The 57252-nt window shown below is 71.4% G+C and carries 50 protein-coding genes and 1 riboswitch (1 of these 51 only partly in view); of the genes, 35 read left to right on the top strand and 15 right to left on the bottom strand.

What is annotated here, in order from left to right; genetic code table 11:
* Positions 1 to 56: 56 nt before the first annotated feature.
* The 4 genes from AB0B29_RS16700 to AB0B29_RS16685 form a co-directional block, all read right to left on the bottom strand.
* A complete protein-coding gene (locus tag AB0B29_RS16700) occupies positions 57 to 737 on the bottom strand; it encodes a response regulator (RefSeq protein WP_362239750.1) in 681 nt (226 codons plus the stop codon).
* Entirely contained in the window at positions 737 to 2410 is a 1674-nt protein-coding gene (locus AB0B29_RS16695; protein WP_362239748.1) for a sensor histidine kinase, read from the bottom strand. The genes AB0B29_RS16700 and AB0B29_RS16695 overlap by 1 nt, the downstream gene beginning before the upstream one ends.
* 85 nt (positions 2411 to 2495) lie before the next feature.
* Positions 2496 to 3440 carry a sucrase ferredoxin gene (locus AB0B29_RS16690; RefSeq protein WP_362239745.1) on the bottom strand — a complete coding sequence of 315 codons (945 nt, stop codon included), beginning with the start codon at positions 3438 to 3440 and terminating at the stop codon, positions 2496 to 2498.
* Between the two features lie 113 nt (positions 3441 to 3553).
* Positions 3554 to 4813: a citrate synthase gene (locus tag AB0B29_RS16685; RefSeq protein WP_362239743.1), complete on the bottom strand. Its 1260-nt coding sequence runs from the start codon at positions 4811 to 4813 to the stop codon at positions 3554 to 3556.
* 111 nt (positions 4814 to 4924) lie between these two features.
* Here AB0B29_RS16685 and AB0B29_RS16680 point away from each other — a divergent pair, with 111 nt between their 5' ends.
* Both AB0B29_RS16680 and AB0B29_RS16675 read left to right on the top strand, forming a co-directional pair.
* Entirely contained in the window at positions 4925 to 6085 is a 1161-nt protein-coding gene (locus tag AB0B29_RS16680; RefSeq protein ID WP_362239740.1) for a citrate synthase/methylcitrate synthase, read from the top strand.
* A gap of 238 nt (positions 6086 to 6323) precedes the next feature.
* Positions 6324 to 7406, top strand: a complete 1083-nt coding sequence (locus tag AB0B29_RS16675) for a CobW family GTP-binding protein (protein WP_362239737.1) — start codon at positions 6324 to 6326, stop codon at positions 7404 to 7406.
* A gap of 20 nt (positions 7407 to 7426) precedes the next feature.
* Here AB0B29_RS16675 and AB0B29_RS16670 read toward each other — a convergent pair whose 3' ends face one another.
* Positions 7427 to 9883: a DNA gyrase/topoisomerase IV subunit A gene (locus tag AB0B29_RS16670; protein ID WP_362239735.1), complete on the bottom strand. Its 2457-nt coding sequence runs from the start codon at positions 9881 to 9883 to the stop codon at positions 7427 to 7429.
* A gap of 339 nt (positions 9884 to 10222) precedes the next feature.
* On the opposite strand from AB0B29_RS16670, the gene AB0B29_RS16665 reads away from it, so the two are divergent.
* From AB0B29_RS16665 to AB0B29_RS16650, 4 genes are all read left to right on the top strand, one after another.
* On the top strand, positions 10223 to 11572 hold the full coding sequence (locus tag AB0B29_RS16665; protein ID WP_362239732.1) for a M16 family metallopeptidase: 1350 nt from the start codon (positions 10223 to 10225) through the stop codon (positions 11570 to 11572).
* Positions 11569 to 12957: a M16 family metallopeptidase gene (locus AB0B29_RS16660; RefSeq protein ID WP_362239730.1), complete on the top strand. Its 1389-nt coding sequence runs from the start codon at positions 11569 to 11571 to the stop codon at positions 12955 to 12957. Before AB0B29_RS16665 ends, AB0B29_RS16660 begins: the two co-directional genes overlap by 4 nt.
* 192 nt (positions 12958 to 13149) lie before the next feature.
* A riboswitch (cyclic di-AMP (ydaO/yuaA leader) is annotated at positions 13150 to 13314 on the top strand.
* Between the two features lie 12 nt (positions 13315 to 13326).
* Positions 13327 to 14115, top strand: coding sequence for a M23 family metallopeptidase (locus AB0B29_RS16655; RefSeq protein ID WP_362239727.1), 789 nt, complete (start codon positions 13327 to 13329; stop codon positions 14113 to 14115).
* Between the two features lie 244 nt (positions 14116 to 14359).
* Positions 14360 to 15055: a GntR family transcriptional regulator gene (locus AB0B29_RS16650; protein WP_362239725.1), complete on the top strand. Its 696-nt coding sequence runs from the start codon at positions 14360 to 14362 to the stop codon at positions 15053 to 15055.
* Between the two features lie 159 nt (positions 15056 to 15214).
* Here AB0B29_RS16650 and AB0B29_RS16645 read toward each other — a convergent pair whose 3' ends face one another.
* A complete protein-coding gene (locus tag AB0B29_RS16645; protein ID WP_003993478.1) occupies positions 15215 to 15496 on the bottom strand; it encodes an HPr family phosphocarrier protein in 282 nt (93 codons plus the stop codon).
* A 178-nt stretch (positions 15497 to 15674) separates the two neighbouring features.
* On the opposite strand from AB0B29_RS16645, the gene AB0B29_RS16640 reads away from it, so the two are divergent.
* The 4 genes from AB0B29_RS16640 (at position 15675) to AB0B29_RS16625 (ending at position 21083) form a co-directional block, all read left to right on the top strand.
* The gene (locus AB0B29_RS16640) at positions 15675 to 18533 is read left to right on the top strand and encodes a bifunctional acetate--CoA ligase family protein/GNAT family N-acetyltransferase (RefSeq protein ID WP_362239723.1); all 2859 of its coding nucleotides are present in this window, start codon (positions 15675 to 15677) and stop codon (positions 18531 to 18533) included.
* Between the two features lie 51 nt (positions 18534 to 18584).
* Positions 18585 to 19172: a DUF5998 family protein gene (locus tag AB0B29_RS16635; RefSeq protein WP_170320912.1), complete on the top strand. Its 588-nt coding sequence runs from the start codon at positions 18585 to 18587 to the stop codon at positions 19170 to 19172.
* Positions 19172 to 20368: an alkaline phosphatase family protein gene (locus tag AB0B29_RS16630; protein ID WP_362239721.1), complete on the top strand. Its 1197-nt coding sequence runs from the start codon at positions 19172 to 19174 to the stop codon at positions 20366 to 20368. Before AB0B29_RS16635 ends, AB0B29_RS16630 begins: the two co-directional genes overlap by 1 nt.
* A gap of 64 nt (positions 20369 to 20432) precedes the next feature.
* Positions 20433 to 21083, top strand: coding sequence for a thymidine kinase (locus AB0B29_RS16625; protein ID WP_358566892.1), 651 nt, complete (start codon positions 20433 to 20435; stop codon positions 21081 to 21083).
* Positions 21084 to 21104: 21 nt separating this feature from the next.
* Here the strand turns inward: AB0B29_RS16625 and AB0B29_RS16620 are convergent, their stop codons facing one another.
* The gene (locus AB0B29_RS16620; protein WP_362239718.1) at positions 21105 to 21908 is read right to left on the bottom strand and encodes a VOC family protein; all 804 of its coding nucleotides are present in this window, start codon (positions 21906 to 21908) and stop codon (positions 21105 to 21107) included.
* A 249-nt stretch (positions 21909 to 22157) separates the two neighbouring features.
* Between AB0B29_RS16620 and AB0B29_RS16615 the strand changes: the two genes are divergently transcribed.
* A complete protein-coding gene (locus AB0B29_RS16615) occupies positions 22158 to 23009 on the top strand; it encodes a sulfurtransferase (protein ID WP_362239715.1) in 852 nt (283 codons plus the stop codon).
* Between the two features lie 75 nt (positions 23010 to 23084).
* Here the strand turns inward: AB0B29_RS16615 and sepH are convergent, their stop codons facing one another.
* From sepH to AB0B29_RS16600, 3 genes are all read right to left on the bottom strand, one after another.
* Complete coding sequence (gene sepH / locus AB0B29_RS16610; RefSeq protein ID WP_362239712.1) at positions 23085 to 24122, bottom strand: septation protein SepH; 1038 nt, start codon at positions 24120 to 24122, stop codon at positions 23085 to 23087.
* Positions 24123 to 24673: 551 nt separating this feature from the next.
* The gene (locus AB0B29_RS16605) at positions 24674 to 25993 is read right to left on the bottom strand and encodes a D-arabinono-1,4-lactone oxidase (protein ID WP_362239709.1); all 1320 of its coding nucleotides are present in this window, start codon (positions 25991 to 25993) and stop codon (positions 24674 to 24676) included.
* A complete protein-coding gene (locus AB0B29_RS16600; protein ID WP_362239702.1) occupies positions 25953 to 27188 on the bottom strand; it encodes an MFS transporter in 1236 nt (411 codons plus the stop codon). The genes AB0B29_RS16605 and AB0B29_RS16600 overlap by 41 nt, the downstream gene beginning before the upstream one ends.
* Positions 27189 to 27415: 227 nt before the next feature.
* Here AB0B29_RS16600 and AB0B29_RS16595 point away from each other — a divergent pair, with 227 nt between their 5' ends.
* A complete protein-coding gene (locus AB0B29_RS16595) occupies positions 27416 to 28543 on the top strand; it encodes a ferrochelatase (protein ID WP_362239699.1) in 1128 nt (375 codons plus the stop codon).
* An 8-nt stretch (positions 28544 to 28551) separates the two neighbouring features.
* Positions 28552 to 29367: an inositol monophosphatase family protein gene (locus AB0B29_RS16590; RefSeq protein ID WP_362239696.1), complete on the top strand. Its 816-nt coding sequence runs from the start codon at positions 28552 to 28554 to the stop codon at positions 29365 to 29367.
* Between the two features lie 119 nt (positions 29368 to 29486).
* Here the strand turns inward: AB0B29_RS16590 and AB0B29_RS16585 are convergent, their stop codons facing one another.
* Positions 29487 to 29660 carry a hypothetical protein gene (locus tag AB0B29_RS16585; protein ID WP_362239694.1) on the bottom strand — a complete coding sequence of 58 codons (174 nt, stop codon included), beginning with the start codon at positions 29658 to 29660 and terminating at the stop codon, positions 29487 to 29489.
* Positions 29661 to 30074: 414 nt separating this feature from the next.
* Here AB0B29_RS16585 and AB0B29_RS16580 point away from each other — a divergent pair, with 414 nt between their 5' ends.
* The 4 genes from AB0B29_RS16580 (at position 30075) to AB0B29_RS16565 (ending at position 33654) form a co-directional block, all read left to right on the top strand.
* Positions 30075 to 30728 carry a response regulator transcription factor gene (locus AB0B29_RS16580; RefSeq protein ID WP_053670977.1) on the top strand — a complete coding sequence of 218 codons (654 nt, stop codon included), beginning with the start codon at positions 30075 to 30077 and terminating at the stop codon, positions 30726 to 30728.
* 5 nt (positions 30729 to 30733) lie between these two features.
* On the top strand, positions 30734 to 31966 hold the full coding sequence (locus AB0B29_RS16575) for a sensor histidine kinase (RefSeq protein WP_362239691.1): 1233 nt from the start codon (positions 30734 to 30736) through the stop codon (positions 31964 to 31966).
* 406 nt (positions 31967 to 32372) lie between these two features.
* Positions 32373 to 32669, top strand: a complete 297-nt coding sequence (locus AB0B29_RS16570; RefSeq protein ID WP_003993510.1) for a DUF4193 domain-containing protein — start codon at positions 32373 to 32375, stop codon at positions 32667 to 32669.
* A gap of 13 nt (positions 32670 to 32682) precedes the next feature.
* Entirely contained in the window at positions 32683 to 33654 is a 972-nt protein-coding gene (locus tag AB0B29_RS16565) for a hypothetical protein (RefSeq protein ID WP_362239688.1), read from the top strand.
* Between the two features lie 181 nt (positions 33655 to 33835).
* Here the strand turns inward: AB0B29_RS16565 and AB0B29_RS16560 are convergent, their stop codons facing one another.
* A complete protein-coding gene (locus tag AB0B29_RS16560) occupies positions 33836 to 34294 on the bottom strand; it encodes a DUF3093 domain-containing protein (RefSeq protein ID WP_362239685.1) in 459 nt (152 codons plus the stop codon).
* Positions 34295 to 34352: 58 nt separating this feature from the next.
* Here AB0B29_RS16560 and AB0B29_RS16555 point away from each other — a divergent pair, with 58 nt between their 5' ends.
* From AB0B29_RS16555 to AB0B29_RS16525, 7 genes are all read left to right on the top strand, one after another.
* Positions 34353 to 34937, top strand: a complete 585-nt coding sequence (locus AB0B29_RS16555) for a PaaI family thioesterase (protein ID WP_362239682.1) — start codon at positions 34353 to 34355, stop codon at positions 34935 to 34937.
* On the top strand, positions 34934 to 35485 hold the full coding sequence (gene dut, locus AB0B29_RS16550) for a dUTP diphosphatase (RefSeq protein ID WP_362239679.1): 552 nt from the start codon (positions 34934 to 34936) through the stop codon (positions 35483 to 35485). The genes AB0B29_RS16555 and dut overlap by 4 nt, the downstream gene beginning before the upstream one ends.
* A gap of 1 nt (position 35486) precedes the next feature.
* Positions 35487 to 36239, top strand: coding sequence for a DUF3710 domain-containing protein (locus AB0B29_RS16545; protein ID WP_344462860.1), 753 nt, complete (start codon positions 35487 to 35489; stop codon positions 36237 to 36239).
* 297 nt (positions 36240 to 36536) lie between these two features.
* Entirely contained in the window at positions 36537 to 39080 is a 2544-nt protein-coding gene (locus AB0B29_RS16540; RefSeq protein WP_362239675.1) for a sensor histidine kinase, read from the top strand.
* Positions 39077 to 39757 (top strand): response regulator, encoded by a 681-nt coding sequence (locus AB0B29_RS16535; protein WP_362239673.1) that lies wholly within the window; start codon positions 39077 to 39079, stop codon positions 39755 to 39757. Before AB0B29_RS16540 ends, AB0B29_RS16535 begins: the two co-directional genes overlap by 4 nt.
* A 130-nt stretch (positions 39758 to 39887) precedes the next feature.
* Positions 39888 to 40286 (top strand): OB-fold nucleic acid binding domain-containing protein, encoded by a 399-nt coding sequence (locus tag AB0B29_RS16530; RefSeq protein ID WP_097221365.1) that lies wholly within the window; start codon positions 39888 to 39890, stop codon positions 40284 to 40286.
* Positions 40287 to 40289: 3 nt separating this feature from the next.
* The gene (locus AB0B29_RS16525; RefSeq protein WP_362239670.1) at positions 40290 to 41024 is read left to right on the top strand and encodes a DUF3159 domain-containing protein; all 735 of its coding nucleotides are present in this window, start codon (positions 40290 to 40292) and stop codon (positions 41022 to 41024) included.
* A 137-nt stretch (positions 41025 to 41161) separates the two neighbouring features.
* Here the strand turns inward: AB0B29_RS16525 and AB0B29_RS16520 are convergent, their stop codons facing one another.
* Together AB0B29_RS16520 and AB0B29_RS16515 are read right to left on the bottom strand one after the other, a co-directional pair.
* On the bottom strand, positions 41162 to 41836 hold the full coding sequence (locus AB0B29_RS16520) for a potassium channel family protein (protein WP_053670967.1): 675 nt from the start codon (positions 41834 to 41836) through the stop codon (positions 41162 to 41164).
* Complete coding sequence (locus tag AB0B29_RS16515; protein ID WP_094053911.1) at positions 41836 to 42507, bottom strand: potassium channel family protein; 672 nt, start codon at positions 42505 to 42507, stop codon at positions 41836 to 41838. Before AB0B29_RS16515 ends, AB0B29_RS16520 begins: the two co-directional genes overlap by 1 nt.
* Positions 42508 to 43137: 630 nt before the next feature.
* On the opposite strand from AB0B29_RS16515, the gene AB0B29_RS16510 reads away from it, so the two are divergent.
* Together AB0B29_RS16510 and AB0B29_RS16505 are read left to right on the top strand one after the other, a co-directional pair.
* Positions 43138 to 45189, top strand: coding sequence for an APC family permease (locus AB0B29_RS16510; RefSeq protein ID WP_362239667.1), 2052 nt, complete (start codon positions 43138 to 43140; stop codon positions 45187 to 45189).
* Positions 45190 to 45310: 121 nt separating this feature from the next.
* A complete protein-coding gene (locus AB0B29_RS16505) occupies positions 45311 to 46639 on the top strand; it encodes a class I SAM-dependent RNA methyltransferase (protein ID WP_362239664.1) in 1329 nt (442 codons plus the stop codon).
* Positions 46640 to 46903: 264 nt separating this feature from the next.
* On the opposite strand, the gene AB0B29_RS16500 is transcribed toward AB0B29_RS16505, so the two are convergent.
* Positions 46904 to 47785 (bottom strand): helix-turn-helix domain-containing protein, encoded by an 882-nt coding sequence (locus tag AB0B29_RS16500; RefSeq protein WP_362239661.1) that lies wholly within the window; start codon positions 47783 to 47785, stop codon positions 46904 to 46906.
* Between the two features lie 172 nt (positions 47786 to 47957).
* Between AB0B29_RS16500 and AB0B29_RS16495 the strand changes: the two genes are divergently transcribed.
* The 9 genes from AB0B29_RS16495 to AB0B29_RS16455 form a co-directional block, all read left to right on the top strand.
* Positions 47958 to 48974, top strand: coding sequence for a zinc-dependent alcohol dehydrogenase family protein (locus AB0B29_RS16495; protein WP_362239658.1), 1017 nt, complete (start codon positions 47958 to 47960; stop codon positions 48972 to 48974).
* Positions 48975 to 49059: 85 nt separating this feature from the next.
* Positions 49060 to 49743 carry an SDR family NAD(P)-dependent oxidoreductase gene (locus tag AB0B29_RS16490; protein ID WP_362239655.1) on the top strand — a complete coding sequence of 228 codons (684 nt, stop codon included), beginning with the start codon at positions 49060 to 49062 and terminating at the stop codon, positions 49741 to 49743.
* Positions 49740 to 50267 carry a cyclophilin-like fold protein gene (locus AB0B29_RS16485; RefSeq protein ID WP_362239652.1) on the top strand — a complete coding sequence of 176 codons (528 nt, stop codon included), beginning with the start codon at positions 49740 to 49742 and terminating at the stop codon, positions 50265 to 50267. Before AB0B29_RS16490 ends, AB0B29_RS16485 begins: the two co-directional genes overlap by 4 nt.
* A gap of 167 nt (positions 50268 to 50434) precedes the next feature.
* Complete coding sequence (locus AB0B29_RS16480; RefSeq protein ID WP_362239650.1) at positions 50435 to 51688, top strand: MFS transporter; 1254 nt, start codon at positions 50435 to 50437, stop codon at positions 51686 to 51688.
* A 209-nt stretch (positions 51689 to 51897) separates the two neighbouring features.
* The gene (locus tag AB0B29_RS16475; RefSeq protein ID WP_362239647.1) at positions 51898 to 52665 is read left to right on the top strand and encodes a glucose 1-dehydrogenase; all 768 of its coding nucleotides are present in this window, start codon (positions 51898 to 51900) and stop codon (positions 52663 to 52665) included.
* 36 nt (positions 52666 to 52701) lie between these two features.
* Positions 52702 to 53115, top strand: a complete 414-nt coding sequence (locus AB0B29_RS16470) for a (R)-mandelonitrile lyase (RefSeq protein ID WP_362239644.1) — start codon at positions 52702 to 52704, stop codon at positions 53113 to 53115.
* 301 nt (positions 53116 to 53416) lie between these two features.
* On the top strand, positions 53417 to 54067 hold the full coding sequence (locus AB0B29_RS16465) for a (2Fe-2S)-binding protein (protein WP_362239641.1): 651 nt from the start codon (positions 53417 to 53419) through the stop codon (positions 54065 to 54067).
* Between the two features lie 13 nt (positions 54068 to 54080).
* Positions 54081 to 55061, top strand: coding sequence for an FAD binding domain-containing protein (locus AB0B29_RS16460; protein WP_362239639.1), 981 nt, complete (start codon positions 54081 to 54083; stop codon positions 55059 to 55061).
* A protein-coding gene (locus AB0B29_RS16455; protein WP_362239636.1) for a xanthine dehydrogenase family protein molybdopterin-binding subunit crosses the window boundary here: on the top strand, positions 55058 to 57252 show its 5' portion. The gene runs 1 nt beyond the window's last position; 2195 of the gene's 2196 nt are visible here — the first part of the coding sequence; the start codon lies at positions 55058 to 55060; only part of the stop codon is in view: it crosses the right edge, with 2 bases visible at positions 57251 to 57252. The genes AB0B29_RS16460 and AB0B29_RS16455 overlap by 4 nt, the downstream gene beginning before the upstream one ends.

Raw genomic sequence — 57252 nt, 5'->3', positions numbered from 1 at the left:
CGTGAACAGGACGGCGACTCTCACCGAACCTTCGGAAGGCCGAACGGCTGACGGTTCTAACCGCGGGTCGCCCATACGTAACGGTGTTCCGGGCGGCCCGCGTCGCCATACTTGAGGGTGAGCCTGGCTCGTCCCGTGCGCTCCAGGAGCTTCAGATAGCGCTGGGCGGTCTGCCGGCTCACCCCGGTCCGCTCGGCGATCTCCTGGGCGGACAGGGGCCCGTTGGCGTGCATCAGGGACTGGCGGACCAGCTCAGCGGTGGTAGGGGAGTGCCCTTTGGGCAGGTCCGGCTCCGACGGTGCCGACAGGGCCCCGAAAATACGGTCCACCTCGGCCTGCTCCGCCTCCCCGCCGCCGTCCAGGGTGCGGCGCAGTTCAGCGTAGGCCTCCAGCTTGGCGCGCAGGCCGGCGAAGGCGAACGGCTTGACCAGGTACTGCAGCGCGCCGTGCCGCATCGCCGCCTGCACGGTGGAGACGTCCCGAGCCGCCGTCACCATGATCACGTCGGTCTGGTCGCCGCGCCGCCGCATCTCCTGGACCACGGCGACTCCCGTGGCGTCCGGCAGGTAATGGTCCAGGAGCACCAGGTCCAGCCGGGGCAGTGTCTCCAGCTGACGCAGCGCTTGTGCCGCGCTGTGCGCCTCACCGGCGACATGGAAGCCCGGCACCTTCTCGACGTAGGCGGCGTTGACCTTCGCGACTCTGACGTCGTCGTCCACGACCAGGACCTCGATCATCACGACTCCTTCTCGGCGGTCTGCGGAGCTGACGGCATGGTCAGCACGGCCGGTTCGGGACCCGGCTCGGCGAGTGCCTCGGGCAGGACGACGGTGAACTCCGCGCCCCCGCCGTGTGCCTCGCCGACGGTCGCGCTGCCACCCTGCCGTTCGGCCAGCCTGCGCACCAGGGAGAGTCCGATACCCCGCTCGCGGTGAGCCGGCGGCTTCTTCGTAGACCATCCCGAGGTGAAGATCAACTCACGGTGCTCCGGCGGGACGCCCGGCCCCGTGTCCCGCACCCGGAGGATCGCGGTGCGCCCCTCGGCGCGCAGTTCGACCTCCACGCGCGCGTGCGGCGTGCCGGCTACGGCGTCGAGGGCGTTGTCCACCAGGTTTCCCACGACCGTGACCAGACCCTGCGGATCGACCAGCCGGTCGGGAAGCCGGGTCCGGTCCGACACCCACAGGGCGACGCCCCGCTCGGCCGCGACGGTCGCCTTGCCGACCAGCAGGGCGGCGAGCAGCGGATCCTCGATCCGCTCGGTGACCTGTTCCGCGGTGGCGCGATGGTCACCGACCACCTCGCCGACGAACTCGACGGCGTCGTCGTACATCTCCAGTTCGAGCAGCCCGAGAAGCGTGTGCATACGGTTGGCGTGTTCGTGGTCCTGGGCGCGCAGGGCGTCGATCAGGCCCCGGGTGGAGTCCAGCTCGCGGCCCAGTTGCTCCAGCTCGGTGCGGTCGCGCAGGGTGGCCACGGCGCCACCGTCGTCGGTGGGCATGCGGTTGGCGACCAGCACCCGCTGGCCGCGCACGGTGAGCAGATCCGTACCGGTCACCCGTCCGGCCAGCACGTCGGCCGTACGGCCCGTGCCGAGCGCCTCGTCGGGGGATCGGCCCACGACGGTCTCGCCTATGCCCAGCAGGCGCTGTGCCTCGTCGTTCACGAGGCGGATACGGCCGGTGCGGTCCAGGGCGACGACTCCCTCGCGGATGCCGTGCAGCATCGCCTCACGTTCGGACAGGAGCGCCGCGATGTCCGAGAAGGCCAGGTCCCTGGTCTGCCGCTGGACCCGCCGTGAGATGACCCACGCGGCCAGCGAGCCCACGGCCAGGGCGCCGCCTGCGTACGCGAGAAGCCCCGGGATCGCGTGGATCAGACGGGCCCGGACGCTGTCGTAGGCGATGCCGACCGAGACCGCGCCGATGACATGGCCGTCGCTGTCACGCAGCGGCACCTTGCCCCGGGCGGAGCGGCCCAGGGTGCCGCTGTCGATCTCCATGACCTCCTCGCCGGCCAGGGCCTGGCCGGGATCGGTGGACACGATGCCGCCGATCTGCTTCGGGTCCGTGTGTGACCAGCGCACGCCCCGCCAGTCCATCACCACGATGTACTCGGCCTTGGTGGCCTTCCGGATCCGCTCCGCCTCCCGCTGCACCGGGCCGTTCGGCGTGGGGGGAGTGTTCCGCAGGTCCTTCGCGAGGTCGGGCAGTTGCGCTGTTGTCTGCGCGATCGCGAGCGCACGGCGCATCGCCTGGTCGTCCAGCTGATCGCCGAGGGGAGCGAGGAACAGCCCGGTCGCGAGTACCGCGACTCCCGCGGCGATCACGACCTGCATGAGCAGCACCTGCGAGAACACTCGCCGGGGCAGGCCGAGGCGCAGGCGGCGTGCGGGGGGAGTGGGGCTCATACCCATGACCGTACGTGCGGACGGCTACCCGCCCTAGACGGGTGTGGCGTGGATCTCCAGATCAATGTGAGGGCGAGCCCGCTCGTCAGCCGGCCAGTGCCGTCGCCACCCGCGCCTCGCGCACCGCCACCACGTCCATCCGCGCGGGCGAGCCGAGGACGGACGCCCCGCAGCTCTCCGGGCGGGGCGGCAGGCCCGCGGCCTGGGCCACGTCGACCTGCCAACGGCGTCCGTCGGTGTGGGCGACGGTCACCTGCCAGCACGGTGCCGCTCCGACCGTCCGGACGATGCTCAGGGCCTCCGCGGCGTATTCCCCGGTCCTGGTGCGCACGGCGAGCTCGGCGGCCTGACCGGGGCGTTCCCAGGCGGAGCTGCCCCGGCATCCCTCCATGACGATCCGCCCCTCCCGCGCGCTGTGCAGGACCTCCTTGAGGGAGTGGGCCTCGGCCCGGCCGTACGCGTATCCGTACGGCAGCACGAGCACGGTGGGGGAGAAGCGGTGACCACCCAGATGGGTGACCTCCCAGACGCCCTCGACTCCGGACGTCGCCAGCTCGGCCGCGAGGGGACGGCCGAGGAGGGCGCAGCAGCGGTCACGCTTGCCGTTGGTGCAGACGAGGGCCAGCGGGTCGCCGTCGTGGGGCCGGCCGCCGAGAGTCGCGTCGAACGCGCGGTGGTCGCCCCGGCCGAGTGCCGCGAAGTCGAGATCGAGCAGCTGTCCGGGGTCAGAGGTCGAGGCGCTGTGCAGCCACACGTTCCCCGGGACGACGTGCGCCGCGTACACCCGGCGCGAGGCGGGCATGCGGCGGTCCGCGTGGCGCCCGGGGCGGCGGATGAGCGCGATCCGTACGCCCGTGTCCTTGGCAGCCGCCTCCAGGGCACGGCCCAGAGCGGGGTCCAGGTGGCTCGAAGTGAGCGCCTTGGCACCCCACGGACCGGGCTGTTCCAGCAACAGCCAGGTCCTCGCGGTGGCCGCGGTTCCCGAAACGGGCTCGTCGAAGTCCCGGGAGACGCTAGAGCACGTACTCACAGAGGTGAGCCTAACCTGACTTCGGTCGCCGTGACTTTCGGCCCCCTCCCGCTTTACTCCGGCAGTGGCCGGAAGGTATAGGGGCCGCGTGGACACCGCTCGGCGGCATCCGCTCAGTCAGGCAGCGTCTGTGGAGGCTTCGGGCCTGTGTAGAGACCGCTCGGCCGCATCCGCAGCGGGCGTTCGCCGTACTCCTCCAAAGCGTGGGCGATCCAGCCCGCCGTCCGGGCCACGGCGAAGATCGTCTCGCCCGCGGTCGGGTCCATGCCGCTGGACGCGGTGAGCACCGCGAGGGCCAGGTCCACGTTGGCGTGCAGGGGGGTGTGCCGCGCGGTGGTCTCCACGATGGCGCGGGCGGCGCGGAGAGCGGGCTCCGCACGTGGGATCTGTTCCAGGAGGGCGAACAGGGCACGCGCGCGTGGGTCCTCACCGCGGTACAGCCGGTGTCCGAGGCCCGGAATGCGGCGTCCGGCGCGCAGTTCGCCCGCGATCACGGGGGCCGCGTCGCCTTGTTCGAGGACGTCCCACAGCAGCCGGTGGGCGAGTCCGCTGGCCGCGCCGTGCAGCGGGCCCTCGATCACGCCCAGCCCCGCGGAGACCGCCGCGTAGGGGTGTGCACGGGCCGACGCGGCGACACGCACGGCGAGGGTGGAGGCGGCCAGGTCGTGGTCGGCGAGGAGGGCGAGGGCGGCGTCCAGGGCGCGCAGGGATGCCTCGTCGGGGTCCTTGCGCACCGACAGCCTGCTCCACAGGCGGTGGGCCAGGGGGCCTTCGTCGTGGCGGTGGTGCCCCGCGGGAGGCAGCGCGTCGACGAGCGTGGGGATGAGGGTGCGCGCGGTACCGAGCACGGCCTCCTCGGACAGGTCGAAACGCAGCGGGTCCGTGGTCGCGGCGGCGATCGTCGCCACCCGCAAGCGGTCGGTCGGAGCGGCGTGCTCGGGCAGGGCTTCGACCGCTCGGCGGGCGACGGAGACGGAGGCGGCGGGCGCGGTGAACGTGCGGCCCGGGAGCATCCGTCCCGTCCACAGCCACTCGGCGACCTCCTCGTAGGTGTGGCGTGTGGCCAGGTCGACCGCGTCGACACCGCGGAAGAAGTAGCGGTCGTTCTCGATGAGCGTGATCCGGGTGCGTACGGACAGCTCGCCACCGGAACCGGAACCGCCCGCGCTCTCACGCCTGTTGCGCCGGGCGAGGGCCTCGACCTCTCGTGCGTCGAAGGTGCTGCCGCGCCCGCCGCTCACCCGTCGGCTGCTGAGCTGGCCGCGACTCACGTACGCGTACACGGTCTCCGGCTTCACGCCGAGCAGCTCGGCGGCCTCCTTGGTGCTCAGCCGTCGTTCCGCCCCAAGGGGGGCGGGTTCTTGATCGCGCATGGGGGTCACCGTATCCGTCTGGTGGACCATTGACTGGCATATTGACTCAATCAATATTGACAGGCCTTAAATCAATCATAGACAGTTTGAATCAATCTCAGGGAGGTAGTCATGTCCGTCAACAGTTCAGCAGCCCCTCTTCTCGCAGCGCCCAGGGGTCTCGCGGGGGTCGTCGTCACCGACACCCGGATCGGTGACGTCCGCGGTCTGGAGGGCTTCTACCACTACCGGCAGTACTCGGCCGTCGACCTCGCGCGGACCCGCGGCTTCGAGGACGTCTGGCACCTGCTCGTGCACGGCGAGCTGCCGGACGCCGGGCAGAGCGCGGCTTTCGCGGCCGGGACCGCCGCGCTGCGGAGGCTGCCCGACGCGGTGCGAGCGGCACTGCCCGCCATCGCGGCGGCCGGCGGGCGTTCCGGGCCGCTCGCCGGGATGCGTACGGCCCTGTCGCTGCTGGGCGCGGCGAAGGGATTCCGCCCCGTGTACGACATCGACGCCGAGCAGCGTCGGCAGGACACGATCGAGGCGGCCGCGGCCGTGCCCACGCTGCTCACGGCGCTGCACCGGCTGGGAAAGGGACTGGAACCGGTGGAGCCGCGCGAGGACCTGTCCTACGCGGCGAACTACCTCTACATGCTGACCGGTTCCGTCCCGGCCGAGCCGCACGCACGGGCCATCGAGCAATACCTGATCTCAACCGTTGATCACGGATTCAATGCGTCAACCTTTACGGCCCGGGTCATCGCCTCGACGGGTGCGGACGTGGCGGCATGCCTGGCCGGGGCGGTGGCCGCGCTGTCGGGTCCGCTGCACGGAGGAGCGCCCAGCCGCGCGCTGGACACCCTGGACGCGATCGGCACCCCGGACCGGATCGAGCCCTGGGTGCGTCAGCGGGTGCTCGCCGGTGAGCGCATCATGGGCTTCGGACACGCGATCTACCGCACGGAGGACCCGCGGTCCCGGATGCTGCGCGAGGTCGCCCAGGGGTTCGGCGGGCCGCGGGTGGACTTCGCGGTCGAAGTCGAGCGTCACGTCGAGGCGATCCTGGCGGAGTTGAAGCCCGGGCGGGAACTCCACACCAACGTCGAGTACTACGCGGGCGTGGTCATGGAACTCTGCGGCCTGCCCCGTGAGATGTTCACCCCGACCTTCGCCGCCGCGCGGGCGGTGGGCTGGAGCGCCAACATCCTGGAGCAGGCGGAGGACACGAAGATCATCAGGCCGGTGGCGCGGTACGTGGGGCCGGAGGCACCGGCGCCTGTGCCCGGCTGAGCGTTCGGGTCCGCCTGAGCCCTTGTGTCCGCCTGGGCGTTCGGGTCCGGCTGGGCGGTCGCGTCCGGCCTGGGCGTTCGTGTCCGATGGGGTGCCGCAGCCCGAGCGTCGCGGAGGCACGCCGCCGACTTCACTTCGGTGTGGATCTCGCTGCTCGTATTCTGGGGCGGCATCCCCATCCCCCACGTGTGCCGGGAACGCGGCCCGGTGCACGCGTCGGCGCGAGAAAGGTCGCACGGTGAGCCAGCCGAACCCGAAACCGCAGCAGATCCCGGTCGTCGTCCTGGCGGGATTCCTCGGCTCGGGGAAGACCACCCTGCTCAATCATCTCCTGCACCGCAGTGGCGGCAGCCGGATCGGCGCTCTGGTCAACGACTTCGGGGCGATCGAGATCGACGCGATGGCAGTGGCGGGAGCACTCGGCGACTCGACGGTCTCCCTCGGCAACGGCTGCCTGTGCTGCGCCGTCGACGCGAGCGAACTGGACCACTACCTCGGGCGGCTCGCGGAGCCCTCCGTCGGAATCGACGTCATCGTCATCGAGGCCAGCGGTCTCGCCGAGCCGCAGGAGCTCGTGCGGATGCTGCTGGCGAGCGAACATCCGGGGGTCGTCTACGGCGGGCTCGTCGAGGTCGTTGACGCCGCCGAGTTCGGCGACACCCGGGCCAGGCACCCCGAGATCGACCGGCATCTCGCGCTGGCCGACCTCGTCGTGGTCAACAAGCTCGACCGGGCCGCGGACGGCGAAGGGGTCATCGGACTGGTCCGGTCCCTCGTCGACCGCGCCGCCGTCGTCCCGGCCACCTACGGCCGGATCGACCCCGAGTTCCTCTTCGACTGCCGCCCGAGCGAAGAACGCATCGGGCAGCTGTCCTTCGACGACCTGCACGAACACGGCGCCGACGGGAACGAGGACGACACGGGCGAGGACCACACCGGGCACCTGCACACCGCCTACGACAGCCTGTCGTTCGTCTCGCCCGAGCCCCTCGACCCACGCCGGCTGATGACGTTCCTCGACAGCCGGCCCGAGGGGCTCTACCGGGTCAAGGGCTACGTCGACTTCGGGCCGTACGACATCCGCAACCGCTACGTCGTCCATGCCGTCGGGCGCTTCCTGCGGTTCTACCCGGAGCCCTGGCCGGCCGGCTCCGAACGCCTCACCCAGCTCGTCCTCATCGGGTCGGGGATCGACGCCGCCGCTCTCGAGAAGGAACTGCAGGCGTGCGGGAGCGAGGCCCCACATGCCGACGAGCACGGCATGTGGGGCGTCCTGCGGTACGTACGCGACCCCGACGAGGACGGCGCCGACCCGGCCTGAACCGGTCCGGCCACCACCGCCTACACCGGTCCGGCCACCACCGCGACCGTCTTCGCCAGGGACACCCCGGAACCGTCGCGGCGCGGGTCGATCTCCGGGAGCTCGGCCGGAGTGCCGTTCTTCTGCGCCGCCAGGGCGGGGACGGGACCGGCCCAGGCCAGGGACAGACAGTCCTCGCCCTTCAGGAACCGCTGACAGCGGACGCCACCGGTCGCGCGGCCCTTGCGCGGGTACTGGTCGAACGGGGTCAGCTTGGCCGTCGTCTGGACGGAGTCGTCCAGCGTGCCCCGCGAGCCCGCGACGGTGAAGACGACGGCGTCCACGGCCGGGTCCACCGCCGTGAACGAGATGACCTTCGCGCCCTCGGCGAGCTTGATGCCCGCAACGCCGCCGGCCGGGCGGCCCTGCGGGCGGACCTGGGACGCCTGGAAGCGCAGCAGCTGTGCGTCGTCGGTGATGAAGACCAGGTCCTCCTCACCGGTGCGCAGCTCGATCGCGCCGACGATTCGGTCGCCCTCCTTGAGGCTGATCACCTCGAGCTCTTCCTTGTTGGACGGGTAGTCCGGCACCACGCGCTTGACGACGCCCTGTGCCGTGCCCAGCGCCAGACCCGGCGACGATTCGTCGAGCGTGGTCAGGCAGACCACCGTCTCGTCGTCCTCCAGGGAGACGAACTCCGCCAGCGGGGCGCCCCCGGCGAGGTTGGGCGCCGACAGCGACTCCGGGAGCTGCGGCAGATCGATCACGTTCAGCCGGAGCAGCCTGCCCGCCGAGGTGACCGCACCCACCTCGCCACGGGCGGTGGCCGGCACCGCCGAGACGATCACGTCGTGCTTCACGCGCTTGGCGGCGGCGTCCTCCGCGAACGGCTCGCCGTTCGCCGTGCGGGCCAGTAGACCCGTGGAGGACAGCAGCACCCGGCACGGGTCGTCGGCCACCTGCAGCGGCACGGCCGCCACCGGGGCACCGCCCGACTCGAGCAGGACCGTACGCCGGTCGGTGCCGAACTTCTTGGCGACCGTGGCCAGTTCGGAGGAGACCAGCTTGCGCAGCTCCGCGTCCGAGTCGAGGATCCGGGTCAGCTCCTCGATCTCCGCGGTGAGCCGCTCCTTCTCCGTCTCCAGCTCGATGCGGTCGTACCTGGTCAGACGGCGCAGCGGCGTGTCCAGGATGTACTGCGTCTGCACCTCGCTCAGCGAGAACTGCTCCATCAGGCGCTGCTTGGCCTGCGCGGAGTTCTCACTGGAGCGGATCAGGCGGATGACCTCGTCGATGTCGAGCAGGGCCGTCAGCAGGCCCTCGACCAGGTGCAGCCGGTCGCGCTTCTTGCCGCGGCGGAACTCCGAGCGCCGCCGCACGACGTTGAAGCGGTGGTCGAGATAGACCTCCAGGAGCTCCTTGAGGCCCAGTGTGAGCGGCTGGCCGTCGACCAGGGCCACGTTGTTGATGCCGAAGGACTCCTCCATCGGCGTCAGCTTGTAGAGCTGCTCCAGGACGGCCTCCGGGACGAAGCCGTTCTTGATCTCGATGACGAGGCGCAGGCCGTGCGCGCGGTCGGTGAGGTCCTTGACGTCGGCGATGCCCTGGATCTTCTTCGAACCGACCAGATCCTTGATCTTGGCGATGACCTTCTCGGGGCCGACCGTGAAGGGCAGCTCCGTGACCACGAGGCCCTTGCGGCGGGCCGTCACGGGCTCCACCGACACCGTCGCCCGGATCTTGAAGCTGCCCCGGCCGGTCTCGTACGCGTCCCGGATGCCGGACAGGCCGACGATGCGGCCGCCCGTGGGCAGGTCGGGGCCGGGGACGTGCTTCATCAGCGCGTCGAGATCCGCGTTCGGGAACCTGATCAGATGGCGGGCGGCGGCGATGACCTCGCGCAGGTTGTGCGGCGCCATGTTCGTGGCCATGCCCACGGCGATGCCCGAGGCGCCGTTGACCAGGAGGTTCGGGAAGGCGGCGGGCAGGGCCACCGGCTCCTGTTCCTGGCCGTCGTAGTTGGGGTTGAAGTCGACGGTGTCCTCGTCGATGGACTCCGTCATCAGGCTCGTGGCCTCGGCCATCCGGCACTCGGTGTACCGCATGGCGGCCGGTGGGTCGTCGTTGCCCAGGGAACCGAAGTTGCCGTGGCCGTCGACCAGGGGGACCCGCATCGAGAAGGGCTGGGCCATGCGCACGAGGGCGTCGTAGATCGACGCGTCGCCGTGCGGGTGCAGCTTGCCCATCACCTCGCCGACGACCCGGGCGCACTTGACGTACCCGCGCTCGGGGCGCAGGCCCATCTCGCTCATCTGGTAGACGATGCGGCGGTGTACCGGCTTGAGGCCGTCGCGTGCGTCCGGCAGGGCGCGGGAGTAGATGACCGAGTACGCGTACTCGAGGAAGGAGCCCTGCATCTCGTCGACGACGTCGATGTCGAGGATCCGCTCCTCGTACGAGTCGTCGGGCGGCGGGGTCTTCGTGCTGCGGCGGGCCATCGCTGCCGGCTCCTCCTGTTACTGGTCGCTCGCCTACAAGGCGTTCATGCGCTGACGAGACACCGACCGTACTCAGCCCTTCGGGCCTGTGCGCGCTCGCCCTCTCGTCACCGACCGCCCCTGCGGCTCGCTCGTGCTGCTGCGATCCGGATCTGACGCCGACCATTGTGGACCGCCGCACTGACAACCGGGACCAGGACCCGGTCCCGGCCGCAGCCCGCGCTCTCGGGCCCAGGTCGCCGCCGGGAACTTCACCAGGGCTCCGCACGCTTGCATACAGTGGCAGGACCGGCAGGAATCCGCGGTCTGAACAACCGCTCCGCGAGCGAAGGGACGTACATGCCCATGGGTCACACGGCCACAGCCCAGGCAGGCTCCGGGGGCCTGACAGCGACCGAGCACCGCCTGGCCAATGGTCTGCGCGTGGTGCTCTCCGAGGACCACCTGACCCCGGTCGCGGCGGTGTGCCTCTGGTACGACGTCGGCTCACGCCACGAAGTCAAGGGGCGTACCGGCCTGGCTCACCTTTTCGAGCACCTGATGTTCCAGGGTTCCGCGCAGGTCAAGGGCAACGGTCATTTCGAGCTCGTCCAGGGCGCGGGCGGCTCGCTGAACGGCACGACCAGCTTCGAGCGGACCAACTACTTCGAGACCATGCCCGCCCACGAGCTGGAGCTCGCCCTCTGGCTGGAGGCCGACCGCATGGGCTCGCTGCTGGCCGCGCTCGACGACGAGTCGATGGAGAACCAGCGTGACGTCGTCAAGAACGAGCGCCGCCAGCGCTACGACAACGTCCCGTACGGCACCGCCTTCGAGAAGCTGACCGCCCTCGCCTACCCGGAGGGCCACCCCTACCACCACACCCCGATCGGCTCGATGGCCGACCTGGACGCGGCGACCCTGGAGGACGCGCGGGCGTTCTTCCGCACGTACTACGCGCCGAACAACGCCGTGCTCTCCGTGGTGGGCGACATCGACCCGGAGCAGACCCTCGCCTGGGTCGAGAAGTACTTCGGGTCCATCCCCGGCCACGACGGCAAGCCCGCCCCGCGCGACGGCTCGCTGCCGGAGACCATCGGCGAGCAGCTGCGCGAGGTCGTCGAGGAGGAGGTCCCGGCCCGTGCCCTGATGGCCGCCTACCGGCTGCCGCACGACGGCACGCGCGCGTGCGACGCGGCCGACCTGGCCCTCACCGTCCTCGGCGGCGGCGAGTCCTCCCGCCTGTACAACCGGCTCGTGCGCCGCGACCGCACGGCCGTGGCGGCCGGCTTCGGCCTGCTGCGGCTCGCCGGGGCGCCCTCCCTGGGGTGGCTGGACGTGAAGACGTCCGGCGACGTGGAGGTTCCGGTCATCGAGGCCGCCATCGACGAGGAGCTCGCCCGGTTCGCCGAGGAGGGCCCCACGGCCGAGGAGATGGAGCGCGCCCAGGCCCAGTTGGAGCGCGAGTGGCTGGACCGGCTCGGCACGGTCGCCGGCCGCGCCGACGAACTGTGCCGGTACGCGGTGCTGTTCGGCGACCCGCAGCTCGCCCTGACCGCCGTCCAGCGCGTGCTGGAGATCACGCCGGAGGAGGTCCAGGAGGTCGCCAAGGCCCGCCTGCGGCCCGACAACCGCGCGGTGCTCGTCTATGAGCCGACCGCCCCCGAAGCCCCCGCCGACCAGGACGAGAACGAGGAGGCGGCCCGGTGACCGAGCTCGCCACGATGGACTTCCACCCCCGGCCGCAGGCGGGCGACGCCAAGCCGTGGGCCTTCCCGGCCCCCGAGCGCGGCTCGCTCGACAACGGCCTCACGGTGCTGCGCTGTCACCGCCCCGGCCAGCAGGTCGTCGCCGTGGAGGTGCTGCTCGACGCCCCCCTGGACGCCGAGCCCGCAGGCCTCGACGGTGTGGCCACGATCATGGCTCGGGCCTTCTCCGAGGGCACCGACAAGCACTCCGCCGAGGACTTCGCAGCCGAGCTGGAGCGCGCCGGCGCCACCCTCGACGCACACGCCGACCACCCCGGCGTCCGGCTCAGCCTGGAGGTGCCGGCCTCCCGGCTCGCCAAGGGGCTGGGCCTGGTCGCCGACGCCCTGAGGGCACCCGCGTTCGCCGACAGCGAGGTCGAGCGGCTGGTCGCCAACCGTCTCGACGAGATTCCGCACGAACTGGCCAACCCGTCCCGCCGCGGGGCCAAGGAGCTCTCCAAGGAGCTGTTCCCGGCGCACTCGCGCATGTCGCGGCCGCGGCAGGGCACCGAGGAGACCGTCGCCGCCATCGACTCCGCGGCCGTACGCGCCTTCTACGAGAAGCACGTCCGCCCGGCCACGGCCACCGTCGTGGTCGTCGGGGACCTCACCGGCATCGACCTCGACGCCCTGCTCGGGGACACGCTGGGTGCCTGGACGGGATCCCCGGCCGAGCCGCGTCCCGTGCCGCCGGTGACCGCCGACGACACCGGCCGGGTCGTCATCGTGGACCGCCCCGGAGCCGTCCAGACGCAGCTGCTGATCGGCCGGATCGGCCCGGACCGGCACGACCGCGTGTGGCCCGCTCAGGTGCTCGGCACCTACTGCCTGGGCGGCACCCTCACGTCCCGCCTGGACCGCGTCCTGAGGGAGGAGAAGGGCTACACCTACGGCGTACGGGCGTTCGGCCAGGTCCTCAGGTCCGCCCCGGACGGCACGGGTGCGGCGATGCTCGCCATCAGCGGCTCCGTGGACACGCCCAACACCGGCCCCGCTCTGGAGGACCTCTGGACGGTGCTGCGCACGCTCGCCGCCGAGGGGCTTACCGACGCCGAGCGGGACGTCGCCGTGCAGAACCTGGTGGGCGTCGCGCCGCTGAAGTACGAGACGGCGGCGGCCGTCGCGAGCACGCTGGCCGACCAGGTCGAGCAGCATCTGCCCGACGACTACCAGGCCGCGCTGTACCGGCAGCTCGCCACGACCGGCACCGTGGAGGCCACCGCGGCGGCGGTCAGCGCCTTCCCGGTGGACCGGCTGGTGACCGTCCTCGTCGGTGACGCGGCGCAGATCAAGGCGCCTGTCGAGGCCCTCGGCATCGGCGAAGTCACCGTCGTCCCCGCCGAGTAGCGGCACGCCCGCTCAGGGGCCCTGGATGTCTTCGAAGGCACCAGGGCTCCTTTATGCCCGAATTGGTATGGGAGTTGCCTGTCTGCCCTGTGGGATGCGCTACAAAAGCCGGGATCCGTTTGGGAATTGAAAGTGGCGCCGCTTAGCGTCGTCCGGGCTGTTCGTCAGGCAGTGCGCCGCACCCGCGGCACCGGACAGTCATCGCCGAGTCCCCGTACGGCGCGAGCCAGGGGAGCCGGGGACCCACCGCAGTCCCTGGGGTGAATCGGACGCCCGCGCGTGCCGCGAGGGAGTCCGTAGGAGACCTTCCTGCTCCGAACCCGTCAGCTAACCCGGTAGGCGAGAGGGAAGGAAAGGACCAGCCACCACATGGCGTTCACTCGCGCCACCGGGAAGCACCGTCGTCCCAGCAGGATCCAGCGCCGCACCGCCCGCGTGGCGGGTGTCGCGGCCCTCGCCACCACCGGCGTGATCGGCACCGTGGCGGCCCCCGCGGCCTTCGCCGCCGAGCCCAGTGCCGAGCAGACCGGCCTCACCCCGGTCGTCACCATGGGTGACACCGTGGCCCAGCAGATCGATGCCCAGGCCGTCGCGCAGCAGCAGGCCGCCGAGGAGGCCGCCGCCAAGCAGAAGGCCGAGGAGGCCGCTCGCAAGCGGGCCGCCGAGGTGGCCGAGAAGGCCAAGGAGGAGGCCGAGAAGGCCCGCGAGGCCAAGGAGCGCGCCGCCCGTGAGGCCGAGCGCAAGCGCCTCAACTCCTTCGTGCCCCCGATCTCCGGCTCGTACGTCTCCACCGGCTACCAGGCGAGCAGCGGTCTGTGGTCCTCCGGCAGCCACACCGGCATCGACTTCCACGCCGCCACCGGCACGTCCGTCCACGCGGTCGGCATGGGCGAGGTCGTCGAGGCCGGCTGGGGCGGCTCCTACGGCAACAACATCGTGATCAAGATGGACGACGGCACGTACACCCAGTACGGCCACCTGTCGTCCATCGGCGTCTCGGTCGGCCAGAAGGTCACGCCCGGCCAGCAGATCGGCCTGTCCGGCGCCACCGGCAACGTCACCGGCCCGCACCTGCACTTCGAGGCCCGCACGAGCCCCGACTACGGCTCGGACATCGACCCGATCGCCTACCTCCGCTCGCACGGCGTCAGCGTCTGAGCGGAACCCTCCGCCGTTCCCCGAAGCCCCGGCTCCCCGAGCCGGGGCTTTCGGTGTTTTTCCGGATGCCCGCCGGATGCCCGCCGCATGTCCGTGGTCCGTTCCGGATCCCCCCGCATGTCCGCAGTCCAAAAAATATCCCTGGATTCTCGCCTGCCGTCGGAAATTCCGGCTCATTGCAATAGAGTCACAGAATCGCGCGTCGCTCGTCGGCGTTTCACGGGGATTAAGCGGAGGTCCGGTCATGCGTATTCCCGCGCACTCGGTGTGCACCGCCATCCGGGACGACATCGTCGCGGGTGTCCACGCCCGCGGCAGCCGACTCACCGAGGAACTCCTCGCCCGCCGCTACGGCGTCTCGCGGGTGCCCGTCCGGGAGGCGCTGCGCACGCTGGAGGCCGAGGGCTTCGTGGTGACCCGTCGGCACGCGGGCGCGTGCGTGGCCGAACCCACCGAGCAGGAGGCCGGCGACCTGCTGGAGATGCGGATGCTCCTGGAGCCGCTCGGTGCGGCCCGTGCCGCCCAGCGCCGCACCGAGGCGCATCTGAAGGTCCTGCGCGGCCTGGTCCGGCTGGGTCAGGACCGCGCCCGTCGCGGCAACAGCGACGACCTGCGCTCCCTGGGCGCCTGGTTCCACGAGACGCTCGCCCAGGCCTCCGGCAGCCCCGCCCTGACCTCGATGCTCACCCAGCTCCGCCACAAGATCACGTGGATGTACGCCGTGGAGGCGCCGCTCAGCCCGGTGGAGTCCTGGACGGAACACGGCGCGATCGTGGACGCGGTGGCGCGCGGGGACGGCGAACGCGCGCGGGCGGTCACGGCGCTGCACACCGAGCGCGCGACCGGCGCGCACCGCCTGCGCCTGGGCCGCGCCGAGGAACGCGCCGACCGTGTGAGGAACTCGCAACATCCCGTAAACACGGCGAGCCTGCGGCATTAACACGGCAGCCGTATACAAAGAGAGGTGAATTCCTCGGGGGTTATTTCAGCTGCCCGAAAGAGGGGAATTCCTGTCCCGTGTGGACCGAGAATGGCGAAGGGCCCGCCCGGTGAATTCGGACGAGCCCTTCGGTGTGCGCCGCATCGGGCGCTCAGGACATCAGACGGTCTCGGGCAGTTCCTCGAGACCCTCGGAGACCAGCTTCGCCAGCCGGTCGAGGGCGGCGTCCGCGCCCTCGGCGTCGGAGGCGAGGACGATCTCCTCGCCCCCCTGGGCGCCGAGGCCCAGGACGGCCAGCATCGAGGCCGCGTTGACGGGGTTGCCGTCAGCCTTGGCGATCGTCACCGGGACGCCTGCGGCCGTGGCGGCTCGGACGAAGATGGAGGCGGGGCGGGCGTGGAGGCCCTCGGCCCAGCCGACGTTGACGCGGCGCTCAGCCATGTGTTGCTGCCCTTCGGTGTTCAGGGTTGTCTAGACCAGTTTCCCATATCGTGAAGCCCTCCGGAGCGGTCCTCGCGTTCCACTCCAGGGATGCCGTCGGATCGCGGCCTCGACCCGACTGACGCCCTCCACAGACTGCCTCGCGCCGTTGTCAGGCGCTAGCCGTACTCTGGGGCCCATGCAGACCTCGCCGGACCGGCACGAGTATCCCGCCCACTGGGAAGCCGACGTGGTGCTGCGCGACGGGGGTACCGCGCGCATCCGGCCCATCACCGTTGATGACGCCGATCGCCTGGTCAGCTTCTATGAGCAGGTCTCCGACGAGTCGAAGTACTACCGCTTCTTCGCGCCGTACCCTCGCCTGTCCGCCAAGGACGTCCACCGCTTCACGCACCACGACTTTGTGGACCGGGTGGGACTCGCGGCCACAGTCGGCGGCGAGTTCATCGCCACCGTACGCTACGACCGGATCGGCGCCGACGGAACACCCGCGTCCGCACCCGCCGACGAGGCCGAGGTCGCCTTCCTCGTCCAGGACGCCCACCAGGGCCGCGGGGTCGCCTCCGCACTGCTCGAACACATCGGCGCCGTCGCCCGCGAGCGCGGCATCCGCCGTTTCGCCGCCGAGGTGCTGCCTGCCAACACCAAGATGATCAAGGTGTTCACGGACGCCGGCTACACCCAGAAGCGCAGCTTCGAGGACGGTGTCGTCCGTCTGGAGTTCGACCTCGAACCCACCGACCGCTCGCTGGCCGTGCAGTACGCCCGCGAACACCGCGCCGAGGCACGGTCCGTCCAGCGGCTGCTCGCCCCCGGCTCGGTCGCCGTCATCGGCACCGGACGCACACCCGGCGGCGTGGGCCGCAGCGTCCTCGGCAACATCCGGGACGCCGGATACACCGGCCGCCTCTACGCCGTGAACAAGGCCCTGCCCGAGGATCAGAAGGAGCTCGACGGGGTGCCCGCCCACCGCTCGGTGCGGGACATCGACGGCCCTGTGGACCTCGCCGTCGTCGCCGTCCCGGCGGAGCACGTTCCCGAGGTCGTCACCGAGTGCGGCGAACACGGCGTGCAGGGGCTGGTCGTGGTCTCCGCCGGGTATGCCGAGAGCGGCCTGGAGGGGCGTGAACGCCAGCGCGCCCTCGTGCGGCACGCCCGCACGTACGGCATGCGGATCATCGGCCCGAACGCCTTCGGCGTCATCAACACCTCCCCACGGGTACGGCTCAACGCCTCCCTCGCCCCCGAGGTGCCGCGCCCCGGCCGCATCGGACTGTTCGCCCAGTCCGGCGCCATCGGCATCGCCCTGCTGTCCCGGCTGCACCGGCGTGGCGGCGGCGTCACGGGCGTGACCGGTGTCTCCACCTTCGTCTCCTCCGGCAACCGCGCCGACGTCTCCGGCAACGATGTCCTGCAGTACTGGTACGAGGACCCCGACACCGATGTCGTCCTCATGTACCTGGAGTCCATCGGCAATCCCCGCAAGTTCACCCGCCTCGCCCGCCGGACCGCCGCGGCCAAGCCCCTGGTCGTCGTCCAGGGCGCCCGGCACGGCGCCGCCCCCCAGGGGCACGCCGTACGGGCGACGCGGCTCCCGCACGCGACCGTGTCGGCACTGCTGAGGCAGGCCGGCGTCATCCGTGTCGACACCATCACCGAGTTGGTGGACGCGGGCCTGCTGCTCGACCGCCAGCCCCTGCCCGCCGGGCCCAGGGTGGCGATCCTCGGCAACTCCGAGTCGCTCGGCCTGCTCACCTACGACGCGTGCCTCGCCGAGGGCCTGCGGCCGCACCCTCCGCAGGACCTGACCACGGCGGCGTCCGCGGCCGACTTCCACGCGGCCCTGTCCCGCGCGCTGGCCGACGACCGGTGCGACGCCGTCGTCGTCACCGCCATACCGGCGGTGGGGGAGGGGTCGGTCGGCGACGCCGCTCTCGCGCAGGCCCTGCGCTCGGCGTCGGCAGCCGCTCCGGCCAAGCCGGTCCTGGTGGTCCACGTCGAGCTCGGCGGCCTGGCGGAGGCCCTGTCGGCGGCGGCGAGCACGGCACCGCATTCCGTATCGGACAAAACACTTCAAAACGCCCCAAGGTCGGCGCCCGCAGCGGAACAACTCCCCGCCGCCGCACCCGCCGAAGCCGCCGCAGCCCCCGAGGCCGCCGAAGCCCCCGAAGGCGCCCACCTCATCCCCGCCTACCCCGCCGCGGAGCGCGCCGTCCGCGCCCTCGGCCAAGCCGTCACCTACGCGCAGTGGCGACGCGACGCCGCCGACCCCGGCAAGGTGCCCGAGTACGACGACATCCGGGAGAAGGACGCCGCAGCGTTGATCGGCGGCCTGCTCGCGCGCGGGCAGGGGCTCACGCTCGGCACGGACGAGACCTGCGACCTCCTCGGCCACTACGGCGTCCAGGTCCACCGCGCCCTGCCCGCCCCGACTCCCGACGCCGCCGTCGAGGCCGCCCGTACCCTCGGCTACCCCGTCGCCCTCAAGGCCACCGCCCCGCACCTGCGGCACCGCGCCGACCTGGGCGGCGTCCGCCTCGACCTCGCGGACGAGGACCAACTTCGCCGTTCCTACGCCGAGCTGACCGGTCTGTTCGGCACGCCGGAGGAGCTGCGGCCGGTGGTGCAGCGGATGGCGCCGCGCGGCGTGGACGTCGTCGTACGGGCCGTCATCGACCCCGCGGCCGGAGCCGTGCTCTCCTTCGGGCTCGCCGGGGCCGCCTCGCAACTGCTCGGGGACACCGCGCACCGGCTGATCCCGGTCACCGACCGGGAGGCGACCTCGCTGGTGCGCTCGATCCGCACCGCCCCGCTGCTGTTCGGATGGCGCGGCTCGGCACCGGCCGACACCCGGGCGCTGGAGGAGCTGCTGCTGCGGGTGTCCCGGCTGGTCGACGACCACCCGGAGGTCGTCGCGGTCACCCTGGAGCCGGTCGTCGTCGCCGCGCACGGCCTGAGCGTTCTCGGCGCCTCCGTCCGTCTCGCGCCCCCTCCGGTCCGCGACGACCTCGGCCCGCGCACGCTCCCCGCGTACTGACCGGGGGCGAGCGGTCCCTCGCAGTCAGTGGTCCCCCGTAGGATGGGCGTCATGGCCAAGACCAGTACGACGACCCAGGGGCTGCGGGCGGCGATCGAGCGCAGCGGCTACTACCCGGCCCTCGTGGCCGAGGCGGTGGAGGCCGCCGTGGGCGGTGAGCCCATGCGGTCGTACCTGGTCCACCAGGAGACGACGTTCGATCAGAACGAGGTACGGCGGCATGTGACGGTGCTCGTCCTCACGGACACCCGGTTCATCGTCAGTCACACCGACGAGCAGGCCGCCGACAGCACGTCCCCGACGCCGTACGCCACGACGTCGACGGAGTCCGTGAAGATCGGCCGCATCTCGTCGGTCGTGGTCAGCCGCGTGGTCGCCAACCCCGAGTCCTACAAGCCGGGAACCCTGCCCCGTGAGGTCGTCCTCACCATCGGCTGGGGCGCCGTCTCGCGCATCGACCTGGAGCCGGCCGCCTGCGGCGACCCCAACTGCGAGGCAGACCACGGCTACACCGGCAACTCCACGGCGGACGACCTCAGCCTGCGCGTCAGCGAGGCCGGGGACGGACCGGAGACCGTGCGGGAGGCGCTCGCCTTCGCGCAGGCGCTCTCCGAGGCGACCGCGGACACGACCCGCTGATGGCGCAGCTCGACACGGCGTGGGACCAGCACCCCGAACCGCTGGCCGTCGCCTCCGCACCGGTCCCGGAGTACGGCAGCGGATCACTCGCCGACCTCCTGCCCACCCTGGCCGCCGGCCTGGGCGTGCCGGACATGAGCGCCTCGATCGCGGAGCTGACCCCAGCCGACCGCAACTGCGTGTTCCTGATCGACGGCCTCGGCTGGGAGCAGCTGAGGGCGCACCCCGAGGACGCCCCCTTCATGACGTCCCTGCTCGCCACCTCCCGCGGTGGCACCGGACGTCCGCTCACCGCCGGTTACCCGGCGACCACGGCGACCTCGCTCGCCTCCGTCGGTACCGGCCTGCCCCCGGGCGCGCACGGCCTGCCCGGCTACACCGTCCGCAACCCCGACACCGGCGAGCTGATGAACCAGCTGCGCTGGCAGCCGTGGGCCCCACCCGGCCCCTGGCAGCCCTACCCCACGGTCTTCCAGCTGGCGCACGCGGCCGGAGTGCACGCCGCGCAGGTGTCGTCCCCGACCTTCGAGAACACCCCGCTGACCAAGGTCGCGCTCAGTGGAGGAACGTTCCTCGGGCGGCTGTCCGGCGAGGACCGCGTGGACCTGGCGGCCGAGCAACTGGCCGCGGGGGACCGCTCCCTGGTGTACACGTACTTCGCGGAGGTCGACGGCGCCGGTCACCGCTACGGCGTCGACTCCGACACCTGGCGCGGCCAGCTCATGTACGCCGACCGCCTCGTCCAGCGCCTGGCCGAGCAACTGCCGCCGCGCAGCGCCCTCTACGTCACCGCCGACCACGGCATGATCGACGTTCCCTTCGACGAGCAGCACCGCATCGACTTCGACGAGGACTGGGAGCTGAGCGCCGGTGTCGCCCTGCTCGGCGGCGAGGGCCGTGCCCGCCACGTCTACGCGGTGCCCGGCGCCGCGAACGACGTCCTGACCTGCTGGCGCGAGGTGCTCGGCGAGCAGTTCTGGGTGGCCTCACGCGACGAGGCCATCGCGGCGGGCTGGTTCGGACCGCGGATCGACGAACGGGTGTACGGCAGGATCGGCGACGTGGTCGCGGCCGCCCGGGACGACGTCCTGCTCATCGCCTCCGAGCGGGAGCCGAAGGAGTCGGCGATGGTCGGCAACCACGGTTCGATGACCCCCGCCGAGCAGCTGGTCCCCCTGCTCGAAGTACGCTCCTGAACCCGAAGTACGCCCACGACACGGACCGCCCCGGTCTCCCACGCCGAAAGGTGCTCAACTCCCCATGCCCGAGCTGGTGTTCTTCTGCGGAACGATGGACTGCGGGAAGTCGACGCTGGCTCTCCAGATCGAGCACAACCGCTCGGCGCGCGGTCTGCAGGGCATGATCTTCTCGCGCGACGACCGCGCCGGCGAGGGCAAGCTGTCCTCGCGGCTCGGCCTGGTGACGGACGCGGTGGAGGTCGGGGACGGGCAGGACCTCTACGGCCATCTTGTGGACCACCTCTCGCAGGGCGGCCGCGCGGACTACGTGATCGCCGACGAGGCGCAGTTCCTCGCGCCGGAGCAGATAGACCAACTCGCGCGCGTGGTCGACGACCTGAGCCTCGACGTCTATGCCTTCGGCATCACGACCGACTTCCGCTCCAAGCTGTTCCCCGGCTCGCAGCGGCTGGTGGAACTGGCCGACCGGGTCGAGGTGCTCCAGGTCGAGGCCCTGTGCTGGTGCGGAGCCCGGGCCACCCACAACGCCCGCACGATAGGCGGGGTGATGGTCGTCGAGGGCGCCCAGGTGGTCGTCGGAGACGTCACCCACTCCGCGGACGAGGTCGGCTACGAGGTCCTGTGCCGGCGTCATCACCGCCGCCGGATGACCGCGGCGACGTCCCGGGCAGCGGCTCTGTCCCCGGACGTGCTGCCGGTGACGTCCGCCTGACCCGCGGCCTGCTCACAGTCTTCAGCTCGGGCGTTGCAACAGGGCGAACCGCGCCCCTTCCGGGTCCGACACATGCGCCACCCGCCCCTGGGCCGTGTCGTGCACCGGCTTGAGGACCTGCCCGCCGAGGTGGTCCAGGTGGTCCACGGCGTCGTCCACGTCGGCCACTTGGAAGTACGTGACCCAGTGCGGTCCCCGGTCGCGGGGCAGCGCGTGACCGAGGCCGTGGATTCCGGCGACGGGTTCGCCGCCGAGGTGCAGGGCCACGTAGTCGAAGTCGGCGGAGACCACCGGCTCCTCCTCGAAGCCGAACACCGTGCGGTAGAACTTGGCGACGCCGGCCGACTCGAAGGTCAGCAGTTCGTTCCAGGCGGGTGTGCCGGGGACGCCCGCGACGGCGGTGCCGCGGTGCGCCGCGGCCTGCCAGATGCCGAAGACCGCGCCGGAGGGGTCGGAGCCGATGGCCAGGCGGCCGGCGTCGGCCGCGTCGAGCGGGCCCACTCCGATCGTGCCGCCGCGGCTGCGCACCGTCTCGGCCGTCAGATCCACGTTCTCCGATGCGAAGTAGGGCGTCCACGCGATGGGCAGATGGCGGTCCGGCGGCAGCCGTCCGATCCCGGCCACCTCGCGCCCGTCGAGCAGCGCGCGCACGTAGGGCCCGAGCTGCTCGGGGCCCGGCTGGAACTCCCAGCCGAACAGCGCTCCGTAGAACTCCTCGGTCGCGTCCGGGCCGTGCACCATCAGGCTCACCCAGCAGGGCGCGCCGGGCGCGTGCCGAGCGGGTGTTTCGCCGTTCGGCCCGGCGGACCCCCGTGCGTCGGTCATCGTCACTCTCTTCTCGGCCTCGCGGTGGCCGTGCTCTCCGCAGCCTGTGGGGCGGCCCTGTGGGGCGTCCCTCGCCCGGGAGAATGCCCGATGTGCGGGCACCTGTGCTCACGACGCGCTTGTCGGAGGGTGTCGCTCAGCTGTACAACACGTGCCTGTTCCCGTACGCCGCGTGATCGCCCCGCTCCGGCCGAGCAGAGTAGCCGGACACGGACGACTCGGCCACCCCTGTGCGCGAGGATGGGGGCCATGAACGCCATCATCTCCGCATCCGACCTCGCCAGGGATCTCACGGGCACTCGCCCGCCGGTCCTGCTCGACGTCCGCTGGCAGCTCACCGCGGCCAAGGCGGCCGGCGAGCCGCCGTTCGACGGCCGGGCCGCGTACGAGGCAGGGCACCTGCCGGGAGCCGTCTACGTCGACCTGGACCGGGAGTTGGCCTCCGCGCCGGGCGAGGGCGGTCGCCACCCCCTGCCCGACCTCGCGCGCTTCGGCGCCGCGATGCGCCGGGCCGGCGTCTCGGCCGGGACGCCGGTGGTCGTCTACGACGGCGGCCAGGGGTGGGCGGCGGCCCGGGCGTGGTGGCTGCTGCGCTGGACGGGTCACCCGGACGTGCGAGTCCTCGACGGCGGGTTGCCGTCCTGGGAAGGTCCGCTGGAGACGTCCGTGCCGGCTCCGCAGGAGGGTGACTTCGTACCCGAGCCGGGGGCGACGGGACTGCTCGACGCGGATGCCGCCGCGGCGCTGGCACGGTCCGGGGTGTTGCTGGACGCGCGGGCGGGGGAGCGGTACCGCGGTGAGGTGGAGCCGATCGACCCGGTGGCCGGGCACATCCCGGGAGCGGTGTCGGCGCCCACCACGCAGAACGTGGGGGCCGACGGGCGGTTCCTGCCCGCCGGGGAGCTGCGGGAGCGGTTCAAGGGGCTTGGCGTGACCGAGGGTTCGCGGGTCGGCGTGTACTGCGGTTCGGGGGTTTCCGCCGCCCACCAGGTTCTGGCGCTCGCGGCCGCCGGCATTCCGGCCGAGCTGTACGTGGGGTCCTGGTCGGAGTGGTCCTCGGACCCGGACCGGCCGGTCGCCGTCGGTCCGGACCCGCAGTGATCTGACATGAGGAGGGGTCGCGCCCGGACGGCGTGGCCCCTCCTCCTCGGAACGACCCGTTGAAGGCCGGTCCGGCTACTCCTGCTTCTTGCGCCGCGTGCCGAACACGATCTCGTCCCAGCTCGGGACGGCCGCCCTGCGGCCGGGGCGTACGCCGTCAGCTTCGGCCTGGCGGTCGGTGGCACCGATGAGCCGGTCGCGGTGGCTGCCCACGCTGCGCGGCATGAGGACATCCGCGTAGGCGGAACCGGCCGAGGCCGCGGGCGCCGGAGGCTCCTCCTCGTCGACCTCGGCGACGACGACGGGCTCCTCCTCCGTCTCCGCCGGGGGGAGTTCCGGAACCACCAGGTCGCCGCGGAAGCTCGGCACGGCCTCGAGCAGGCTCGTCAGCGAGTCTCTCTCGCCGGTGGTCTCCTCGATCGGCTCGGACGCCTGGGCGGGCAGACTGGGCCGCTCGCGTTCGGGGCGGTCCAGCGGTCTGTCGCGCGGCAGCCGGGCGATCCGGGGGACGAACGGGAAGCTGGGCTCGGGTGCGGACAGGTCGTCGGACTCGCCGATCAGGGAGCGCGCCTCGTCGTCGACGGCCTGGACGAGTCGCCGGGGCGGGTCGTACGTCCAGCTCGCCGAGTGCGGTTCGCCCGCGACGCGGTAGACCAGCAGGACTTCCCAGGTGCCGTCGTCGCGACGCCACGAGTCCCACTGGACGGTGTCCTTGTCGGCGCCGCGCAGCAACAGCCGCTCCTGCACGGCCTCGCCGAGGGGAGGGCCGGAGTTCTCGCCGGGCCGGCGGACCGGGGTCTTGCGGGCCCGCTCGGCCATGAAGGCACGCTCGGCGAGCACGGGGCCCTCGAAGCGGCGCACCCGGTCGACGGGGATGCCTGCCATCTGCGCGACCTCTTCCGCGGTCGCGCCGGCACGTATACGCGCCTGGATGTCGCGGGGGCGGAGATGGCTCTCGACCTCGATCTCGATCTGGCCGAGACGGGGACGGTCGCCGCGCACGGCGGCGCGCAGGCGTTCGTCGATCGGAAGCGTGTACTCCGTAGAGTCGGCAGCCTTCAGCACCAGCCGTGTGCCGTCATTCGAGACGGCCACGACACGCAGTTCGGGCATGGGGACCTCCCGGGTGGTGCCTGCCGACGTCACGTGCGTCGCTGCTTCCGCTAGTCGAGTGTGGCCTGCCCGGGTGCAGCCTGCCACAACCTTGCCGAGTTGCCCGGCGTGTCGGGCGCGGGCCCTGGATCGCCGTTATGGCACGGTTACCTATTCGCAACGCTAAGTGACGAACTCTGTCACCCTGTGCAACTAGCCCCCTCCCGGCGGTCCTAAAGGTCCTGTACACCCTCATGGGAGACCGGACCCAGGGCTCGCAACAGTACTCCATTCGGGCCACGTGCGTGGATGGCGCGCCGCCCAACTTCTGGCAAGGGGTGGGACTTGGACTCTCCTGCCCTCATCTCGCGATCTTGAACGTGGGGTACTTCACGTAATCACCAGAATCGGAACCAAGGGTATGGGCCGCAGTGGAGGCACGGTGACCATAAACCGGCCGGACACCGCGAGCGGCCGGTGCCGGCGGCGGAACAGCGGTACGCCGCCGGCCGCGCCCCGACTCCGCACGCCACGGGGAGCGAGGGCGCGGGAGCGCCACCCCCGTGCGCCTCCTACGCCCCCAGAACCCTTCGCACGTAGTCGTTCTGGAACAGCCGGTCGGGATCGAGGCGATCCCGCAGCGCCGTGAACTCACCGAAGCGCGGATACACCCGGGAGAAGTACTCGGCGTCCCGGGTGTGGATCTTGCCCCAGTGCGGACGGCCCTCGTGGGCGGTGAAGATGCGCTCGGCGGACGTGAAGTACCGCTGGTACGGCGTGCCCCGGAACATGTGGACGGCGATGTACGCGCTGTCCCGGCCGGAGGCGGTGGACAGCGTGATGTCGTCGGCGGGGGCGGTGCGCACCTCGACGGGGAAGCTGACCCTGAGGCCCGAGCGGTCGACCATCGTCTTCAGCTCGCGCAGCGTCTCGACGACGGCCGCGCGCGGAACGGCGTACTCCATCTCCACGAAGCGCACCCGGCGTGGCGACGTGAAGACCTTGTAGGGGATGTCCGTGTAGGTCCGCGCGGACAAGGCCTTGCTGGAGATCTGGGCGATCGCGGGGATCGTGGCGGGCACCGCGCGGCCCACCCAGTTGGCCACCTGGAAAACCCCGTTGGAGAGGAACTCGTCCTCGATCCAGCTCTTGAGCTGCGGCACGGGCTTCTCCGGGCCCGCGCTGCGGTTGTTGCGCTTGGTGTTGGTGCTGCCGGTGTGCGGGAACCAGTAGAACTCGAAGTGCTCGTTCTCGGCCCAGAGTTCCTCGAACTCGGACAGGACCCGGTCGAACGGCATCGGCTCCTCGCGGGCCGTGAGCAGGAAGACCGGTTCGACGGCGAAGGTGATCGCGGTGACGAGGCCCAGGGCGCCGAGGCCGATGCGGGCGGCGGCGAAGACCTCCGGATTCTCCTTCTCGGAGCAGGTGAGAACCGAACCGTCGGCGGTGACCAGCTCCAGTCCCTTGATCTGGGCGGCGATCGAGCCGGAGTCGCGGCCCGTGCCGTGCGTGCCGGTGCTGGTGGCGCCGGACACCGTCTGCTCCATGATGTCGCCCATGTTCGTGAGCGACAGGCCCTCACGCGCGAGGGCCACGTTGAGCCTCTTGAGCGGGGTGCCGGCCTCCACCGTGACCGTCATGTTCTCGCGATCAATGCTGCGGATACCGGTCAATAGTTGAGGACGGATCAACACACCGTCCGTCGCGGCTATGGAGGTGAAGGAGTGCCCGGCGCCGACCGCCTTCACCTTCAGACCGTCCTCGGCGGCCCGCCGTACCGCGGCGGCCAGCTCGTCGACGGAGGCAGGGGTGACTTCTCGCGCGGGACGCGCCGAGACGTTGCCGCCCCAGTTACGCCACGTGCCGTTCTTTCCGTTCGCTGTGCTGCTCAACGGAGCCTCCCCGACCCGGTGCCGGTCGCTTGAGCCGGCGGAACCCGAGGAAACCCACCGCGACCGCGACGGCTCCGGCCACCGCCGGAACCCCGTACCCCGCATGCGCCCCGGCCGCGTCGATCACCCAGCCGGCCGCGGAGGAGCCCAGTGCGACCCCCACCGCAAGCCCGGTGCTCACCCAGGTCATGCCTTCGGTGAGCTGCGCGCGTGGTACGTGCTCTTCGATGAGGGACATCGTCGTGATCATCGTCGGAGCGATGGACAGTCCCGCAACGAACAGCGCCACAGCCAGAAACGGCAAGTTTCCGACCAGTAGGAGGGGGATCATACTCACGGCCATGGCACATACGCCCAGCAGCCACCGGCGTTCCGGCGCACCACTGAAGTGCAGCAGCCCGAAGACCATGCCCGCGACACAGGAACCCCCCGCGTACAGGGCGAGGACGACGCTCGCCGCGGCCTTGTGGCCCTCCTCGTCGGCGAAGGCCACCGTGACCACGTCGACCGCCCCGAAGATCGCGCCGGTGGCGACGAAGGTGACCACCAGGACCTGAAGGCCCGGCGCGCGCATCGCGCTGCCGCCCTTGCGCTCCCGCGGGTGCGGCTCGGGCTCGGTCGCGCGCTGCGCGGTCAGCCAGAACACGCCGGCGGCCAGGAAGCAGGCGGCGAGCAGCGGACCGGCCTCCGGGAACCAGGCGGTGGACAGACCGATGGAGATGATCGGCCCGAAGACGAAGCACACCTCGTCCACCACGGACTCGAAGGAGTAGGCGGTGTGCAGCTGCGGGGTGCCGCGGTACAGCGCCGCCCAGCGGGCCCGGATCATCGCGCCGACGCTCGGTACGCAGCCGATGCCGACGCAGGCCGCGAACAGCACCCAGTCCGGCCACCCCTGGTGCGCGGCGAGCAGCAGGACGGCCGCCGCCGTGAGCGAGATCAGTGTGGCGGGACGGAGCACCCGTCGCTGCCCGTACTGGTCCACCAGCCGGGAGACCTGCGGCCCGGCCACCGCGGCGGCCAGCGCGATGGTCGCCGACAGGCCACCGGCGAGTCCGTACCGCCCGGTGAGCTGCGAGATCATCGTGACCACGCCGATGCCCATCATCGACAGCGGCATCCGGCCCAGGAAGCCCGCGGCGGAGAAACCCTTGGAACCCGGGGCTTCGAACAGGGCGCGGTAGGGGCTGGGCAACGGGGTCTCCGAAGGGCTCGGTAAGCTGCGAACGCAGACGACACAGCTTACGGCCCCGAACGTCGCGACGCACCCGTCCGGCGCGGCCCGACCACCGCCCCGACGCACCCGCCCATCGCCTCGACGGACCCGTCCGGTCCGGCTGCGCATCGCCCCGGGGCCCGACGACCGCGCCGGTGTCACCCCGCCGTTTCCCGGCTGTCGGTGCCGGGTGGCAGGATCGACTCATGCCAGACGCGCGCGATGTCAGCCCCTACGACGCCCTGCTCCTGCTCTCGTTCGGCGGCCCGGAAGGCCCGGACGACGTGGTTCCGTTCCTGGAGAACGTGACACGCGGGCGTGGCATCCCCAAGGAACGCCTCAAGGAAGTCGGGCAGCACTACTTCCTGTTCGGCGGGGTGAGCCCGATCAACGACCAGAACCGCGCCCTGCTGGACGCCCTGCGCAAGGACTTCGCCGAGCACGGCCTGGACCTGCCGGTCTACTGGGGGAACCGCAACTGGGCGCCCTACCTGACGGACACCCTGCGCGAGATGGTCCGCGACGGCCGCCGCCGCATCCTGGTCCTCGCCACCAGCGCCTACGCCTCCTACTCGGGCTGCCGCCAGTACCGCGAGAACCTCGCCGACGCGCTCGAGACCCTGGAGGCGGAGGGCCTGGAGCTGCCGAAGGTCGACAAGCTGCGGCACTACTTCAACCACCCGGGCTTCCTGGAGCCCATGACCGACGGGGTGCTGCAGTCCCTCGCCGAGCTTCCCGAGGACGTCCGGGCCGGGGCACACCTCGCCTTCTCGACCCACTCGATCCCGACGGCCTCCGCCGACACCTCCGGCCCCGTCGAGGAGCACGGTGACGGCGGCGCCTACGTGAAGCAGCACCTGGACGTGGCGCAGCAGATCGCCGACGCGGTCCGGGAGCGCACGGGCGTCGACCACCCCTGGCAGCTCGTCTACCAGTCGCGCTCCGGCGCCCCGCACATCCCGTGGCTGGAGCCCGACATCTGCGACCACCTGGACGAGCGGCACGCGGCCGGCGTCCCGGCCGTCGTCATCGCCCCGATCGGCTTCGTCTCCGACCACATGGAGGTCCTCTACGACCTCGACACCGAGGCCAGGGCCCGGGCCGAGGAGCTCGGTCTGCCGATGCGACGCTCGGCCACCGTCGGCGCCGACCCGAGGTTCGCCGCCGCGATCCGCGAGCTCGTCGTGGAGCGTGCCGCCGTCGAACGCGGGCAGGACGTCACGCCGTGCGCCCTGGGCGCCCTCGGGGCGAGCCACAACCTCTGCCCGGTCGGCTGCTGCCCGGCCCGCGCCCCCCGGCCCGCCGCCGCGGGCGCCGACAGCACCTACGCGTGAGGAGCCCCGTGACCGACCCCCTGCACACCGACCTGCTCGACCTCGCCCAGGAAGCGGCCCGCCGCGCCGGCGCGCTGCTGCGGGACGGGCGCCCGGCCGATCTCGCGGTCGCCGCGACCAAGTCCAGCCCCATCGACGTCGTCACCGAGATGGACATCGCGGCGGAGAAGCTGATCACGGGCCTGATCGCCGAGCGCCGCCCGGACGACGGCATCCTCGGCGAGGAGGGCGCCGCGACGGAGGGCACGAGCGGCGTCCGCTGGGTGATCGACCCGCTCGACGGCACGGTGAACTACCTGTACGGGCTGCCCACCTGGGCCGTCTCCATCGCCGCCGAGCAGGACGGCGAGACCGTCGTCGGAGTCGTCACGGCCCCGATGCGCGGTGAGACGTTCCACGCCGTACGCGGCCACGGTGCCTGGGCCACCGGCGCCTGGGACGGCGAGCGCAGGCTGGCCTGCCGCCCCGCACCACCCCTGGAGCAGGCGCTGGTGTCGACGGGCTTCAACTACGTCGCCGGCGTCCGCGCCCACCAGGCCGAAGTGGCGCAGCGGCTCATCCCGCTGCTGCGCGACATCCGGCGCGGCGGCTCGGCCGCGGTGGACCTGTGCGACGTCGCCGCGGGACGCCTCGACGGCTACTACGAGCGCGGCCTGCACCCGTGGGACCTCGCGGCGGGGGACCTGATCGCCCGGGAGGCGGGCGCACTGACCGGTGGACGCCCCGGAGAGGGCCCGTCGGGCGATCTGGCGGTGGCGGGTACCCCCGGCCTCTTCGAGCCCCTCCAGCGGCTCCTGGAGGACTTCGGCGCCTGGCACGACTGAGGGCGCCGGGGCGGCCCGGCCGACGGCCGACGATGCGATGAACACCGGGTGAACGCGCCCTGCGGCAACGCGGCGGGCCCCGGCGCTGGATTCGCCGGGGCCCGCTGTCCACTGCGTGATCAGACGCTCGTCACGCCGACCTGCACACCGTGCTCGGCGGCGAGGCGGCGCAGGTCGTCGAGCTCGCCCTGCTCCACGTCGACGAGGAACTCGTCGCCCTCGTCGCGAGCCCGGGACAGATCGGACTCGGTCGCCCTTATGCGCTGCAGAAGTCCTGCGGTGAATGCGTCCATGCTGCGCCCCCTCGTCCTGGGTCGTGGGTCGATGGCACGGGGGTGTGCCGTTCGGAAGGGACGATCACGCCGCATGTGGATGCCCAGCGCCGCTCGGCTGGGCGGCGACGGTGCCGGACACCCACGCCCGCCCTGCGGAAAGCGGATTGATGCGCACCGCATGGTGGTGCGGCGCCAGCAGAGCGTGATCGTGGGATGTAAAGCCGTCCTCCCCAAGCTCCCTACCGTGGAAACCTAACCGGGAGAGAAAATCTCCTATTCCCACCGGGGTCACCGCCCTCTCACCCGCCTTACCTCCGACTTATGGCCGAAAAGGGCAGGATGGAGGGCAACACACCAAGCCCTGTCGAAGACCCCTGCCCACGTGTGCCCGGTGAAGGGCTACGCGGGTGGACATGAGGAAGGACCAGCAACGTGCGCGTACTCGTCGTCGAGGACGAGCAGCTGCTCGCCGATGCGGTGGCCACCGGACTGCGCCGGGAGGCCATGGCCGTCGACGTCGTGTACGACGGCGCGGCCGCCCTGGAGCGCATCGGCGTCAACGACTACGACGTGGTCGTCCTCGACCGCGACCTCCCGGTCGTGCACGGGGACGACGTCTGCCGCAAGATCGTCGAACTGGGCATGCCCACGCGCGTGCTGATGCTGACGGCCTCCGGCGACGTCAGCGACCGGGTCGAGGGACTGGAGATCGGCGCCGACGACTACCTGCCCAAGCCCTTCGCCTTCAGTGAGCTCATCGCGCGGGTGCGGGCCCTCGGGCGGCGCACCAGCGTGCCTCTGCCGCCCGTCCTGGAGCGCGCCGGGATCAAGCTCGACCCCAACCGGCGCGAGGTGTTCCGCGACGGCCAGGAGGTCCAGCTCGCGCCCAAGGAGTTCGCCGTCCTGGAGGTGCTGATGCGCAGCGAGGGCGCCGTCGTCTCCGCCGAGCAGCTCCTGGAGAAGGCGTGGGACGAGAACACCGACCCGTTCACGAACGTCGTGCGCGTGACCGTCATGACCCTGCGCCGCAAGCTGGGCGAGCCCCCCGTCATCGTCACCGTCCCCGGCTCCGGCTACCGGATCTGATACCCGTGGCAACCACTCCCGCGCCCCCGCAGGCGCCCCCCAAGCCCACCTGGGACCCCCGACGGCCCGCCCCGCCCTTCCCGTGGCTGCGCCCGACCATCCGCATACGGCTCACGCTGCTCTACGGCGGCATGTTCCTGATCGCCGGCATCCTGCTGCTGTCGATCATCTACCTGCTGGCGGCCCAGGCGCTGCACGTGGGCAGCGACCTGCCCTTCAAGATCGTCGAGGGCAAGGTCACCAGCGACATCTGCAACCTGCCCGACCAGGCCTCGCCCAGCGAGTTCAACGACGCCATGAACGCCTGTGTCAACGAGCAGCGCCGGCACGCCCTGGACGACCTGCTCAGCCGTTCCCTGCTGGCGCTGCTGGGCCTGGCGGTCATCGCCTTCGCCTTCGGCTACGCGATGGCCGGCCGCGTCCTGTCGCCGCTGGGCCGGATCACCCGCACCGCCCGGGCGGTGGCGGGCTCCGACCTGTCCCGCCGGATCGAGCTGGACGGCCCGGACGACGAGCTGAAGGAGCTGGCGGACACCTTCGACGACATGCTGGAGCGGCTGCAGCGCGCCTTCACGGCCCAGCAGCGCTTCGTGGGCAACGCCTCGCACGAGCTGCGGACGCCGCTGGCGATCAACCGCACGCTCCTGGAAGTGCACCTGTCCGACCCGAACGCGCCGATGGAGCTCCAGCAGCTCGGCAAGACGCTGCTGGCCACCAACGAGCGCAGCGAGCAGCTCGTCGAGGGCCTGCTGCTGCTCGCCCGCAGCGACAACCAGGTCGTCGAGCGGGGGCCCGTGGACCTCGCCGAGGTCGCCTCGCAGGCCATCGACCAGGTGAACGGCGAGGCCGAGAGCAAGGGCGTCGTGATCCGGGGGGAGCAGAAGCCCGCGGTCGTGCAGGGCAATGGCGTACTGCTGGAGAGGATCGCGCTCAACCTCGTGCAGAACGCCGTGCGCTACAACGTGGCGGAGGGCGGCTGGGTCGAGGTCACCACCGACGTCCAGCACGGACAGGCGGTCCTGGTCGTCTCCAACACGGGCCCGGTGGTCCCGGCGTACGAGATCGACAACCTCTTCGAGCCGTTCCGGCGGCTGCGCACGGAGCGGACGGGCAGTGACAAGGGCGTGGGGCTGGGGCTGTCCATCGTCCGGTCCGTGGCCCGGGCGCACGGCGGGCACATCTATGCCCAGCCGCGTGAAGGGGGTGGACTCGTCATGCGCGTCACGCTGCCCATCTGAGATCATGTCGCCGATCAGCTCGGAGGCACACGGGGATGTTCGCTTTGCGCGGAATTTCTGAGCCCTCACCGCGTGTGCACTGTGTGTGATCGATCACAGGGACGCCTTTCCGGCCATCTACTCTCCGTGATCATGCATGCTGTCGTAAAGCCGGGAAAATCCCGGTTTTCGGGGGTCTTGATCACGGGAAGTACACGGTGAGACGCCTTTGGCGTGCAGCATTCGGACCGTGTACGGTCCCCATCGCCATCCAAGCCGATCACTCGTCAGGAGTCCGGTTGGGTGTCGATTGAGTAACAGACCTTGATGTGAGGCAAAATCTCCGCCTCAGGTCGGGCACAAGTCCGGCCTCTCACGCGTTACGTGCGCTGGAGACACCGCAGACACCCAGAGGGGGAGAGCGACCATGGCAACCGATTACGACACTCCACGCAAGACCGACGACGACGTCGACTCGGACAGCCTCGAAGAGCTGAAGGCCCGGAGGAACGACAAGTCGGCTTCCGCCGTGGACGTCGACGAGTTCGAGGCCGCCGAAGGCCTCGAGCTGCCCGGAGCCGACCTCTCGAACGAGGAGCTGGCCGTCCGGGTGCTCCCGAAGCAGCAGGACGAGTTCACCTGCATGAGCTGCTTCCTGGTGCACCACCGCAGCCAGCTGGCCCGGGAGAAGAACGGTCAGCCGATCTGCCGCGACTGCGACTGAGGGAGGGTCGGCCGTGACTGGCTCGACCCCTCCCTGGAAGCGCCGCTTCTCCCAGCGAAAAGCGGACGAAGGGCCGATCACCGGCCCGCAGTACGGCGTGCGTGACGACGAGCGAGGCTCAACCGGTCCGGGGACGGCCTCGCTCGAACCCACAGCGGACCGGGGTGACCTCCCGGAATCCGTGGACGTCCCCGCACCCGTCGCGAGACGGCGGGCGGGGACGATCCGCGAGCGGGCCAGAGAAGGCGCCCGCAAGGGCGGCGACCGGGCCCGGGCCGGCATCGCCTACCTCGCCGACCGGATCATCGAACTGGCCCCGCGCGTTCCCGTACGGGACCTGGCGACACTGCGCAGGCAGTTCCCGGGCCTCGGCCCCGAGGAACTGGCGGACAAGCTCGTGGCGGGCGCGGCGAAGGCGACGGCGACGGTCGGAGCGGGTGTTGGCGCGGCCGCGATGCTCCCCGTGCCCCCGGCGATGCCGACGGAACTGGCCGCGGAGGTCACCGGCGTCGCGGCGATCGAGCTGAAGCTGATCGCCGAACTCCACGAGGTCTACGGCGTACGGCCGCCCGGCAATCTCAAGCAGCGCAGCACCGCGTACCTCGACTCCTGGTCGGGGGAGCGCGGTGTCGACGCGTCCAAGCCGTCGACCTTCAGCACCGCGCTGAACAGCCGCATGAAGCGCGAACTGCGGCAGCGGATCATGAAGCGCATGGTCCGCAACATGCCGAACCTGATGCCGTTCCTGGTGGGAGCCGCCGTAGGGGCGGTCATGAACCGCGGCGAGACGAGAAAGCTCGCCGGCCGGATCCGGGGGGACCTGCGCAAGATCCAGGTGCCCTGGGAGGCCCTGGAGGCGCTCCCTGCCCTCGAACGTCCGGTGGACGCCCTGGAGATGGGCGAGATCACCCACGACCCCCTGGGCCGCCACACGGACCACCGGCGCGACAGCGGACACGACGGCAAGCACGGCGACGGCCGCTGAGAACGCGGCCTGTCGGATGGGAACGCGGCGCGCCGCACGGAACCGTGGCCTGCCTACGGAACCCCGGCTGCCGTAGGGGAGCACGGCTTGCCTGCGGAGTCGTCGAGCGCGGCGGTCGTCGAGGAGCCGGCTGTCCGATCGAGGTCGGCACGGCGGCCGGGTGACGCCTCGTCCGGGTGTGCTACTCCGGCTTCGCCGTCCGCAGTGCCTCCGCCAGGCGCTCCGGCTCGCGCGTGGACAGGTACAGGTACGGCGTCGGATCCTGCGGGTCCGTGACCTCCACGCGCAGCGCCGTGGGGATGTACGCGCGCAGCAGGAGGAAGGCGCGCGGGTCGGCCTTGTAGGTGCGCCAGGCGCGGGCCTCCTCCGCGTCCAGCACCTCCGCCTCGCCCAGGGCCTCCAGCGGGATCTTCGCCTCGCCCGCGATCAGGGAGTCGCCGACCACGCGGATGCGCACCGAGCCGTACGAGCTCGCGGCGACGGCGGCGACCGCGGTGCCCCCGGCCAGGCCGCCGAGCATCGGCAGGGTGCCGAACGGGAGCAGGATCAAGGCCATCGAGACGCCCACGAGGAACGAGATCAGCCACCAGGTCCGCGGAGCGGTCAGGCGTTCTTCGTACGGAGCGGCGGAGAGCTGCATGGGGCCTAGCTTGACACGGTGTCCGAAAGGGGCCGACGCGCGGGTAAGGTCTCCGGCTGTGAGTGGTACTTCCGCGGCTCTTCAGCCCCCGGCCGACGCCGTGCAACCGGTGCGGCACCCGGACGCGCCCGCGCCCGGTGAGCTTCTCGGCGCGCACTACGGCGAGTGTTTCGGCTGTGGTGGCGACCAGCCGCACGGGCTGCACCTGGAGGCCCGGGCCGGCGAGGGCGTGTCGCTGACCGCCGAGTTCACCGTCCAGCCCGCTCATCAGGGCGCTCCGGGTCTCGCGCACGGCGGTGTGCTCGCCTCCGCGCTGGACGAGACGCTCGGTTCACTGAACTGGCTGCTGCGCACGATCGCGGTGACCGGGCGGCTGGAGACCGACTTCGTGCGGCCCGTGCCCGTCGGCACCACGCTGCACCTGGAGGCGGAGGTGACCGCCGTGGCGGGGCGCAAGATCTACTCGACCGCGACCGGACGCGTCGGCGGTCCCGACGGTCCCGTCGCCGTGCGCGCGGACGCCCTCTTCATCGAGGTGAAGGTCGACCACTTCGTCGACCACGGCCGCCAGGAGGAGATCCAGGCGGCCATGAACGACCCGGACCAGGTCCGGCGCGCCCGTGCCTTCGAGGTGAACCCGTGAGCCGTGATCCCCTGGAAGTGCTGATTCGGCGTGTCGATCCGGACGTACCGCTTCCGTCGTATGCGCAGCCCGGGGACGCCGGGGCCGATCTGCGCACCACCGAGGCGTGCCGACTGGAGCCGGGCGAGCGGGCCGTGCTACCCACGGGAGTGTCTGTGGCGCTGCCGGAGGGGTACGCAGCCTTCGTGCACCCGCGATCCGGTCTGGCCGCTCGCTGCGGCGTCGCCCTGGTGAATGCCCCGGGGACGGTTGATGCCGGGTACCGTGGGGAGATCAAGGTGATCGTGGTGAATCTCGACCCGCGCGAGGCCGTGCGGTTCGAGCGCTTCGACCGGATTGCCCAACTGGTGGTTCAGCAGGTCGAGAGGGTCCGCTTCCAGGAGGTTGCGGAACTTCCCGGCTCCGCGCGGGCCGAAGGGGGCTTCGGGTCCACCGGAGGCCATGCCGCGGTGGACGGGACGAGCGGCACAAGCGGTCAGGCCGCCCTGGGCGGTCGGACGGGTGGGAATCGATACGCTTCGGTCGTATCCGACCGGGAAGGACAGTGACGTGTTCGGACGTCGCAAGAAGAGGGATGCCGCCGAGGACGCGGCCGGCGAGGCCGAGCAGGTCGTCGACGGTGTCGACACCGAGGCGGACGAAGAGCGCGAGCGCCTGAGGCTGGAGCCCGCGCCGCGCCCCGACGGGCCCTGGGACGACTCGGAGGTCCGTGACCCCGGCGAGGGCCGGGTCGACCTGGGCGGTCTGTTCGTGCCGGGCGTCGAGGGCATGGAGCTCAGGGTCGAGGTCGCGGGCGACGCGATCGTGGCGGCCACGGTCGTGCTGCGTGACAGCGCCATCCAGCTGCAGGGCTTCGCCGCGCCCAAGCGTGAGGGCATCTGGGGCGAGGTGCGCGAGGAGATCGGCACCGGCATCACCCAGCAGGGCGGCATCGTCGACGAGGTCGAGGGACCGCTGGGCTGGGAGCTGCGCGCCCAGGTGCCCGTACAGCTGCCGGACGGCACCGGCGGCTTCCAGGTCGTGCGGTTCGTCGGCGTGGACGGCCCCCGCTGGTTCCTGCGCGGGGTCATCTCGGGCCAGGGGGCCGTGCAGCCGCAGGCCGCCGGGCTGCTCGAGCAGATCTTCCGGGACACCGTCGTGGTCCGCGGTGAGGGCCCGATGGCGCCCCGCGACCCGATCGTCCTGAAGCTGCCGAACGACGCCCAGATGGTCCCCGAGGGCGTCCAGCAGGAGGAGGGCTCCCGTTTCGCGGGCGGAATGGGCCAGCTCCAGCGCGGACCGGAGATCACCGAAGTCCGCTGATCGCGCGGAGACACCAGGGCCGTACCCACGGGGTACGGCCCTTTCTCATGCGCACCCGGGAGACGTGCGCGTTCGAGGGACATGGGCGCTGAAGAGGCGTGTCCGATCGAGGGGCACCCCGCGGGACGGGCGTGCACGCGCTGGAGAGGCGTTGTGCGGCACCCGGTCCGCCCGCCGGACCGCGTCAGAGTTCCGTCAAAGTGCGCCCCGGAGCCGGGCCTGGAACCCGAACCTCTTGCCTTCCGGCCGTAGGGTCGACGCTGCGCAGTCGGCACACCACGGGAAGACAATGGGGCCATGGCACGCGGCAAGCTTCGGATCCACCTGGGCGCGGCACCGGGCGTCGGCAAGACGTACGCGATGCTGTCCGAGGCCCACCGTCGTGTCGGGCGGGGCACGGACTGCGTGGTGGCCTTCGTCGAGCACCACGGACGGCCCCGCACCGAGGTGATGCTGCACGGCCTGGAGCAGGTGCCGCGCCGGGAGCTGGAGTACCGCGGCGCCCTCTTCCCCGAGATGGACCTCGACGCCGTCCTCGCCCGCCGCCCCCAGGTCGCCCTGGTGGACGAGCTCGCCCACACGAACGTCCCGGGTTCCCGCAACGCCAAGCGCTGGCAGGACGTGGAGGAACTGCTCGCCGCCGGGATCGACGTGGTCTCGACCGTCAACATCCAGCACCTGGAGTCCCTCGGCGACGTCGTCGAGTCGATCACCGGCGTACGGCAGCAGGAGACCGTGCCGGACGAGGTGGTGCGCCGGGCCGACCAGGTCGAGCTGGTCGACATGACGCCGGAGGCGCTGCGGCGGCGGATGGCGCACGGCAACGTCTACCAGCCCGACAAGGTCGACGCCGCCCTGTCGAACTACTTCCGTCCCGGCAACCTGACCGCCCTGCGCGAGCTGGCGTTGCTGTGGGTGGCCGACCGGGTCGACGCCTACCTCACCCAGTACCGCAGCGAGCACCGGGTGTCGAGGATCTGGGGCTCGCGCGAGCGCATCGTGGTCGGTCTGACCGGCGGCCCCGAGGGCCGCACGCTGATCCGCCGGGGCGCACGGCTGGCCGAGAAGGGCGCCGGCGGTGAGGTGCTGGCCGTCTACATAGCCCGCAGCGACGGGCTGACCTCCGCCTCGCCCAAGGAACTGGCGCTGCAGCGCACCCTGGTCGAAGACCTCGGCGGAACGTTCCACCATGTCGTCGGGGACGACATACCGGCCGCGCTGCTCGCCTTCGCCCGGGGCGTGAACGCCACCCAGATCGTGCTGGGCTCCTCGCGCCGCAAGACCTGGCAGTACATCTTCGGACCCGGCGTCGGGGCGACGGTCGCCCGGGACTCGGGGCCCGACCTCGACGTGCACATCGTCACCCACGGTCAGGTCGCCAAGGGCCGGGGGCTGCCGGTGGCCCGGGACGCGCGCCTCGGGCGCTCCCGGCGGGTCTGGGGCTGGATCGCCGGTGTCGCCGGCCCGCCCCTGCTCGCGGCGCTGCTCAGCGCCGTCGACCTCGGTCTCGCCAACGACATGCTGCTGTTCCTGGCGCTGACGGTGGCGTCCGCCCTGCTCGGCGGGCTGCTGCCCGCCCTGGCGTCGGCGGCGGTCGGTTCCCTCCTGCTGAACTACTTCTACACACCGCCCCTGCACCGGTGGACCATCGCCGACCCGAAGAACATCGTCGCCATCGTGATCTTCGTGGCGGTCGGCGTGGCGGTGGCCTCCGTGGTCGATCTCGCCGCCCGCCGCACCCACCAGGCGGCCCGGCTGCGGGCGGAGTCCGAGATCCTTTCCTTCCTCGCCGGCAACGTGCTGCGTGGCGAGACGGGCCTGGAGGAGCTGCTGGAACGCGTCCGGGAGACCTTCGGCATGGAGTCGGCGGCCCTGCTGGAACGGGCGAGCGACGTCGAGCCGTGGACCTGCGCCGGCCGCGTCGGCCGGGGACGTCCCGTCGAGCGGCCCGACCAGGCGGACGTGGACATGCCCGTCGGGGACCACATGGCGCTGGCGCTGACCGGCCGCGTGCTGCCCGCCGAGGACCGCAGGGTGCTGGCCGCCTTCGCCGCCCAGGCCGCCGTCGTCCTGGACCGCAGCCGGCTGCAGGAGGAGGCCGACCGGGCTCGCACGCTCGCCGAGGGCAACCGCATCCGCACGGCCCTGCTGGCAGCCGTCAGCCATGACCTCCGTACACCCCTCGCCGGGATCAAGGCGGCCGTGACCTCCCTGCGCTCCGAGGACGTCGAGTGGTCGGAGGAGGACCGGGCCGAGCTGCTGGAGGGCATCGAGGAGGGCGCCGACCGCCTCGACCACCTCGTCGGCAACCTCCTCGACATGTCCCGCCTCCAGACCGGAACCGTCACCCCGCTGATCCGCGAGATCGACCTCGACGAGGTGGTGCCGATGGCGCTCGGCGGCGTCCCCGAGGGCAGCGCCTGCCTGGACGTGCCCGAGACCCTGCCCATGGTCGCCGTGGACCCCGGGCTGCTGGAGCGGGCGGTGGCCAACCTCGTCGAGAACGCCGTCAAGTACAGTCCGTCCGGCGCGCCCGTGCTGGTCGCCGCCAGCGCGCTGGCCGACCGGGTCGAGCTGCGGGTGGTCGACCGGGGGCCAGGCGTCCCCGACGAGGCCAAGGACCGCATCTTCGAGCCGTTCCAGCGCCACGGCGACGCCCCGCGCGGCGCAGGGGTGGGTCTGGGGCTCGCGGTGGCGCGCGGCTTCGCCGAGGCCATGGGCGGCACCCTGAACGCCGAGGACACCCCCGGCGGCGGGCTCACCATGGTCCTCTCCCTCCGAGCGGCGGCATCCCTCCCGGAGCCGCACCCCACCGCAGAACCGGAAAGGCAGGCCTCATGACCCGTGTCCTGGTGGTCGACGACGAGCCGCAGATCGTGCGCGCCCTCGTGATCAACCTCAAGGCACGCACCTACGAGGTCGACGCGGCCCACGACGGCGCCACCGCCTTGAAGCTCGCCGCCGCCCGCCACCCCGACGTGGTCGTCCTGGACCTGGGCCTGCCCGACATGGACGGCGTCGAGGTGATCAGGGGGCTACGCGGCTGGACCCGGGTGCCGATCCTGGTGCTGTCCGCCCGGCACTCCTCCGACGAGAAGGTCGAGGCGCTGGACGCGGGCGCCGACGACTACGTCACCAAGCCGTTCGGCATGGACGAGCTGCTGGCCCGGCTGCGGGCCGCCGTGCGGCGGGCGGAACCGGCCGGCGGGGAGGGCGACGTCATCGTCGACACCGGCGATTTCACCGTCGACCTGGCCGCGAAGAAGGTCGACCGCGCCGGCAAGGACGTACGGCTGACACCCACGGAGTGGCACCTGCTGGAGGTCCTCGTGCGCAACAGCGGCCGTCTGGTCGGGCAGAAGCAGCTGCTCCAGGAGGTGTGGGGGCCGTCGTACGGGACGGAGACGAACTATCTGCGCGTGTACATGGCGCAGTTGCGCCGGAAGCTGGAAGCGGACCCCTCACACCCGAAGCACTTCATCACGGAGCCGGGGATGGGGTACCGGTTCGAGAAGTGAGGGGTGCGGCTTGTGGCCCGGGGCCGGGGGTCGGCCCCCGGGGGTGGGGCATCACCGGGTCTGGGACGGGCCGCCGGTTCGGGAAATGGGCTCCTCGCCCTTCGTCAGCAGCCCCCGGTACGCTTCAGATATGAGTGCTGTTCCTCGTTCCGAAAAGCCGGTGGGCCGGTTCCGGCGCATGCTCGACCGGCTCTCCTCGTCGCAGGAGGACCTGGAGTCCGAGGAGCTGCGGGAGGACACCGAGACGACCGGCTGTATCCGGATCGGAGACTGTCAGGACCGCCAGATAGTGACGGTAACTGGTACCTTGCGCACGGTCACCCTTCGGCCGCGCGCAGGAGTCCCCGCCCTGGAGGCCGAGCTGTTCGACGGCTCCGCCGCGCTGGACGTGGTGTGGCTCGGCAGGCGCTCCATCGTGGGGATAGAGCCCGGACGCAAGCTGATCGCGTCGGGCCGGATCTCGATGAGCCGGGGCCGCCGGGTGCTGTTCAATCCCAAGTACGAACTGAGACCCCTCGGACGGGAGTAGCCGGTGACGTCGCTCGACAAGCCGACCGAAGAGACATCTGCGGACGACGCCCGGGCGGTGACCGAGGCCGCCCTGTTCGAGGCGTTCGGCGGCGTGCGGGGCATGGTGGAGACGGTGCTTCCCGGCCTCCTCTTCGTCACCATCTTCACGATCAACAAGGACCTCCACCTGTCGGCGATCGCGGCGCTGGCCGTGTCGCTGGTGCTGGTCGTGGTCCGGCTGGTGATGAAGGACACCGTCAAGCACGCGTTCAGCGGTGTCTTCGGCGTGGCCTTCGGTGTGGTCTTCGCGATGATGACCGGCAACGCGAAGGACTTCTACCTGCCCGGCATGCTCTACACGCTGGGACTGGGCCTCGCCTACATCATCACCACCCTGGCCGGGGTGCCGCTGATCGGGCTGATCCTCGGCCCGGTCTTCAAGGAGAACCTCTCCTGGCGCACGCGGAACCCGGGCCGCAAGAAGGCCTACGCCAAGGCCAGCTACGCGTGGGGCACGATCCTGCTCGCCAAGTGCGCGATCCTCTTCCCGCTGTACTGGTGGGCCGACACCACGCAGCTGGGCTGGATCCTGATCGCCCTGAAGATCCCGCCCTTCCTGCTCGCCGTGTACCTGACGTGGGTGTTCCTCGCGAAGGCGCCCGCGCCGATCGACGTGTTCGCGGAGATGGAGGCGGAGGAGAAGGCCGCTGAGGAGCGGGAGCGGGAGGCTGCCGCCGCCCGGTCCGCCGAGCAGTGATCCGCCCGCGCGCAGTGGTTTGCCGGGCAGTGATCCGCCCGCGCGCACTGGTCCTCCCGCGCTGACGAACGCTGACGAAAACGGAAGGGGCGCCCCGCGCACGCGGGACGCCCCTTCCGCCGATTCGAGAGCCGCGTTCAGCCCGCCGCGTTCCGTCGTACCGACAGAAGATCCTCCAACTGTTCCTCGCGAGCCTGTGCGGCCACGAAGAGGAGCTCGTCGCCCGCCTCCAGGGAGTCCTCCCGGGAAGGGGTCAGCACGCGGTTGCCGCGGATGATCGTCACCAGGGAGGTGTCCTGCGGCCAGTCGACGTCGCCGACCTGTGTGCCGGCCAGGGCCGACTCCTCCGGCAGGGTCAGTTCGACCAGGTTGGCGTCGCCGTGGCTGAAGCGGAGCAGACGGACCAGGTCGCCCACGCTCACCGCCTCCTCGACCAGGGCCGACATCAGACGCGGGGTGGAGACGGCCACGTCCACGCCCCAGGACTCGTTGAACAGCCACTCGTTCTTGGGGTTGTTCACGCGGGCGACGACGCGCGGGACGCCGTACTCCGTCTTGGCGAGGAGCGAGACGACCAGGTTCACCTTGTCGTCGCCGGTCGCGGCGATGACGACGTTGCAGCGCTGGAGCGCCGCCTCGTCCAGGGACGTGATCTCGCAGGCGTCGGCGAGCAGCCACTCGGCCTGCGGGACGCGTTCGACCGAGATGGCGGTCGGCGCCTTGTCGATCAGCAGGACCTCGTGGCCGTTCTCCAGCAGTTCGCCCGCGATCGAGCGGCCGACGGCGCCGGCTCCGGCAATGGCGACCCTCATCAGTGACCGCCCTCCTCTTCGGGACCCTTGGCGAACGCCGCCTCGACCTTGTCGACCTCGTCGGTGCGCATCATCACGTGCACCAGATCGCCCTCCTGCAGCACCGTCTGCGAGGTGGGCAGGACCGCCTCGCCCAGCCGGGTCAGGAACGCGACGCGTACGCCGGTCTCCTCCTGGATCCGGCTGATCTTGTGGCCGACCCAGGCGGTGGAGGTGTGCACCTCGGCGAGCTGGACGCCGCCGGTGGGGTCGCGCCACAGCGGCTCGGCGCCGGAGGGGAGCAGGCGGCGCAGCATCTGGTCGGCCGTCCAGCGGACGGTCGCGACGGTGGGGATGCCCAGGCGCTGGTAGACCTCCGCACGGCGGGGGTCGTAGATGCGGGCGGCGACGTTCTCGATGCCGAACATCTCGCGGGCCACGCGTGCGGCGATGATGTTGGAGTTGTCACCGCTGGAGACGGCGGCGAAGGCGCCGGCCTCCTCGATGCCCGCCTCGCGCAGGGTGTCCTGGTCGAAGCCGACACCGGTGACCCGGCGGCCGCCGAACGAGGAGCCCAGCCGGCGAAAGGCCGTGGGGTCCTGGTCGACCACGGCGACCGTGTGCCCCTGTTGCTCCAGGTTCTGGGCCAGTGCGGAACCCACCCTTCCGCAACCCATGATCACAATATGCATCGCGTCACACCGCGCTTCCTGCAGGCCCTCTGGGCTTCATGAATGTCGTGCTCATGTCTCTCTCTCGGCTCGCAAGGCATCACGTCGCGGCCTGCGTGCGGGCCGCCGGGCAACATCATGCCGGTGCAATCACGCCATGATGCCCTCCGGGGGCGGAGCCGCGTTCGGCTGCCCGACTCCAACGTATCCGCAAAGCCGAGGGCGTTGCCGGGGCCCTGCAGGGCCCCGGACCCGGGCGGAGCCCGCCGTTGAGTCACGAGATCGAGAGCCAGGGGGCCGGGGCGGCGGAGCGAGAGCGGTCCGAGCAGCCGCCGGGCCCCGGACGCCTAGCGCGCCCCGGGTGAGACGTCCTTGCGGCGGCTGATGCTGCGCACGCTCGCCAGCGTCAGGATTCCGAGGGCGACGAGAGTGGCCGCGGCGCCGATCAACTGGGCGGGGGTGTGCATGGGACCTCCAGGGGCGGGCAACGGCCGGAAAGCGGACGGGGCTTAGTCATATAGGCATGAGAAACGGGTGACCTGCGGAATCCTCAGCCGCATGCGCCTCTGAATTCACTCGGAGAGCAGACGGAACGCCGATGGGGGGTGGCGGGTGGGCGACCCCGCAATCGAACGCCTACGATCCTCTGTTGTGTCCAAACTGACCGACGTGCCCAAACGGATCCTGATCGGGCGCGCACTGCGCAGTGACCGGCTGGGCGAAACGCTCCTGCCGAAGCGCATCGCACTCCCCGTCTTCGCCTCCGACCCGCTCTCCTCCGTGGCGTACGCGCCCGGCGAGGTGCTGCTGGTCCTGTCGATCGCGGGAGTGACGGCGTACCACTTCAGCCCGTGGATCGCCGTGGCGGTCGTCGTGCTGATGTTCACCGTGGTGGCCTCCTACCGGCAGAACGTGCACGCCTACCCCAGCGGCGGCGGCGACTACGAGGTCGCGAACACCAACCTCGGGCCCAAGGCCGGCCTGACGGTCGCCAGCGCGCTGCTCGTGGACTACGTCCTCACCGTCGCCGTGTCGATCTCCTCCGGCATCGAGAACCTCGGCTCCGCAGTCCCCTTCGTGGTCGAGCACAAGGTGCTCTGCGCGATCGGCGTGATCGTGCTGCTGACCCTGATGAACCTGCGCGGGGTGAAGGAGTCCGGCTCGCTGTTCGCGATCCCGACGTACGTGTTCGTCGCGGGCGTCTTCACCATGATCGCCTGGGGCGCCTTCCGCGGACTCGTCCTGGGCGACAGCATGCGGGCCCCGACGGCGGACTACGTCATCAAGCCCGAGCACCAGGGCCTGGCCGGCTTCGCCCTGGTCTTCCTGCTGCTGCGCGCCTTCTCCTCCGGCTGCGCCGCCCTCACCGGCGTCGAGGCGATCTCCAACGGCGTCCCGGCCTTCCGCAAGCCCAAGTCGAAGAACGCCGCGACCACCCTCGCCATGATGGGCCTGCTGGCCGTCACCATGTTCTGCGGCATCATCGCGCTGGCCGCCGCGACCGACGTCCGCATGGCCGAGAACCCGGCCAGGGACCTGTTCCACAACGGTGTCCCGCTCGGCGGGGACTACGTCCAGAACCCGGTGATCTCCCAGGTGGCCGAGGCCGTCTTCGGCAAGGGCAGCTTCCTGTTCGTCATCCTGGCCGCGGCCACCGCGCTCGTGCTGTTCCTCGCCGCCAACACCGCCTACAACGGCTTCCCGCTGCTCGGCTCGATCCTCGCCCAGGACCGCTACCTGCCGCGCCAGCTGCACACCCGCGGCGACCGGCTGGCCTTCTCCAACGGCATCGTGCTCCTCGCAGGTGCCGCCGGGCTGCTGGTGGGGATCTACGGAGCCGACTCCACCCGCCTGATCCAGCTCTACATCGTCGGCGTGTTCGTGTCCTTCACGCTCAGCCAGACCGGCATGGTCCGGCACTGGAACCGCCACCTGGCCACCGAGAAGGACCAGGCCAAGCGCCGCCACATGGTCCGCTCCCGGGCCATCAACGCCTTCGGGGCCTTCTTCACCGGCCTGGTGCTGGTCGTCGTCCTTCTCACCAAGTTCACCCACGGAGCCTGGGTCGCCCTGCTCGGTATGGTGATCTTCTACGCGACGATGACGGCCATCCGGAAGCACTACGACCGGGTCGCAGCCGAGATCGCCGCCCCCGAGGGCCCGAGCGACGACCTCGTACGGCCCTCCCGCGTCCACTCCGTCGTGCTGATCTCCAAGATCCACCGCCCGACGCTGCGCGCCCTGGCCTACGCCAAGCTGATGCGCTCGGACTCGCTGGAGGCCCTGAGCGTCAACGTCGACCCCACGGAGACCAAGGCCCTGCGCGAGGAATGGGAGCGGCGCGGCATCGACGTACCGCTGAAGGTCCTGGACTCGCCCTACCGCGAGATCACGCGGCCGATCATCGAGTACGTCAAGAGCCTGCGCAAGGAGTCGCCGCGCGACGCGGTGTCGGTGATCATCCCCGAGTACGTCGTCGGCCACTGGTACGAGCACCTGCTGCACAACCAGAGCGCCCTGCGGCTGAAGGGCCGGCTGCTGTTCACACCCGGGATCATGGTGACCTCGGTGCCGTACCAGCTGCAGTCCTCCGAGGCGGCCAGGCGGCGGGCCCGCAGGCAGCAGGACTGGAACGCGCCGGGCTCGGTGCGGCGCGGCCCCGCGCAGGTGCGGTCGAAGGAGTCCTCCGAGCCCAAGTCCTGAGGGTTTCCCGAGGAGACGGCTCGTGTGAAACGGCCGGGCGGCAGCCACGTAGACTGGTGGGCTGTTGTCCGGCCGTTTCCGTTCGGCCCTTCCCCCTCACGCGTTTTGGAGTAACTCCGCCATGCAGGCAGAACCGAGGAAGTCGCTGGTGGGGGAGGAGTACGAGGTCGAGGTCGGCCCCGTCGCCCACGGCGGCCACTGCATCGCCCGCACGTCCGAGGGCCAGGTGCTGTTCGTACGGCACGCGCTGCCCGGGGAGCGGGTCGTGGCGCGGGTGACGGAGGGCGAGGAGGGCGCGCGGTTCCTGCGCGCCGACGCCGTGACGGTGCTGGACGCCTCCAAGGACCGCATCGACGAGCCCTGCCCCTTCGCCGGTCCCGGCCGCTGCGGTGGCTGCGACTGGCAGCACGCCAAGCCCGGCGCGCAGCGGCGTCTGAAGGCCGACGTCATCGCCGAACAGCTCCAGCACCTCGCCGGGCTCACCCCTGAGGAGGCCGGCTGGGACGGCACGGTGCTGCCCGCCGAGGGCGACAAGGTGCCCGCGGGCCAGGTACCCGCGTGGCGCACCCGCGTCCAGTACGCCGTCACCGCGGACGGCCGGGCGGGCCTGCGCCGGCACCGCTCGCACGAGGTGGAGCCGATCGACCACTGCATGATCGCGGCGGAGGGCGTCAGCGAGCTGGGCATCGAGAAGCGGGTCTGGACGGGCATGGACTCCGTCGAGGCGATCGCGGCGACGGGGTCCCAGGACCGCCAGGTGATCCTCACCCCGAAGCCGGGCGCGCGCCTGCCGCTCGTCGAACTGGACCGGCCGGTCTCCGTGCTGCGCGTGGACGAGCGCTCCGGCGGTGTCCACCGGGTCCACGGTCGCCCCTTCGTCCGCGAACGCGCCGACGGCCGCACGCACCGGGTCGGGGGCGGCGGTTTCTGGCAGGTCCACCCGAAGGCCGCGGACACCCTGGTGACCGCGGTGATGCAGGGCCTGCTGCCCCGCAAGGGCGACATGGCGCTCGACCTCTACTGCGGCGTCGGCCTCTTCGCCGGCGCCCTCGCCGACCGCGTCGGCGACCAGGGCGCGGTCCTCGGCATCGAGTCGGGCAAGCGGGCGGTGGAGGACGCGCGGCACAACCTGGCCGACTTCGAGCGTGTCCGCATCGAGCAGGGCAAGGTCGAGAGCGTGTTGCCGCGCACGGGTATCTCGGAGGTCGACCTGATCGTCCTGGACCCGCCGCGGGCGGGAGCGGGCCGCAAGACGGTCCAGCACCTTTCCTCGCTGGGCGCCCGGCGGATCGCGTACGTGGCGTGCGATCCGGCGGCGCTGGCACGCGACGTGGCGTACTTCCGGGACGGCGGCTACCGGGTGCGGACGCTTCGGGCGTTCGACTTGTTCCCGATGACGTCGCATGTGGAGTGCGTGGCGATTCTTGAGCCCGCAGCAAAGGGTGTCTGACCTGCTGCTTCGCTGATGTCGCAAGTCGCGAACGGGACGTCCGGCACTTCGACGTCAGTCTGATGACGATGCACCGGGACCTGGACGACCTCGCCGGGCGGGCTGTTTCTCAAAGCCTGCGCCGACCTCGGCGCGGACCCCGCGCCACCCTGATGGTCGGCGACAACCCGGTCCGCGACGGCGGCGCGGCGCCAGGAAGATGTCAGCGCTCGCACTTGCCTGACAGCCCCTTCCAGCCGCCTTCATGGCGGCGGCCCGTCGCGGTCAGTTGACGGGGGAGGAGGCCGGCAGGTTCTGGTCGGCGGCCCAGGAGGCCAGGATGCGCAGCCGTTCGTGGGTGGGGGAGCCGGGGGCGGCTGTCCAGACGGTGAGGTGCTGGTCGGGGTCGGTGTTGGCGGTGAGGGTGTCCCAGTCCAGGACGAGTTCGCCGACGACCGGATGGTCGAGGGTCTTCGTGCCCACGGTGCGGGCGGCGACGTGGTGTTCGCCCCACCAGCGGGCGAACTGCTTGTCGCGCATGGACAGTTCACCGACCAGCTCGATCAGGCGCGGGTCTTGCGGATACTTTGCGGCCTCCATGCGCAGTTGGGCGACGGCGATGTGCGCGGAGGTTTCCCAGTCGGCGTACAGGGTGCGCATGGCGGGGTCCGTGAAGATGATCCGTGGGTAGTTGCGGTGCTTTTCCGCGAGGCGGGAGAAGTCGATGACCAGGGCGGCGGCCAGCGCGTTCCAGGCAAGGATGTCCCCGCGCCTGCCCTGCACGATGGCCGGAGTGGCGGTGAGGTCGTCCAGGACCCGCTGCAACTGGGGCTGGACCTTCTGCCGGCCGCGGCGCCGGGTGCGGGTGGTGGTCTTTCCGGCGAGCTGGAAGAGGTAGCCCCGCTCGTCGTCGTCCAGCTGGAGCACCCGGGCGAGGACATCCAGCACGGGCGCCGACGCCTGCATACGGCCCTGTTCCAGACGCGTGTAGTAGTCGGTGCTGATGTTGGCCAGCTGAGCGACCTCCTCGCGGCGCAGCCCCTCCACCCGGCGGGGCCTGTCGGTCTCGGGCAGACCGACCGTGCGGGGGCTCAGCTCCGAGCGCCGCTTCTTGAGGAATTCTCCCAGCTCATTGAGGGGAACGTTGGCGGTCATGCTTCCCAGCATGACACCGATCGCACCTACGTAAGGGGGGAGGATTTCCTCCCCGGATGTTTCCCTCCCGGGATCTTTCTCTCCGCTTTTCGCGCCTGTCCCCGGGTGTGAGGCTCGACCGTGAGCAGTCGTATTCCTCACCACGGCTGCGGTCCACAGACCCCCGCACTGAAGGAAGCACTCCATGCGCGGAGCAGTCATTCACGCCCCCGGCGACGTGCGCTTCGAGAACCTCGACGACCCGAAGGTCGTCGAGCCGACCGACGCGGTGATCCGTACGGTCGCCACCTGTGTGTGCGGCTCGGACTTGTGGCCGTATCGCGGTCTCGAGCCGGTCGGCGACCCACACCCGATGGGGCACGAGTACGTCGGCATCGTCGAGGAGGCCGGCAGCGAGGTCACCAACGTCGCGCCGGGCCAGTTCGTCGTCGGCTCCTTCGCCACCTCGGACAACACCTGCGTGAACTGCTTGAACGGCTGGCAGTCCTCCTGTCTGAACCGGGAGTTCATGAGCACCTGCCAGGCCGAGTACGTGCGCGTCCCCAACGCCCACGGCACCCTGGTCGCCACGGACGAGCACCCGGATGCCGAGATGGTGCCCAGCCTGCTCGCCGTGTCCGACGTGATGGGGACCGGCTGGTACGCCGCCCTCGCCGCCGAGGTGAAGCCCGGCTCGACGGCCGTAGTGGTCGGTGACGGTGCGGTCGGCCTGTGCGGTGTCATCGCCGCGAAGGAACTGGGTGCGGAGCGGATCGTCTCCATGTCCCGTCACACCTCCCGACAGAAACTCGCCCTGGAGTTCGGCGCCACCGACATCGTGGCCGAGCGCGGCGAAGAAGGCATCGCCCGCGTCAAGGACCTCACCGGCGGCATCGGCGCCGACAGCGTGCTGGAGTGCGTCGGCACCGCGGATGCGATGCGACAGGCCCTGCATTCCACCCGCCCCGGCGGCAACGTCGGCTTCGTCGGGGTCCCGCACGAGGTGACCATCGACGGCGAGGAGCTGTTCTTCTCCCACGTCGGCCTGCGCGGCGGCCCCGCCCCCGTGCGCCGCTTCCTGCCCGACCTGATCGACCGTGTGCTGACCGGCCGCATCGACCCGGGCAAGGTCTTCGACCTCAGCCTGCCCCTGGACCAGGTGGCCAAGGGTTACCAGGCGATGGACGAGCGCCGCGCCGTCAAGGCCCTGCTCAAGCCCTGAGCGCGGACGCGTCCACACCCGGGGCCGCGCCGAGGCGGTGCGGCCACAGGGCCGCCAACCACCTCCGCTCACACAAGGACTGACCATGACGACTTTCGCCCTCGTCGGCGCCGGCCCCGGTCTCGGGCTGGCCGCCGCCCGCCGCTTCGGAGCCGCCGGCCACACCGTCGCCCTCATCGCCCGCGACGCGGAGAAGCTGGACGGCCTGACGGCCGACCTCGCCCGTGACGGCATCCAGGCGCGCGGCTACACGGCCGACGTCCTCGACATCGAGTCCCTGACCGCGGCCCTGCACGCGGCTGCGGCCGACCTGGGGCCCGTCGAGATCCTCCAGTACAGCCCCGTGCCCCAGGCCCACTTCATGAAGCCGGTCCTCGACACCAACGCCGACGACCTCGACGTCCCGCTCGCCTTCTCCGTCAAGGGCCCCGTCACCGCGGTGCACGCCGTCCTGCCCGGCATGCGTGAACTCGGCCGCGGCACCCTGCTGTTCGTCAACGGCTCCAGCGCCGTACGTCCCAACCCGAAGGTCGCCGGCACCTCGATCGCCTTCGCCGCCGAGAGCGCCTACGCCCACATGCTGCACGACGCGCTCGCCCCGGAGAACATCCACGCCGCCCAGCTGATCATCCCCGGGGCCATCCGGCCCGAAGCCGAGCACAGCAGTCCCGACGTCCTGGCCCAGCGCCTGTACGACATCCACAGCGACCGGGACGGCTTCCGCCACTACTCCGAGCCTCTGCCCGACCAGCCACAGGACGACCTGTGAATCCCGCCCCCTTTCGCGCTCTCGCCCGCGTGGTCCCGGCCGCCGCCCTGCTGCTGGTCATGACCGCCTGCACCGACGATTCCCCGCCCTCCGCCGCCGCCTCCTCCTCCGAGCCCGCGTCGCCGCAGGCTTCGACGGCCCCGGCAGCCACCACACCGACCGGCAGGACAACCGCGATGAACATCCGGCTCACCCTCGACGGCCACCGCATCGCCGCCACCCTGAACGACAGCCCCACCGCCCGCGACTTCGCCGCCCAGCTCCCCCTGACACTCTCCCTGAGCGACCTCAACCAGGCCGAGAAGGTCGCCGATCTGCCCGGGAAGCTGTCCACCTCCGGCGCCCCGGAAGGCGCCGACCCCGGGGTCGGCGACCTGGCGTACTACGCCCCCTGGAACCAGCTCGCCACCTACTACCGCGACGCCCCCTACGCGACCGGCCTGGTCATCCTCGGACACATGGCCGACGGCGGCGCCGAGCAGCTCGCCACCGCCGACGAGATCACCATCGAAGCAGCGCCCTGACCCGCCCCACTGCTCACCCGTGCACGAAGGGGGGAGGAGATTCTCCCCTTTTCGTCCTGTTCGCCGCATGGAACCGTCGAAGACGTGGCCGCGCCGTCCACGATCCGCCGCGACGGCTTGGCCGCCACCATGATCCCCCGATTTCCACGCAAGGAGAGACCACGCGTATGCCTTCCGCGTCCGGGACCCCCGGCAAGCTTCCCTTCGTCGTCTGGGTGCTCGCCGCCGGCACGTTCCTGATGGGGACCACCGAGTTCGTCGTCGCCGGCCTGCTGCCGGAGCTGGCCGGTGACCTCGGCGTCAGCGTCTCCCACGCCGGCCTGCTGATCACCGCCTTCGCCATCGGCATGATCGTCGGCGCGCCCACCATGGCCATGGCGACCCTGCGGCTTCCGCAGCGCCTGACGCTGATCCTGGCCCTGTCCGTGTTCTGCCTCGGACATCTCGTCGCCGCCCTCAGCACGTCCTTCACCATCGTCCTCGCCGCCCGCGTCGTCACGGCCCTGGCCACCGGAGCGTTCTGGTCCGTCGGCTTCGTCGTCGCGACCACCGCCGCAGGCCCGCACAACGCCACCCGCGCCACGGGCGTCATGATCGGCGGCCTGACCCTGGCCAACGTCGTCGGCGTGCCGATCGGCTCGTTCGCCGGCCAGTTCACCGGCTGGCGCGGCCCCTTCTGGGCCCTGGCCGTCCTCGCCGGGCTCGCCGCCGTGTTCATCGGCCGCTTCATACCGGCCCGGGAGCAGCGCGTCGAGGTGTCCGTCCGGGCCGAGGTCGGGGCGCTGCGTCAGGGTCGGCTGTGGCTGGCGCTCGGCGCCGCGATGCTGATCATGGGTGGTGTCCTGGCGACGTACACCTATGTCACGCCGCTGCTGACCGACCGCGCGGGCGTCCCGGCAGGCGCCGTACCGCTCGTCCTCATCGCGTTCGGCGTCGGTGCCCTGGGCGGCACCACCACGGGCGGCCGCCTGGGCGACCGACGTCCGATGGCGACCACGATCACGGCCGCCGCGGCTACGGCTCTGGTCCTGTTCCTGATGATCCCGCTGTCCGGCAATCCGGTGACAGCGACCCTCCTGGTCTTCCTCATGGGCCTGACCGGCTTCACGGTCAATCCAGTGGTCACCGCCCTCGCCATGCGCTTCGCGGGCGATGCCCCCACTCTCACCTCGGCGCTGACCACGTCCGCCTTCAACACCGGCATCGCCGCCGGTTCGGCGATCGCCGGTACGGCCCTGGACTCCTCCCTCGGCCTGACCGGCCCGCCCCTGGTGGGCACCGTCATCGCCGCCCTGACGCTGCTGCCCCTGATCGCCCTCGCCGTTCACGGCCCGTCCCGCAAGGGCCGGATCGTGGCCCGGAGCGGCGCTCCCGCGGAACGGCGACGCCACGAACCCGCGCAGGCGTCGTCGCAGCACTGACTCGCCCGGGCACACCGGAAGAGACCGCGGCCGCCGTGCTCCGGCTCTGCTCGGACGCCGCCTCCTTCGCCGCCGGCCACGCCCTGGTCGTCGACGACGGCCGGGCCGTCCGACGGCGTCGCGGCAAGGCGTCGTGCCGCCGCAGTTCATCCAGGCACCCCTGACATCAGTCGTGCGCCACATCTCCTCACCTGGAAGGGCAACACCTCGTGAATCCCACCTACGACTTCAACGGCCACGTCGCCCTCGTCACCGGGGCCGGCGCCGGTATGGGGCTGGCGACCGCACGCGCGTTCGCCCGGTCCGGAGCCGCCGTCGTCCTCACCGACATCGACGAAGCGGCCCTGAACGCTGCCGCGAAGGAACTCACCGACGCCGGCCACCAAGCCCTCGCCCTCACCTGCGACGTCAGCGACGAGGACCAGGTCTCCACCGCCGTCGACCGCACGGTCGAGACCTTCGGCCGCCTGGACATGGCCTACAACAACGCCGGCATCCAGATCCCGCCCAGCGACGCCGCCGACGAACCCGCCGAGAGGTTCGACCGCGTCAACGCCATCAACCTGCGCGGCGTATGGGCCTGCATGAAGCACGAGCTGCGGCACATGCGCGCACAGGGCAGCGGCGCGATCGTCAACTGCTCCTCCCTGGGCGGCCTGGTCGGCCTGCCCGGCCGCGCCTCCTACCACGCCTCCAAGCACGGTGTGATCGGCCTGACGAGCAGCGCGGCACTCGAATACGCCCCCCGAGGCATCCGTATCAACGCCGTCTGCCCGGGCACCATCGACACCCCCATGGTCAGCGACATGATCGCCAAGGGAGAACTCGACCGCGCCGAGGCCGAGGCCGACCAGCCCATCAACCGGCTCGGCACCGCCGAGGAGATCGCCCAGGCGGTCCTGTGGCTGTGCAGCCCCGGAGCCGGCTTCGTCGTCGGCGTCGCCCTCCCCGTCGACGGCGGCTACGTCGCCCGCTGAGGACAGCCCAACCAGGAAAGAGAGCTGAGGGACACCATGGAGTTCATCAAGCAGCAGCCCAGCAGCAAGGCCCCGGCGGACTGGTTCACCGGCGACGTGTGGTGGGACGTCATCGTGGCAGGCCAGGAGCCCTCGAGGATGCGCGCCAACCTGGTCCGCTTCTCGCCGGGGGCCCGCACCAACTGGCACTCCCACGCCGTGGGCCAGACCCTGCACGTCGTTTCCGGCATCGCCCTGATCGGCACCCGGGACGGCACCGTCTTCGAGGCCCACCCCGGCGAGACCGTCGCCTGCCCGCCGGACGAGGAACACTGGCACGGCGCTGCCCCCGACCGGTTCATGGAGCACATCGCCCTGTGGGAGGGCACAGGCGACGGCGCTCCCGAGACCACCTGGGCCGAGCCGGTCACCGACCAGCACTACAACGGCCCCCGCACCCGCGACCAGTAGCCCCGGCCCAGCCAGCGCGCATCCGAGGCTCCCGCAGGGCGTCACCGCGTCGCGGGGAGGGGGCCGCCTGCCTTGGCCGCGCGGACGTGCCCTCGGTGACGCCGGTCAGTCGCTCCTGATGGAGCTTCAAGGGGGGAGGAAAGTCTCCCTGCCACGAGCGGTGCCGGTGGTGCAAGACTCCCCAGGCGACCAGTAGCCGCTGCCAGAGCGCGCGGTTGCCGGCTTTCCCGCGGTGACGACGATCCACTCTCCGTCCCGCTGATGTGTACCGCCGATCCGTCCGCGATACGAAGGCGTACGTATGTCCACTGAACTCCCCGAACCTTCCGCCCCACCACCCACCGGAGCCGGCGAGTCCTCCCCGGCACCGACTCGGCGCACGTTCATCGCCACCAGCACAGCGGTCGGTGGTGGCGTCGTCGCAGGAGGCGTGATCGGAGGCACGTTCCTCGCCGACCCGGAGGAAGCGACGGCCGCCCAGAGGCCGCCGTCCAGCCGTGTCTCCCTGACGGTCAACGGCACCCGCCATACCGTGACGGTCGACAACCGCACCTCACTGCTGGACCTGCTCCGCGAGCACCTCGGACTCACGGGCTCCAAGAAGGGCTGCAACGCCGGGGCCTGCGGGGCGTGCACGGTCCTGGTCGACGGGCAGCGGCACAACGCCTGCCTGACGCTCGCGGTGCGTCTGGAGGGAGCGGACGTCACCACGATCGAGGGCCTGGCCGAGGGGGATCAACTCCACCCGCTGCAGCAGGCGTTCATCGACCAGGACGCCTTCCAGTGCGGCTATTGCACCCCCGGACAGATTCTCTCCGGCGTCGGCTGCATCCAGGAGGGCCACACCGGCTCGGCGGAGGAGATCCGGGAGTGGATGAGCGGAAACATCTGCCGCTGCGGCTGCTACGTCAAGATCGTGCGCGCGGTCGAGCAGACCGCGGGCCGGAAGTAAGGAGCGGCCCGCCATGCATCCCTTCTCCTACACCCGCGTCTCCGACACCCGCGAAGCCCTCGACGCCGGTCGCCGCGGCGGGCGCTACATCGCCGGGGGCACCACCCTGGTCGACCTCATGCGTGAGACCGTCGAGCGCCCCGAGACCCTCGTCGACATCACCGGACTGCCGCTGGGCGAGATCACCGTCACCGAGCGCGGAGGCTTGCGCATCGGTGCCCTGGTGACCATGGCCGAGGCCGCCGCCCACGCCAAGGTGCGCACCCTCTTCCCCGTCGTCTCCGAGGCGCTGGAGCTGAGCGCGTCGGCGCAGCTGCGGAACATGGCGACCATCGGCGGCAACATCATGCAGCGCACCCGCTGCACGTACTTCCGGGACGTCACCGCCGACTGCAACAAGCGCGAGCCCGGCTCCGGTTGCGCCGCGCTGCACGGCGTCAACCGCACGCACGCCATCCTCGGGACCTCCGACGCCTGTGTGGCCACGCATCCGTCCGATGCCGCCGTGGCCTTCGCCGCCTTGGAGGCACGCGTTCACCTAGTGGGCCCGGACGGGGCACGCCAAGTCCCCTTCGCGGAGTTCCTGTTGCGGCCCGTCGGAACCCCGCAACGTGAACAGGCCCTGCGTAAAGGTGAGTTGATCACAGCAGTCGAAATCCCCGCTCTTCCGCGCCCGCTCAGATCCGGCTACCTGAAGGTGCGTGACCGGCAGTCGTACGAGTTCGCCCTGACGTCGGCGGCCGTCGCACTGTACGTACGCGGCGGGGTGATCCGCGAGGCCAAGGTCGCCGCCGGGGGAGTGGGCACGGTGCCCTGGAAGCTGCCCGCCGTCGAGCAGCACCTCCTCGGTGAACGCCCCTCGGAGGCCCTCTGGTCGGCCGCCGCCGCGAAGGCGGCAAAGGGGGCCCGTCCCCTCCGGCACAACCGCTTCAAGGTCGAGCTGCTCAAGCGCACTGTCGAACGCCAGCTGCGCGTCGTAGGAGGTACCAAGTGAGCCCCCAGCCGCAGGCAGCCGTGGGTGCGCCGCTGTCCCGGGTGGACGGCCGGCTCAAGGTCACGGGTAAGGCGTTGTACGCCGCCGAGCACGAGGTCGACGGGTCCGTACACGCCGTCATCGTCGACGCGGCCATCGGCCGCGGCAGCGTCACGTCGATCGACACCGGCGCCGCCGAAGCCCTTCCGGGCGTACTGAAGGTGCTCCACCACCGCAACGCGCCGAAGCTGTCGTACCGCGACAACTCCGGGTCGAACAATCCGCCCGGCCGGCGACTCCGCGTCTTCCAGGACGACCGCGTCCGCTTCCACGGCCAGCCCGTCGCCGTCGTGGTCGCCACCACGCTGGAGGCCGCACAACACGGCGCGAGCCTGGTCAAGGTCGGCTACGACGCCGAGCAGCCCTCGACCGACCTCACCGAGGCCGAGCCGGACGAGCCGACCCGCTACGCGCGCGGCGACGGCGAAGCGGCCCTGCGCTCAGCGGCCGTACAACTGGACCTGACGTACCGCACGGCGCGCAACCACCACAACCCGATGGAGCCGCACGCCACCATCGCACGCTGGAACGGCGACAAGCTCACCGTGTGGGACAAGACCCAGTGGGTGGTGGGCACGCAGACCGAACTCGCGGCGGTGTTCGGCCTGGAGACGGACGCGGTGCGCGTCATCTCGCCGTTCGTCGGCGGCGGTTTCGGCACGGCGTTGCGCTGCTGGCCGCACGTGGTCGTCGCAGCGCTGGCCGCCCGCGAGACGAAGCGTCCGGTCAAGCTCGTGCTGAGCCGCAAGCAGATGTACCTGGGTACGGGTTTCCGGCCCTCGTACGAGTACCGCCTGCGCCTCGGCAGCGACCGGCGCGGCCGGCTGTCCGCCGCGGTGCACGAGTTGGACGCCGAGACGTCGTCGTACGAGACGTTCACCGAGTCCGTCCTGGCGGCCGGACAGATGCTCTACAGCATGCCCGACGTGACCCAAAGGTACCGGACGGTGCCGCTGGATCTGCCCACGCCGCTGTACATGCGAGGCCCGGGCTTCCAGACGGCCTCCTTCGTCATCGAGTCGGCCATGGACGAACTCGCCCACACACTCGGCGTCGACCCGATCGAGCTGCGCCGGCGCAACGAGCCGAACGAGGACGAGTCGTCCGGGCTGCCGTTCTCCACCCGCCGGCTGCGCGAGTGTTACGCGGTCGGCGCCCGCGAGTTCGGCTGGGATCGCCGCGACCCCAGGCCCCGCTCGACACGTGAGGGAGACTGGCTGATCGGCAGGGGCATGGCCGCCGGCGTCTACGACACCGCCCGCATGCCCGCCCAGGCCCGCGCCCGCCTCGACGCCGACGGCACCGCACTGGTCGAGGCCGCCGCCACCGACATGGGCCCGGGCACCTACACCTCCCAAACCCAGGTCGCCGCCGACGCCCTCGGACTCACCGTGCGCACGGTCACCTTCCGGCTGGGGGACTCCCTCTACCCGCCGACCCCACCGCACGGCGGCTCGATGACCATGGCCAGCGTCGGCTCAGCCACCCTCGACGCCTGCAACAAAGTCCGCCGTCAGGCGATCGAACTGGCCGTCGCAGACCGCGAGTCGCCGCTGTACGGGGTGGCCGCCGGCGATGTCGTGGTGCGGGGCGGCCGGCTGCACGTGAAGAACGACCCCACGCGCGGGGAGACGTACCGGCGGCTGCTCGCCCGCAACGACCGCACCCACCTGGAAGCCGACGGCTCCTTCGCCCCGCCGTCCGGCCCGGAGCGGCACTCCTTCTACGGCTACAACGCGACCTTCGCCGAAGTGGCCGTCGACGCGACGCTCGGCCTGGTGCGGGTGCGGCGCGTACTCGGCGTGTACGACGCGGGCCGCATCATCAGCCCCAAGCTCGCCGACAGCCAGGCCCTCGGCGGCATGGTCGGCGGCATCGGCACGGCCCTGCTGGAGCACACGGTCACCGACCACCGCGACGGACGGATCGTCAACGCCGACCTCGCCGACTACCTCGTGCCCGTCAACGCCGACATCCCCGACCTCAAGGCGATCTACCTGGACGGCGAGGACCGCGAGGCCGACCCGCTCGGAGTCAAGGGTCTCGGCGAGCTCGTGATGATCGGGGTGGCGCCCGCCGTCGCCAACGCGGTCTTCCACGCCACCGGCCGCCGCGTCCGCGAACTGCCCATCACCGCAGAGAAGTTGCTCTG

Origin of the sequence: Streptomyces tibetensis (assembly GCF_040647715.1) — a bacterium.
Taxonomy (GTDB): domain Bacteria; phylum Actinomycetota; class Actinomycetes; order Streptomycetales; family Streptomycetaceae; genus Streptomyces; species Streptomyces tibetensis_A.
This window is presented reverse-complemented; position numbering and strand designations above follow the sequence as displayed.

What these genes read in the sequence shown, in the direction of transcription:
- AB0B29_RS16490 (WP_362239655.1), top strand. Translation starts at nt 49,060, where the DNA reads ATGACGACTTTCGCCCTCGTCGGCGCCGGCCCCGGTCTCGGGCTGGCC.
- AB0B29_RS16665 (WP_362239732.1), top strand. Translation starts at nt 10,223, where the DNA reads ATGCCCATGGGTCACACGGCCACAGCCCAGGCAGGCTCCGGGGGCCTG.
- AB0B29_RS16615 (WP_362239715.1), top strand. Translation starts at nt 22,158, where the DNA reads ATGAACGCCATCATCTCCGCATCCGACCTCGCCAGGGATCTCACGGGC.
- AB0B29_RS16530 (WP_097221365.1), top strand. Translation starts at nt 39,888, where the DNA reads ATGAGTGCTGTTCCTCGTTCCGAAAAGCCGGTGGGCCGGTTCCGGCGC.
- AB0B29_RS16620 (WP_362239718.1), bottom strand. Translation starts at nt 21,908, where the DNA reads ATGACCGACGCACGGGGGTCCGCCGGGCCGAACGGCGAAACACCCGCT.
- AB0B29_RS16500 (WP_362239661.1), bottom strand. Translation starts at nt 47,785, where the DNA reads ATGCTGGGAAGCATGACCGCCAACGTTCCCCTCAATGAGCTGGGAGAA.
- AB0B29_RS16540 (WP_362239675.1), top strand. Translation starts at nt 36,537, where the DNA reads ATGGCACGCGGCAAGCTTCGGATCCACCTGGGCGCGGCACCGGGCGTC.
- AB0B29_RS16670 (WP_362239735.1), bottom strand. Translation starts at nt 9,883, where the DNA reads ATGGCCCGCCGCAGCACGAAGACCCCGCCGCCCGACGACTCGTACGAG.
- AB0B29_RS16685 (WP_362239743.1), bottom strand. Translation starts at nt 4,813, where the DNA reads ATGCGCGATCAAGAACCCGCCCCCCTTGGGGCGGAACGACGGCTGAGC.
- AB0B29_RS16465 (WP_362239641.1), top strand. Translation starts at nt 53,417, where the DNA reads ATGTCCACTGAACTCCCCGAACCTTCCGCCCCACCACCCACCGGAGCC.
- AB0B29_RS16505 (WP_362239664.1), top strand. Translation starts at nt 45,311, where the DNA reads ATGCAGGCAGAACCGAGGAAGTCGCTGGTGGGGGAGGAGTACGAGGTC.
- AB0B29_RS16570 (WP_003993510.1), top strand. Translation starts at nt 32,373, where the DNA reads ATGGCAACCGATTACGACACTCCACGCAAGACCGACGACGACGTCGAC.
- AB0B29_RS16585 (WP_362239694.1), bottom strand. Translation starts at nt 29,660, where the DNA reads ATGGACGCATTCACCGCAGGACTTCTGCAGCGCATAAGGGCGACCGAG.
- AB0B29_RS16645 (WP_003993478.1), bottom strand. Translation starts at nt 15,496, where the DNA reads ATGGCTGAGCGCCGCGTCAACGTCGGCTGGGCCGAGGGCCTCCACGCC.
- AB0B29_RS16595 (WP_362239699.1), top strand. Translation starts at nt 27,416, where the DNA reads ATGCCAGACGCGCGCGATGTCAGCCCCTACGACGCCCTGCTCCTGCTC.
- AB0B29_RS16630 (WP_362239721.1), top strand. Translation starts at nt 19,172, where the DNA reads ATGGCGCAGCTCGACACGGCGTGGGACCAGCACCCCGAACCGCTGGCC.
- AB0B29_RS16480 (WP_362239650.1), top strand. Translation starts at nt 50,435, where the DNA reads ATGCCTTCCGCGTCCGGGACCCCCGGCAAGCTTCCCTTCGTCGTCTGG.
- AB0B29_RS16655 (WP_362239727.1), top strand. Translation starts at nt 13,327, where the DNA reads ATGGCGTTCACTCGCGCCACCGGGAAGCACCGTCGTCCCAGCAGGATC.
- AB0B29_RS16460 (WP_362239639.1), top strand. Translation starts at nt 54,081, where the DNA reads ATGCATCCCTTCTCCTACACCCGCGTCTCCGACACCCGCGAAGCCCTC.
- sepH (WP_362239712.1), bottom strand. Translation starts at nt 24,122, where the DNA reads ATGCCCGAACTGCGTGTCGTGGCCGTCTCGAATGACGGCACACGGCTG.
- AB0B29_RS16470 (WP_362239644.1), top strand. Translation starts at nt 52,702, where the DNA reads ATGGAGTTCATCAAGCAGCAGCCCAGCAGCAAGGCCCCGGCGGACTGG.
- AB0B29_RS16650 (WP_362239725.1), top strand. Translation starts at nt 14,360, where the DNA reads ATGCGTATTCCCGCGCACTCGGTGTGCACCGCCATCCGGGACGACATC.
- AB0B29_RS16700 (WP_362239750.1), bottom strand. Translation starts at nt 737, where the DNA reads ATGATCGAGGTCCTGGTCGTGGACGACGACGTCAGAGTCGCGAAGGTC.
- AB0B29_RS16635 (WP_170320912.1), top strand. Translation starts at nt 18,585, where the DNA reads ATGGCCAAGACCAGTACGACGACCCAGGGGCTGCGGGCGGCGATCGAG.
- AB0B29_RS16625 (WP_358566892.1), top strand. Translation starts at nt 20,433, where the DNA reads ATGCCCGAGCTGGTGTTCTTCTGCGGAACGATGGACTGCGGGAAGTCG.
- AB0B29_RS16520 (WP_053670967.1), bottom strand. Translation starts at nt 41,836, where the DNA reads ATGAGGGTCGCCATTGCCGGAGCCGGCGCCGTCGGCCGCTCGATCGCG.
- AB0B29_RS16560 (WP_362239685.1), bottom strand. Translation starts at nt 34,294, where the DNA reads ATGCAGCTCTCCGCCGCTCCGTACGAAGAACGCCTGACCGCTCCGCGG.
- AB0B29_RS16515 (WP_094053911.1), bottom strand. Translation starts at nt 42,507, where the DNA reads ATGCATATTGTGATCATGGGTTGCGGAAGGGTGGGTTCCGCACTGGCC.
- AB0B29_RS16495 (WP_362239658.1), top strand. Translation starts at nt 47,958, where the DNA reads ATGCGCGGAGCAGTCATTCACGCCCCCGGCGACGTGCGCTTCGAGAAC.
- AB0B29_RS16640 (WP_362239723.1), top strand. Translation starts at nt 15,675, where the DNA reads ATGCAGACCTCGCCGGACCGGCACGAGTATCCCGCCCACTGGGAAGCC.
- AB0B29_RS16680 (WP_362239740.1), top strand. Translation starts at nt 4,925, where the DNA reads ATGTCCGTCAACAGTTCAGCAGCCCCTCTTCTCGCAGCGCCCAGGGGT.
- AB0B29_RS16695 (WP_362239748.1), bottom strand. Translation starts at nt 2,410, where the DNA reads ATGAGCCCCACTCCCCCCGCACGCCGCCTGCGCCTCGGCCTGCCCCGG.
- AB0B29_RS16535 (WP_362239673.1), top strand. Translation starts at nt 39,077, where the DNA reads ATGACCCGTGTCCTGGTGGTCGACGACGAGCCGCAGATCGTGCGCGCC.